The sequence below is a fragment of the Ideonella azotifigens genome (assembly GCF_021043325.1).
GTDB lineage: Bacteria > Pseudomonadota > Gammaproteobacteria > Burkholderiales > Burkholderiaceae_C > Ideonella > Ideonella azotifigens.
Map to the genome: position 1 here is coordinate 113401 of NZ_JAJNKD010000006.1, position 56855 is coordinate 170255.

At 68.3% G+C, this 56855-nt stretch carries 50 protein-coding genes (2 of these 50 only partly in view); 23 read left to right on the forward strand and 27 right to left on the reverse strand.

What is annotated here, in order from left to right; translation table 11 throughout:
- The 4 genes from panD to LRH25_RS14900 all read left to right on the forward strand — a co-directional run.
- Nucleotides 1–381 carry the 3' portion of an aspartate 1-decarboxylase gene (gene panD, locus LRH25_RS14885; protein WP_141289374.1) on the forward strand. It extends 39 nt beyond the left edge of the window, so 381 of the gene's 420 nt are visible here — the last part of the coding sequence; its start codon lies beyond the left edge, outside the window; its stop codon occupies nt 379–381.
- Nucleotides 382–448: 67 nt separating this feature from the next.
- A complete protein-coding gene (gene bioA / locus LRH25_RS14890) occupies nt 449–1759 on the forward strand; it encodes an adenosylmethionine--8-amino-7-oxononanoate transaminase (protein WP_231011594.1) in 1311 nt (436 codons plus the stop codon).
- Nucleotides 1749–2486 carry a dethiobiotin synthase gene (bioD, locus tag LRH25_RS14895; protein WP_231011479.1) on the forward strand — a complete coding sequence of 246 codons (738 nt, stop codon included), beginning with the start codon at nt 1749–1751 and terminating at the stop codon, nt 2484–2486. The genes bioA and bioD overlap by 11 nt, the downstream gene beginning before the upstream one ends.
- Nucleotides 2483–3703, forward strand: coding sequence for an aminotransferase class I/II-fold pyridoxal phosphate-dependent enzyme (locus LRH25_RS14900; RefSeq protein ID WP_231011481.1), 1221 nt, complete (start codon nt 2483–2485; stop codon nt 3701–3703). The genes bioD and LRH25_RS14900 overlap by 4 nt, the downstream gene beginning before the upstream one ends.
- A gap of 56 nt (nt 3704–3759) precedes the next feature.
- Here the strand turns inward: LRH25_RS14900 and LRH25_RS14905 are convergent, their stop codons facing one another.
- Together LRH25_RS14905 and LRH25_RS14910 are read right to left on the reverse strand one after the other, a co-directional pair.
- Entirely contained in the window at nt 3760–4872 is a 1113-nt protein-coding gene (locus tag LRH25_RS14905) for a fatty acid desaturase family protein (protein WP_141291869.1), read from the reverse strand.
- Nucleotides 4873–4885: 13 nt separating this feature from the next.
- Complete coding sequence (locus LRH25_RS14910) at nt 4886–6001, reverse strand: ferredoxin reductase (RefSeq protein ID WP_231011483.1); 1116 nt, start codon at nt 5999–6001, stop codon at nt 4886–4888.
- Between the two features lie 149 nt (nt 6002–6150).
- Between LRH25_RS14910 and fabR the strand changes: the two genes are divergently transcribed.
- Complete coding sequence (gene fabR, locus LRH25_RS14915) at nt 6151–6870, forward strand: HTH-type transcriptional repressor FabR (RefSeq protein WP_211361656.1); 720 nt, start codon at nt 6151–6153, stop codon at nt 6868–6870.
- Between the two features lie 28 nt (nt 6871–6898).
- Here the strand turns inward: fabR and LRH25_RS14920 are convergent, their stop codons facing one another.
- From LRH25_RS14920 to hemP, 5 genes are read right to left on the reverse strand one after another with little or no spacing between them, the layout of a single operon-like run.
- On the reverse strand, nt 6899–7780 hold the full coding sequence (locus LRH25_RS14920) for a ChaN family lipoprotein (RefSeq protein ID WP_231011484.1): 882 nt from the start codon (nt 7778–7780) through the stop codon (nt 6899–6901).
- Nucleotides 7781–7784: 4 nt separating this feature from the next.
- The gene (locus LRH25_RS14925; protein WP_231011485.1) at nt 7785–8429 is read right to left on the reverse strand and encodes a DUF3501 family protein; all 645 of its coding nucleotides are present in this window, start codon (nt 8427–8429) and stop codon (nt 7785–7787) included.
- On the reverse strand, nt 8426–9733 hold the full coding sequence (locus LRH25_RS14930) for a DUF2325 domain-containing protein (RefSeq protein ID WP_231011486.1): 1308 nt from the start codon (nt 9731–9733) through the stop codon (nt 8426–8428). The genes LRH25_RS14925 and LRH25_RS14930 overlap by 4 nt, the downstream gene beginning before the upstream one ends.
- Nucleotides 9734–9746: 13 nt before the next feature.
- Nucleotides 9747–10817, reverse strand: a complete 1071-nt coding sequence (locus LRH25_RS14935; protein WP_231011487.1) for a ChuX/HutX family heme-like substrate-binding protein — start codon at nt 10815–10817, stop codon at nt 9747–9749.
- 40 nt (nt 10818–10857) lie between these two features.
- Nucleotides 10858–11079 carry a hemin uptake protein HemP gene (gene hemP / locus LRH25_RS14940; RefSeq protein ID WP_141289842.1) on the reverse strand — a complete coding sequence of 74 codons (222 nt, stop codon included), beginning with the start codon at nt 11077–11079 and terminating at the stop codon, nt 10858–10860.
- A 275-nt stretch (nt 11080–11354) separates the two neighbouring features.
- On the opposite strand from hemP, the gene LRH25_RS14945 reads away from it, so the two are divergent.
- Nucleotides 11355–12575, forward strand: a complete 1221-nt coding sequence (locus tag LRH25_RS14945) for a PepSY-associated TM helix domain-containing protein (RefSeq protein WP_141289847.1) — start codon at nt 11355–11357, stop codon at nt 12573–12575.
- Nucleotides 12576–12585: 10 nt separating this feature from the next.
- Here LRH25_RS14945 and fur read toward each other — a convergent pair whose 3' ends face one another.
- A complete protein-coding gene (fur, locus tag LRH25_RS14950; protein ID WP_141289843.1) occupies nt 12586–13026 on the reverse strand; it encodes a ferric iron uptake transcriptional regulator in 441 nt (146 codons plus the stop codon).
- A 273-nt stretch (nt 13027–13299) separates the two neighbouring features.
- Between fur and bfr the strand changes: the two genes are divergently transcribed.
- Nucleotides 13300–13779, forward strand: a complete 480-nt coding sequence (gene bfr, locus LRH25_RS14955; protein ID WP_141289844.1) for a bacterioferritin — start codon at nt 13300–13302, stop codon at nt 13777–13779.
- Nucleotides 13780–14002: 223 nt separating this feature from the next.
- On the forward strand, nt 14003–14200 hold the full coding sequence (locus tag LRH25_RS14960) for a (2Fe-2S)-binding protein (RefSeq protein WP_141289845.1): 198 nt from the start codon (nt 14003–14005) through the stop codon (nt 14198–14200).
- 16 nt (nt 14201–14216) lie between these two features.
- On the opposite strand, the gene LRH25_RS14965 is transcribed toward LRH25_RS14960, so the two are convergent.
- The 6 genes from LRH25_RS14965 to LRH25_RS14990 all read right to left on the reverse strand — a co-directional run bounded on the left by LRH25_RS14965 (nt 14217) and on the right by LRH25_RS14990 (nt 20373).
- Nucleotides 14217–16196 (reverse strand): sensor domain-containing diguanylate cyclase, encoded by a 1980-nt coding sequence (locus tag LRH25_RS14965; protein WP_231011488.1) that lies wholly within the window; start codon nt 16194–16196, stop codon nt 14217–14219.
- A gap of 55 nt (nt 16197–16251) precedes the next feature.
- Nucleotides 16252–16890 (reverse strand): urease accessory protein UreG, encoded by a 639-nt coding sequence (ureG, locus tag LRH25_RS14970; RefSeq protein WP_141286605.1) that lies wholly within the window; start codon nt 16888–16890, stop codon nt 16252–16254.
- A gap of 171 nt (nt 16891–17061) precedes the next feature.
- Entirely contained in the window at nt 17062–18003 is a 942-nt protein-coding gene (locus LRH25_RS14975) for a peptidase associated/transthyretin-like domain-containing protein (protein WP_141286603.1), read from the reverse strand.
- 164 nt (nt 18004–18167) lie between these two features.
- Nucleotides 18168–18893 (reverse strand): urease accessory protein UreF, encoded by a 726-nt coding sequence (locus LRH25_RS14980; RefSeq protein ID WP_141286601.1) that lies wholly within the window; start codon nt 18891–18893, stop codon nt 18168–18170.
- Nucleotides 18871–19539: an urease accessory protein UreE gene (gene ureE / locus LRH25_RS14985; protein WP_141286599.1), complete on the reverse strand. Its 669-nt coding sequence runs from the start codon at nt 19537–19539 to the stop codon at nt 18871–18873. The genes LRH25_RS14980 and ureE overlap by 23 nt, the downstream gene beginning before the upstream one ends.
- A 66-nt stretch (nt 19540–19605) precedes the next feature.
- Nucleotides 19606–20373 carry a Crp/Fnr family transcriptional regulator gene (locus tag LRH25_RS14990; protein WP_231011489.1) on the reverse strand — a complete coding sequence of 256 codons (768 nt, stop codon included), beginning with the start codon at nt 20371–20373 and terminating at the stop codon, nt 19606–19608.
- Between the two features lie 161 nt (nt 20374–20534).
- Here LRH25_RS14990 and LRH25_RS14995 point away from each other — a divergent pair, with 161 nt between their 5' ends.
- The 3 genes from LRH25_RS14995 to LRH25_RS15005 are packed head-to-tail and all read left to right on the forward strand — an operon-like array spanning nt 20535 to nt 24082.
- Nucleotides 20535–21644, forward strand: coding sequence for a porin (locus LRH25_RS14995; RefSeq protein ID WP_231011490.1), 1110 nt, complete (start codon nt 20535–20537; stop codon nt 21642–21644).
- Nucleotides 21645–21668: 24 nt separating this feature from the next.
- Nucleotides 21669–23036: a DUF1254 domain-containing protein gene (locus tag LRH25_RS15000; protein WP_141286597.1), complete on the forward strand. Its 1368-nt coding sequence runs from the start codon at nt 21669–21671 to the stop codon at nt 23034–23036.
- A 26-nt stretch (nt 23037–23062) separates the two neighbouring features.
- Nucleotides 23063–24082, forward strand: coding sequence for a Bug family tripartite tricarboxylate transporter substrate binding protein (locus tag LRH25_RS15005; protein WP_231011491.1), 1020 nt, complete (start codon nt 23063–23065; stop codon nt 24080–24082).
- A 90-nt stretch (nt 24083–24172) separates the two neighbouring features.
- On the opposite strand, the gene LRH25_RS15010 is transcribed toward LRH25_RS15005, so the two are convergent.
- The 4 genes from LRH25_RS15010 to LRH25_RS33105 form a co-directional block, all read right to left on the reverse strand.
- Nucleotides 24173–24880, reverse strand: a complete 708-nt coding sequence (locus LRH25_RS15010; protein WP_141286595.1) for a haloacid dehalogenase type II — start codon at nt 24878–24880, stop codon at nt 24173–24175.
- Nucleotides 24877–25230, reverse strand: coding sequence for a hypothetical protein (locus tag LRH25_RS15015; RefSeq protein ID WP_141286593.1), 354 nt, complete (start codon nt 25228–25230; stop codon nt 24877–24879). Before LRH25_RS15015 ends, LRH25_RS15010 begins: the two co-directional genes overlap by 4 nt.
- 207 nt (nt 25231–25437) lie before the next feature.
- Nucleotides 25438–26088 (reverse strand): glutathione S-transferase family protein, encoded by a 651-nt coding sequence (locus LRH25_RS15020; RefSeq protein ID WP_141286591.1) that lies wholly within the window; start codon nt 26086–26088, stop codon nt 25438–25440.
- 60 nt (nt 26089–26148) lie between these two features.
- Entirely contained in the window at nt 26149–26781 is a 633-nt protein-coding gene (locus tag LRH25_RS33105) for a DUF1653 domain-containing protein (RefSeq protein WP_170200790.1), read from the reverse strand.
- A gap of 191 nt (nt 26782–26972) precedes the next feature.
- Between LRH25_RS33105 and LRH25_RS15035 the strand changes: the two genes are divergently transcribed.
- The gene (locus LRH25_RS15035; RefSeq protein WP_141286589.1) at nt 26973–28100 is read left to right on the forward strand and encodes an ABC transporter substrate-binding protein; all 1128 of its coding nucleotides are present in this window, start codon (nt 26973–26975) and stop codon (nt 28098–28100) included.
- Between the two features lie 68 nt (nt 28101–28168).
- Entirely contained in the window at nt 28169–31303 is a 3135-nt protein-coding gene (locus tag LRH25_RS15040) for a sensor histidine kinase (protein ID WP_231011493.1), read from the forward strand.
- A 15-nt stretch (nt 31304–31318) separates the two neighbouring features.
- On the opposite strand, the gene LRH25_RS15045 is transcribed toward LRH25_RS15040, so the two are convergent.
- From LRH25_RS15045 to ureA, 9 genes are all read right to left on the reverse strand, one after another.
- Nucleotides 31319–33796: a glycoside hydrolase family 2 protein gene (locus LRH25_RS15045; RefSeq protein WP_141287442.1), complete on the reverse strand. Its 2478-nt coding sequence runs from the start codon at nt 33794–33796 to the stop codon at nt 31319–31321.
- Nucleotides 33797–33912: 116 nt separating this feature from the next.
- On the reverse strand, nt 33913–34434 hold the full coding sequence (locus LRH25_RS15050) for a GNAT family N-acetyltransferase (protein ID WP_141287443.1): 522 nt from the start codon (nt 34432–34434) through the stop codon (nt 33913–33915).
- 27 nt (nt 34435–34461) lie between these two features.
- Nucleotides 34462–34758 (reverse strand): cyclic-phosphate processing receiver domain-containing protein, encoded by a 297-nt coding sequence (locus LRH25_RS15055; protein WP_141287444.1) that lies wholly within the window; start codon nt 34756–34758, stop codon nt 34462–34464.
- A gap of 21 nt (nt 34759–34779) precedes the next feature.
- A complete protein-coding gene (locus LRH25_RS15060) occupies nt 34780–35061 on the reverse strand; it encodes a hypothetical protein (RefSeq protein WP_141287445.1) in 282 nt (93 codons plus the stop codon).
- Nucleotides 35062–35230: 169 nt separating this feature from the next.
- Nucleotides 35231–37471 carry a M4 family metallopeptidase gene (locus tag LRH25_RS15065; protein ID WP_170200840.1) on the reverse strand — a complete coding sequence of 747 codons (2241 nt, stop codon included), beginning with the start codon at nt 37469–37471 and terminating at the stop codon, nt 35231–35233.
- A 406-nt stretch (nt 37472–37877) separates the two neighbouring features.
- Nucleotides 37878–39605: an urease subunit alpha gene (ureC, locus tag LRH25_RS15070; RefSeq protein WP_141287447.1), complete on the reverse strand. Its 1728-nt coding sequence runs from the start codon at nt 39603–39605 to the stop codon at nt 37878–37880.
- Entirely contained in the window at nt 39605–39910 is a 306-nt protein-coding gene (locus tag LRH25_RS15075) for an urease subunit beta (RefSeq protein ID WP_141287448.1), read from the reverse strand. The genes ureC and LRH25_RS15075 overlap by 1 nt, the downstream gene beginning before the upstream one ends.
- Nucleotides 39907–40128: a hypothetical protein gene (locus LRH25_RS15080; protein ID WP_141287449.1), complete on the reverse strand. Its 222-nt coding sequence runs from the start codon at nt 40126–40128 to the stop codon at nt 39907–39909. The genes LRH25_RS15075 and LRH25_RS15080 overlap by 4 nt, the downstream gene beginning before the upstream one ends.
- A gap of 11 nt (nt 40129–40139) precedes the next feature.
- Complete coding sequence (gene ureA, locus LRH25_RS15085) at nt 40140–40442, reverse strand: urease subunit gamma (RefSeq protein ID WP_141287450.1); 303 nt, start codon at nt 40440–40442, stop codon at nt 40140–40142.
- A 183-nt stretch (nt 40443–40625) separates the two neighbouring features.
- On the opposite strand from ureA, the gene LRH25_RS15090 reads away from it, so the two are divergent.
- From LRH25_RS15090 to argJ, 10 genes are all read left to right on the forward strand, one after another.
- A complete protein-coding gene (locus tag LRH25_RS15090) occupies nt 40626–42347 on the forward strand; it encodes an alpha-amylase family glycosyl hydrolase (protein ID WP_231011494.1) in 1722 nt (573 codons plus the stop codon).
- Between the two features lie 82 nt (nt 42348–42429).
- On the forward strand, nt 42430–44757 hold the full coding sequence (gene glgB, locus LRH25_RS15095; protein WP_231011496.1) for a 1,4-alpha-glucan branching protein GlgB: 2328 nt from the start codon (nt 42430–42432) through the stop codon (nt 44755–44757).
- On the forward strand, nt 44744–46969 hold the full coding sequence (gene glgX / locus LRH25_RS15100; RefSeq protein WP_231011498.1) for a glycogen debranching protein GlgX: 2226 nt from the start codon (nt 44744–44746) through the stop codon (nt 46967–46969). The genes glgB and glgX overlap by 14 nt, the downstream gene beginning before the upstream one ends.
- A 4-nt stretch (nt 46970–46973) precedes the next feature.
- Nucleotides 46974–48245 (forward strand): glucose-1-phosphate adenylyltransferase, encoded by a 1272-nt coding sequence (gene glgC / locus LRH25_RS15105; protein WP_141291891.1) that lies wholly within the window; start codon nt 46974–46976, stop codon nt 48243–48245.
- Nucleotides 48246–48257: 12 nt separating this feature from the next.
- The gene (glgA, locus tag LRH25_RS15110) at nt 48258–49703 is read left to right on the forward strand and encodes a glycogen synthase GlgA (RefSeq protein WP_231011500.1); all 1446 of its coding nucleotides are present in this window, start codon (nt 48258–48260) and stop codon (nt 49701–49703) included.
- A 53-nt stretch (nt 49704–49756) separates the two neighbouring features.
- A complete protein-coding gene (locus LRH25_RS15115) occupies nt 49757–52291 on the forward strand; it encodes a glycogen/starch/alpha-glucan phosphorylase (protein WP_141288222.1) in 2535 nt (844 codons plus the stop codon).
- Between the two features lie 148 nt (nt 52292–52439).
- Complete coding sequence (locus LRH25_RS15120; RefSeq protein ID WP_141288221.1) at nt 52440–53612, forward strand: hypothetical protein; 1173 nt, start codon at nt 52440–52442, stop codon at nt 53610–53612.
- A gap of 264 nt (nt 53613–53876) precedes the next feature.
- Nucleotides 53877–55091, forward strand: coding sequence for a hypothetical protein (locus LRH25_RS15125; protein WP_141288220.1), 1215 nt, complete (start codon nt 53877–53879; stop codon nt 55089–55091).
- An 82-nt stretch (nt 55092–55173) separates the two neighbouring features.
- Nucleotides 55174–55536, forward strand: a complete 363-nt coding sequence (locus LRH25_RS15130) for a hypothetical protein (protein ID WP_141288219.1) — start codon at nt 55174–55176, stop codon at nt 55534–55536.
- Nucleotides 55537–55695: 159 nt separating this feature from the next.
- Nucleotides 55696–56855: the 5' portion of a bifunctional glutamate N-acetyltransferase/amino-acid acetyltransferase ArgJ gene (gene argJ / locus LRH25_RS15135; protein ID WP_141288218.1), read on the forward strand. The gene runs 79 nt beyond the window's last position; the window shows 1160 of its 1239 coding nt (coding positions 1–1160); the start codon lies at nt 55696–55698; its stop codon lies beyond the right edge, outside the window.

The window sequence follows — 56855 nt, forward strand, 5'->3', positions numbered from 1 at the left end:
ACCGTCACCCACTGTGAGCTGCACTACGAAGGCTCCTGCGGCATTGACGAGGACCTGCTGGAAGCGAGCAACCTGCGCCCCAACGAGCAGATCCACATCTGGAATGTCAACAACGGCGAGCGCTTCGTCACCTATGCGATCAAGGCGCCGCGTGGCTCCGGCATCATTTCGCTGAACGGCTCGGCCGCGCGCCGCGCCAGCGTGGGTGACCTGGTCATCATCGCCGCCTTCGGCATGGTGCACGAGGACCGGCTGGACGAGGTCTCGCCCAAGCTGGTGTTCCCCGATGCGATGAACCGCATCGTCGAAGTGCGCAGCGAAGTCGCCGGCCCGCAGGCGGGCGACGAGATGGGCGCCGACATGAGTGGCGATCCGATCTGAGCCTGGCGTGACCAACCAGGATTGGCGTGTCCGCAGCCTGAAGGCGGTCTGGCACCCGTGCACGCAGATGAAGCTGCATGCACGGGACATCGAACCCCAGCCGCTGATCCCGGTGGCCCGCGCCGAAGGCGTGTGGCTGCATGACTTCGACGGCAGGCGCTACCTGGACGGCATCAGCTCCTGGTGGGTCAACCTGTTTGGCCACAACCACCCGGCGATCCGCGAGGCGCTGGTGCAGCAACTGCAGTCGCTGGACCATGTGATGCTGGCCGGGTTCACGCATGCACCGGTGGTCGAGCTGTCCGAACGGCTGTCCGCACTGACCGGCCTGGGCCATGCGTTCTACGGCAGCGACGGCGCTTCGGCGACCGAGATCGCGCTGAAGATGAGCGCGCACCATTGGCGCAATGCCGGCCGGCCCGGCAAGAACTGCTTCGTCGGCATCGCCGGTGGCTACCACGGCGAAACCGTCGGCGCGCTGGCCGTGACCGACATCGCGCTGTTCCGCGAAGCCTACGCGCCACTTGTGCGCCTGGGGGCCACCGCGCCCAGCCCGGACGCGCGCGGCGCGCTGCCTGGTGAAGATGCTGCTGCCGTGGCCGAACGCGCCGCTGCCGCACTGAGCGAATGGCTGGCCGCGCATCACGCGCAAACCGCCGCCGTCATCGCCGAGCCGCTGGTGCAATGCGCCACCGGCATGGCCATGCACCATCCCGTCTATCTGCAGCGCCTGCGTGAACTCTGCGACCGCTACCAGGTGCACCTGGTGCTCGACGAGATCGCGGTCGGCTTCGGCCGCACTGGTTCGCTGTTCGCGCACCAGCAGGCCGGCATCCTGCCCGACTTCCTGTGCCTGTCCAAGGGCCTGACCGGCGGCACGCTGCCGCTGTCTGCCGTGCTGACGACCGATGCCGTCTACGCCGCCTTCTACGACGACGAGGTCGCGCGTGGCTTCCTGCATTCGCACAGCTACACCGGCAACCCGCTGGCCTGCCGCGCCGCGCTGGCCACGCTGGACCTGATCGCGTCGACCGACATCGTCAACGCCAACCAGACCACCGGCGCACGCCTGTGGGCGCAGTTCGAAGGCGTGACGCAGCACCCACGTGTCAGCCATGCGCGCCGCCAGGGCATGATCTTCGCGTGGGACGTTGCCAGCAGCCTGCCTGATTTTTCGCGCCGCTACGCTCGACATGCGCTCGCGCAAGGCCTGGTGCTGCGGCCCATCGGCCACACGCTGTACGCGATGCCGCCGTATGTGATTTCCGAAGACGAAGGCCGGTGGCTGGCAGACGGCGCGCTGAAGGCGCTGAACGCCACCTTGGCCGAAGAAACTGCCGGCCTGCCGGCCCAGGCCGGGGTGCTCGATGGCGTCTGAACAAAAAGCGGTGGTGGGCTGTTTCGTCACCGGCACCGATACCGGCGTCGGCAAGACCCTGGCCAGCAGCGCGCTGCTGCATGCGCTGCGCCGCCATCATGTGCGCGTGGTCGGCATGAAGCCCATCGCTTCCGGACTGATCCCGCACCCGGAACATGCCGGCCAGATGGTCAGCGAAGACGTGCTGGCGCTGCGTGCCGCCTCCAACATTGTCGTGCCGCCCGAGCTGGACAACCCCGTCGCGCTGCCCGAGCCCCTGTCGCCGCACCTGTCGGCCGAGCGGGCCGGCCAGTGCATCGAGATCGCGCCGCTGGTTCAACATCTGCGTGCCCTGCAGGCCCAGGCCGACGCGGTGGTGGTCGAAGGCGCCGGCGGCTGGCTGGTGCCGCTGAACGAAAGCGACACCATGGCCGACCTGGCCAAGGCCATGGGCCTGCCTGTGGTGCTGGTGGTTGGCCTTCGGCTAGGCTGCTTGAACCATGCGTTGCTCAGCGCGCAGGCCATCCGCGCCAGCGGTCTGCGGCTGGCCGGCTGGATCGCCAACCACATCGATCTCGAAATGGCCTGCCCGGCCGAGAACCTGAGCTACCTCAAAGCGCACATGGACGCGCCGCTGCTGGGCTTGCTGCCCTGGCAGGCTCGGCCGGACGCCGAGGCCTGTGCGGCCGAGCTGGTGCTGCCCCGGGCCTGGCGTGCCGTGGTGACCGCGCAAGGATCGGCGCCGTGACCGCCAGCTGGATCGACGAACTCGGTGGCAGGCTGGCCGAGCTGGGCGAAGCCAGCCTGCTGCGCCGCCGGCGTGTCGTCGTGCCCGAAACCGGCGCGCGGTTGACGGTGGACGGCCAGTCCATGCTGGCCTTCTGCAGCAACGACTACCTCGGCCTGGCCGGCGACCCTGCACTGCGCGCCGCCGCACATGCGGCCATCGACGCCTACGGCATCGGCTCCGGCGCCTCGCCCATGGTCAGCGGTCACAGCGCTGCCAATGCGGCCCTGGAAGACGAGCTGGCGGCCTTTGTGCAGCTGCCCAAGGCGCTGTATTTCTACGCTGGCTTCGCGACCAACGCCAGCATCGTGCCGGCCCTGGTGGGCCCTGGCGACGCGATGTTCTCCGACGAGCTGAACCACGCCAGCCTGATCGACGGCATGCGCCTGTCGAAGGCCCGCATCCAGCGCTACGAGCATGCGGACCTGGGCCGGCTGGAAGCGCAGCTCGCGACCAGCACCGCACCGCGCAAGCTGGTGCTGACGGATGCCGTCTTCAGCATGGACGGCGACGTGGCCGATGTGCCCGGCCTGCAGGCACTGTGCGAAAAGTACGACGCGCTGCTGCTGATCGACGACGCCCACGGCTTCGGCGTGCTCGGCCCGCAAGGCCGCGGTGTGCTTGCTGCTGCCGGGCTGACCGGTGCCAACGCTTCGCGCCGCGTGATCTACATGGCCACGCTGAGCAAGGCGCTGGGCGTGGCAGGCGCCTTTGTGGCGGGAGATGCAGTCGTCATTGAATGGCTGCTGCAAAAGACCCGCAGCTACACCTTTGCCACCGCCGCGCCCGCGCTGCTGGCCGAAGCGGCGCGTGCCGGCCTGCGCGAAGTGGCGCAGCCGCAGGGCGACGCACGCCGCGCCGCGCTGCAGGCCCGCATTGCCCAGCTGCGCGACGGGCTGGACCCGACGCGGCATCCGGAGATTGCCGCGGTCGGCTGGCAGCTGCTGAAGTCCGACACGGCCATCCAGCCGCTGATCATTGGCGACAACGCTGCGTCGCTGCAGCTGATGGACGCCTTGCGCGAAGCCGGCCTGTGGGTGCCGGCCATCCGCCCACCCACCGTGCCGGCCGGCACTGCGCGGCTGCGCATCGCGCTGTCTGCGGCGCACACCGAGGCCGATGTGGCCTTGCTGGTCGACACGCTGCGGCGCCTCGCCGCCGCCAGCCTGCCAGGCTGAGCGGCCTCAGCGATTGCTTATTGCGCAGAGGCTTCGCAGCCCTGTGGCAGTGGGCCTCAACCGCCAGCGGCGTTGCCGGCCAGCTGCGTGCGCAGTGGCTGGCTGGGGAAGCTGTGGCGCACGATGCGCCAGATCACCTGGCCGAACTGGCGTGTCAGCGAGCCGGTGTTGTAGGGCACGCCGTAGCGGCGGCAGATGTCCTTCACCACCGGCGCCATTTCGACGTAGCGGTTGGCCGGCACGTCCGGGAACAGGTGGTGTTCGATCTGGTGGCTCAGGTTGCCGGACATGAAGTTCAGCAGGAAGCCACCCGAGAGGTTGGACGAGCCCAGGATCTGGCGGAAGTACCACTGCGGCCGGGTCTCCTTGCGCACCACGCTCTTCGGGAAGGTATGCACCTCGGTCGTGAAGTGGCCGCAGAAGATGATGGTGTAGGTCCACAGGTTGCGCAGGCCATTGGCCACCAGGTTGCCGGTGAACACGGTCAGGAAGCCGGGGCCGGCCAGCAGCGGGAAGAACACATAGTCCTTCAGCAATTGGTAGCGCACCTTGCGCAGCACCGGCAGCGCCAGGTGCAGGATCAGCTTGCGGTGCTTCGGGCCCTTGCCGATGTTGCCCAGGCGCAGATCCTGGATGGCCACGCCCCACTGGAACAGCAGCGCGAAGATCAGCGCGTACAGCGGCTGCAGCAGGCGGGCAGGGTGCCACTTCTGCTCGGGGAACAGGCGCAGCACGCCGTAGCCGATGTCGTCGTCCATGCCGTGCACGTTGGTGTACGTGTGGTGGCGGAAATTGTGCGTCTTGCGCCAGCTGTCGGCGGTGGCGACGATGTCCCACTCGAAGGTCTTGCCCTGCAGGTGAGGGTCGCCCATCCAGTCGTACTGGCCGTGCATCACGTTGTGGCCCAGTTCCATGTTGTCGATGATCTTCGACAGGCCGAGCGACAGCGCGCCCAGCACCCAGGCGGCCAGCCACCACGGCGCGGGCAGGAAGGCGCCGGCCATCAGCAGCACGCGGCCGGCCACGCCGGTGTAGCGCACAGCCTTCACCACGTTGCGGATGTAGCGTGAATCGCGCTCGCCAATGGTGGCCTCGGTGCGGGCACGCAGCGCGTCGATCTCGGCGCCGAAGCGTTCGAGCTGGTCGGGGGTCAGGGCAGCAACACTCATGAATTCAATGGAATCAAAGGTCGATCGTCAAATCGGTGCAGGGGCGGCTGACGCACAGCCGCAGCGCGGCTTGCGGCTCGGCGTCGCGCTGGCCGTTCACCAGGTCTTGCGTCATGCCTTCCACGCGGGTGCAGACGCAGGTGTGGCAAATGCCCATGCGGCAACCCGAAGGCGGCTTGAAGCCCTGGGCTTCCAGCGCAGTGAGCAGCGACTGACCGCCCGGCACCGTCAGCGTCTGGCCGCTGCGGCGCAGCGTCAGCTGCACGGGCAGCGCGTCAGCCGCGTCTGTCATCGCGCTGGCGGGCAGCGAGAAGGCTTCGCTTTGCAGGCCGGCCACGCGGCCGTCCAGCAGCGCGCGGGCGTTGGCCACGAAGTCGCCTGGGCCGCAGGCCATCACGCGGGTTTCGGCCAGCGCTTCGGCGCTGCCGGCATCACCCAGCAGCGCAGGCAGGGTTTCGGCCGACAGCCGGCCGGCGGATTCACCCTCGGCCAGCGCGGCCTCGCGGGTCAGCACAAAATGCAGCTTGAAGCGAGGGTGCTGGCGGGCCAGCGCGCGCAGTGCATCGGCTTCGATCAGGCGGTCGCGCTGGCGCGCCCAGACCACCAGCTGGACCTCGGCCTGCGGGTGCTGCAGCAGCGCGGGCACCAGGCTCAGGAAGGGCGTCACGCCGCTACCGGCGGCCAGCAGCAGCCAGCGGCCATTCGGCTGGGCCGGCACCGTCATGTCGCCAAAGGCGGCGCCAACGCTCAGCAGGTCGCCCACGCGGGCATGCTGGCACAAGTGGGTGGAGAGGCGGCCCTGGTCGACGGCCTGGACGGTGATGGACAGCAGGCCATCGGCGCCCGGCAGGCGGCTCAGGCTGTAGCTGCGGTTGACTCGGTGGCCGTCGATTTCGGCGCCGACCTGCAAATGCTGGCCAGGCTGCACCGGGCCGACATGGCGGTTGGGCTTCAACACCAGGGTCACGGCGCCTTCCGACGCGGCGCGGCGCTCGACGATGCGTGCCAGTGGGCGGGCCCAGGTCCAAAGCGGGTTGAACTGGCCGGCCCAGAAGTCGAACAGGGCAGGATCGATCAGCGAATGCGCGTAGCCCGTGCGTTGGGCCGGGCGCGTCAAGGTCGTGGACACAGGCACTCCGGTCAAGGTGATGCCTGCAGTATACGGCCGTCAATACGCGCGTCTATACAGCCGTATATTAATTGAGGGTTAATTGACGCAGCGCAGCCTTGCGCACTGCACGCGGCAGGCCGGTATCATCGCTGGTCACCCTGATGCCCATGAACAGCGCCCTGGCTTCCACCTTGCCTCCGACCCCGCCGGCGCCCGCAGCCGATCCGGCGCTGGCGGCTGCCGAGCCGGCACCTGTGCTGCCCCAGGGGCCGGGTCGCAAGGCGCACATTTCGCGTGAAGACATCATGCGGGCCGCGTTGAAGCTGCTGGGCCCGCACCGCAGCGTCTCCACGCTGAGCCTGCGCGAGATCGCCCGCGAGGCTGGCATTGCGCCCAACAGCTTCTATCGCCAGTTCCGGGACGTGGACGAACTGGCCGTGGCCCTGATCGAGCAGGCTGGCGCGTCGCTGCGGCAGATCATCGGCAAGGCACGGGGCCGCGCCGGCACCGAACGCAGCGTGGTGCGCAGCTCGGTCAAGGCCTTCATGGAACAGCTGCATGCGGACGACAAGCTGCTGCACATCCTGCTGCGCGAAGGCGCGGTGGGTTCCGACGCCTTCATGCAGGCGGTCGACCGGCAGTTGAGCTTCTTCGAGGAAGAGCTGCGGCTGGACCTGATGCGCATGGCCAAGGATGGCCGCACCGGGCTTTATGAGCCCGCATTGACCGCCAAGGCCATCACCCGGCTGGTGTTTGCAATGGGCGCCACCGCAATGGACCTGCCGCCAGAACGCCTGCCGGCGCTCACCGAGCAAGTGATCGTGATGGTGCGCATCATCATGACCGGCACCCAGGCCCTGGCACGCGACCCGACGCTGCCGAAATAGGCCAGCGGCACCCATGGCTGCGCCCGGTTCAGCCGGGTTTTTTCATGTCCTCGCAAGGGTCTGGCCGCGGGGCTGTCGCGGTGCGCTGCACCTGCTGGTAGCGCCCGGCGTCTCCGCTGCCGTCAGGCTCCAGCCAGGCGACCGAGACGATCTGCGCCGCCTGTACACCCGCGGCGCGCAGGTAGAACGGCACGCCCAGGTCGCTGCGCACATGGCCGTTGCCGGCGATCAGCACCACCTGCGGCGCCTGGCCGGCCGGCTCGCTGGCGGCGGCGGCCGTGAGCATCGCCTGCGCCATCGCTGCGTCGCGCACCCGCTGGGCCAGGGCCATCGGGCCAAACAAGCTGGGCGGCAGCGCGCCGCAGTGGCTGGCTTCGATGTCCGCCTCCACCGCCTGTTGATCGGCCGGCAGCCAGCCGGGCGCGTCCAGCAGCGGCAGCAGGTCCGCCGGCACGGCGGCACGGCCTTCGCGCACGACGCGGCGCACTGCGTCGCGGCTCAGGTTGCCGCCTGCGAGGTGGACGTCGCCTGCCAGCGCCGCGTCGAACAGCGGCTGGTGCAGGGGCCAGGCCCAGGCCTTCAGTTCCAGGCCGCCGGCTTCGGCGACCATGGTCGCATTCGCGTGTTGCTGCCGGACGCTCTGCTGCAGCGCTGCGTCATTGGCCCGGTCCATCTGCTCGAAGACAACCCAGGTTTCGCGCCCGGCGGCGTGGTTGGCGGCCGCCAGTTGCCGCAGCCAGGCGGCGCGCTGCGCGTGATGCAGCGGGTTGTCATGCTGTTCGCCCAGCAGCAGGAAGGAAGCGCGGGCGGCTTCGGGCGTCGGCCCACCAGCTGGCGGCGTGGTCTGGCATCCGGCCAGCAAGGCGAGGCTGGCGCTGCAGAGCGCCAGCCGTTGGCGAAGGCGTTTCAAGACTTCAGCCCGCGCTGGCAAAGCCGCGGCCCGGCCACGAGGGCGAAGCGACGCTGCGGCCTGGCAATGCCAGCTCGCGGCGCAGGCGCTGCATCGCGTAGGCGGGAATCGGTCGGCGCCAGTCGGCATGCGGATGGGCGCAGCCCAGCATCGCTGGGCGGCCGGCCAGCACCGCGGCGCGGAAGCTTTCGGTCAGGGCAAAGCGCAAGGCATGGCGCGGCGCGCTGGCGTCTCCGCCGCCCAGGTAGACGGCCTGCACCCAGACCCGCGGCTGGCGGTCAACTTCCACGTACAGCCGGGTGGCAGCCTGGTCCAGCAGCACATGCAGCAAGCCCGGCGGCTGGCCACCGGCCTGCTCGGGCAGCACGGTCTGGGTCAGCGTGGCGGTCCATTCGGTGCCGTCGGGCACGTGAGCGGTCCAGTCGCTGCCAGCCGGTGCTGGGGTTTCGCCGTGCAAGGTTTCGAGCAGCCGGCTGCGCACGGTGAGTTCGTCCTCGAACTGAAGTTGCCAGTGCGGGCCCAATGCCACGTTGCGAGCGCGCCTGTGGGCCTGCAGCTGGCGCTGGTGCTCACGCCGGTGCGACCACCAGGCCTGCAGCGTGGCCAGCGCGTCGCCGGCGGGCGGCAGCGGTTTGGGATGCGGAATCATGTTGGCAGTATGCGGGCGCCGGCCGCAGGCGCCATTGGGGAGATCGCGTCCTGTCCGCTTTCGGCGGCCTTCAGGCTGAACAAGGCACGCCGCAGGCCGGCGCTGCTGGGGTTGTCGACGAACACACAGCGCTTGCCGGTGCGCTTGCAATGGTCCTTCACGCGCCAGTAGGCGTCGTGGCTGATGCAGCCGGTCTGGCAGATCACCAGGTCGGCCGCGGCCAGCGTGCTGTCCAGGCGCGTGGTGCTGTCTTCCTCGCCGCCGTCGTGGTGCAGGAAGCGGCCACCGCCTTGCTCGATCATCTGGCGGTAGACCGGCACGCTGCCGGTGCGCCCGCCGACACACAGCACTGCGCGGTCCAGCAGCGCCGCGGCCAGCGTTTCGGGGCTGTCGGACAGCTCGGCGCTGACGTTGGCGCGGTCGCTGTCGCGCTGGGCCTGCAGCCGGTGCAGCTCCTGCAGCGCTTCATGGGCGCGCAGGCGCTCGCGCTCGGCTTCGTGGCGGCTGCGCAGCAGCGCGCGCTCCAGGTCCTGGATGCGCTCGACCTGCTCGGCCACCTGCCGGGCCAGCTCGCTGCGTTCGCGCAGGGCCGGCACCTCGGCCTCGAAGCGGCGCTGTTCCTGCCACAGGTCGGCAATCACTGTGTCGCGGCCAATCAGCTCGGCGCGGGTCTGCATCAAATGCGCCTGCAGTTCGTCGAGCTTGCGGGCATGTTGCTCGGCCTGGCGGGTGCAGCGCTGCTGGGCTTGGTCCAGCTCGCGCGACAGCACCTGGTTTTCGTCCAGCAGGGCCTGCAGCCGCGCGAGGTCGGCCCGGTCGGCGGCGCCGTTCTGGTGCTGCAGCATGTGGATGTCCTGCAGCACCTGCTCTTCCAGCATCGCATCGCAGCGCGGGTGCGTGAGCGTGGCCCACAGCGCGCCAGCCACGCTGTCGCCAGCGGCCGAGCGCCGGGCCCAGAACTCGGCCAGCGCCTCGGTGGTCTTCAGCGGCTGGCTGTGGCGCAGTGAGATCGCGTAGCGCCGGTCCAGCTCCTTCTGCACCGCTTCGGACATCGCATTGCGCAGCTTGCATTCGGCATTCACGCCGCAGTGCAGCTCGTAGTCGCTGGCCACGGTCTTGCCGCCCAGCTGCTTGTCCACCAGCTTGCGCACCATCGCAATCGGCAGGCACACGCCGATGACCGGGCACTGCGCATGGCCGGACAGTTCCCAGATGCGGCGGCGGCGCGAGCCGCTGGGTGGCATCGCCTGGGCCGGGTGGGGGTTGGTGCCGGTCAGGGTGGCGGCAGCTTGGAAGGGTGGCATCGCGGCTCCCGGGTCAGCAGGGCGAGTCTTCGAGGGCAACGCTGGCCAGCAACTCGCGCCACTCGCAGCGCTCGGCCTGGCCCGGCGCCCGCTGGCCGCCGATGATGGCCAGCGTGCGGCCATCGGCATCGAACAGTTCCAGTGAACTCACCAGCCCTTCACTGGCCGGCAGCCGCACCCGCCAGGCGCTGGCAATGCAGTCCTCGCGCAGCTGCAACTGCAGGCCTGCGTCGTTCACCTGCAGCCACGGGCCTTGCACTTCCACGTGGTGCAGCGGGCCGCTGCAGGTCTGCACCGCACCCGGGTTGCCGCAGCACAGGCTCAGCGGCAGGCCGGTCTGTGCGGCGCGGGCCAGCACTTCATGTGCGGCACCACCGTCGACCGGCTGGGCAAATTCGGGTGATGCGAGCTGCAGCGCTGCCAGCCGGGTCAGGCCATGGCGGCGCAGCAGCGCGTAGAAGTCCTGCGGCACGCGCATCGAGGCCCAGCCGGCGCGAAAAGCGCGTGGGTCAACACGAGTGGCGGGGCACGCAGCCGGTGCATGGCTGTTCGCTGCGTGCTGCGGAAACTGGGCAGCGGCTGGCGCGGCAAAACGCGCCACCAGCGCGTCGAATGCGGGCACCCGGCTGCGCGGGCCCAGCGTCACCTCGTGCAGCGGCAGGCCTTGGGCGTCGAAAAACTGCAGGCTGCGCTGCAAGCCATTGGCCGTGTGCTCCTGCACCGCGAAGCCGCGCGCCCATGCCGCGTAGAACAGCCGCAGCTCCAGTCGTCCACCCGAAACATGGCCCTGGTCGCCGCACAGCAGCGCCCGGCCATAAGGGCTGCTGGCGGCCAGCGTGCAGGCCGCCTGGCCGGTGCGCGCCTGCACCTCGCCCAGCGCGCCGATGCCGGCCATCAGCGCCGGCCAGCAAGGCTGCAGCGGCACTGCTTGTCGCCGGGCGTCGGCAGCGGCGGTTCGCGAGCGCCGCGCCGGAGGGTCGGTCGCAAAGCCGGGCCATGCGGCGGCGCGGATCGAAGGCGTTGGTGGGACGGACGGACGGCCGCGGCCGGTGGGCTCGCTGCGCGGCAGCACGGAAAGGGTCATGGCGGTACAAGAACCAGTGGGCGGCATCCCCGCGGCCGCTTCACTTGGTGAGGATGAGCTTGCCCAGCGCCGTCAGGCGCAAGCGATAGACCTGGTCGCCGTGCGCGATTTCGGCCTGCTGCGCCTGGGCCAGCAAGTCCTGGCTGCGCCAGCGCGGGCAGGCGGCCCCATCGGGTGCGCGCGCCGGTGTGGCGCTGATGGCCGGCGTGTTCGGTGCGGACACCGAGACCGGGGCGGTGAAGGAGGTTTGAAGGGCTTGCATGAATGCATCGTAATACGAGCGATTCTTATTTGCATCCATAAAGTCGTGCTGGGCACATGGTTTCTGCATCACGATGCCCGTCAGAACGGCGGGAATTTGGGATCGGATCACCTGCCATTTTGTAAATGCGAATGAGGTGCATTAAAATCTACGCCATTCAAGTAGACGCATGACAGCGGCGCTGGACTTGGGCCGAGCGCCGTCCGTCAAAGCCTGTCCTGGCAGCGTGGTGCTGTGCGGGATCTGCTGATGCTTCCCAGAGAGACGTTTCGATGATCAGAGCTTGGATGGTGCGGCTGCACCGCTGGTTTGGCCTGGCAGCCGCGCTGTTCCTGTTCATCGCCGGGGCCACCGGCGCCGTCATTTCATGGGACCACGAGCTGGACGCCTGGCTGAACCCGGCGCTGTACGAGGCACGCAGTGGCGGGCTGGGCCAGGCTCGGCCGGTGGCCGAGCTGGTTGCTGCGGTGGAAGCGGCGGATCCGAAGGTGCGCGTGAGCTACTACCAGCTGGCGGTCGAGCCGGGAGAGACCTTCAGTGTGTCGGTGGTGCCGCGGGTCGATCCGGCCACCGGCCAGCTCTTCGAGCCTGGCTACAACCAGGTGGCGCTGGACCCGGTGACGGCCGAGGTCCAGGGCAGGCGCGAATGGGGCGCGGTGTCGTTGAGCCGCGAGAACCTGCTGCCCTTTCTCTACAAGCTGCACTACTCGATGCACTTGCCCGATGCCGGCAGCATCGAGCTGGGCATCTGGCTGATGGGCCTGATCGCCATCGCCTGGGTGCTGGATTCGCTGATCGCGCTGTGGATCTCGTTCCCGAATGCCGCGCAGTGGAAGCGCTCGTTTGCGTTCCGCTGGGGCGCCAGCGGGCACAAGCTGGTGTTCGACCTGCACCGCTCCGGCGGCGTGTGGCTGTTCCTGCTGGTGCTGTTGCTGGCCATCACTTCGGTGGCCATGAATCTCAACACGCAGGTGATGCGGCCGGTGGTGTCGGCCTTCTCGACGCTGTCGCCATCACCCTTTGCCAGCCGCACGCCAACGACGCCCACCGCGGCAGCGGAGCCGAAGGTCAGCGCCGCCCAGGTCGTTGCGCTGGCGCAGGCCGAAGGGCTGCGGCGTGGCTTCAGCGAGCCGGCTGGCGCGGTGTTCCTGTCGCCCGAGTTCGGCCTCTGGGGCGTGGGCTTTTTCCGCCCCGGCCATGACCACGGTGACGGCGGCCTGGGCAACGCCTGGCTTTATTTCGACGCCGGGACCGGCGAGCTGGCCGGCGACAGCGTGCCCGGCACCGGCAGCGCTGGCGACATCTTCATGCAGAGCATGTTCCCGCTGCACTCGGGCCGCATCATCGGCCTGACCGGGCGGGTGCTGATCTCGCTGATGGGTGTGGTGATCGCCTCTTTCAGCGTCACTGGCGTGCTGATCTGGGCGCGCAAGCGGCGCGCGCGCAGCGTGGTGCAGAAGCTGGCGGTGGCGAAGTCAATGCGCGCGGCCGCCTGAGCGGCTTGCTTCAGGCACCGTCCTGGCAGGCCGGGTCGCTGCACAGCCCATAGAGCGACAGCGCGTGTTCGCGCAGCTCGAAACCGCGCTCGGCGGCAATGCGCTGCTGCAGCTGTTCGATCGCCGGGTCGCAAAATTCCTCCACCTTGCCGCAGCGCAGGCAGACCAGGTGGTCATGGTGCTCGCCGTGGTTCAGCTCGAACACGGCGCGGTCATTGTCGAACTGGCTGCGCAGCAGCAGGCCGGCCTGCTCGAACTGCGTGAGCACCCGGTAGACGGTGGCCAGGCCAATGTCCGAGCCGTCGTTCAGCAACTGTCGATACACGTCTTCCGCGCTCAGGTGGCGGCGCTCCGAGCGGTCGAACACGGCCAGGATGCGCAGCCGCGGCAGGGTTGCCTTCAGGCCGCTGGTCTTCAGTTCTTCGGCCTGGATCTGGGGGGTTTTGTGCATGGTGGCGGCAAACGCGGATCGTGATGACGAACGGGCAATGGCCGATTATTGCAAATGAGATCGATTTGCATCAATGCAGGATCTGGGATCGAGGTCTTTGTGCCGGGGTTCGCTGCAGCCGGCTGTAGCAAATCCCGAATACGAGCGATTCGCGATCCATCCGGCCGGGCATGGATAACCATTTGGCCCATGGGGTGATGCGGCGCAGAATGCCACGATTCGCAGCGGTTCGAGCGCTGCCCCTCACACACAACAACCTCAAAGGAGCGGGCCATGAAGGGCGACGCCAAAGTCATTGAATTCCTGAATGCGCAGCTGAAGAACGAGCTGACCGCCATCAACCAGTACTTCCTGCATGCCCGCATGCTCAAGCATTGGGGCTTGTTGAAGATCGCGGCGCACGAGTACAAGGAATCGATCGAGGAAATGAAGCATGCGGACAAGCTGATCGACCGCATCCTGATGATCGACGGCCTGCCTAACCTGCAGGACCTGGGCAAGCTGTTCATCGGTGAAAACGCCGTCGAGACGCTGCACTGCGACCTGAAGATCGAAATGGGCTCCCATCCGCTGCTGAAGGACGCGATCGCCCACTGCGAAAGCGTGCGCGACTATGTTTCCCGCGACGTGCTGCTGGAGATCCTGGACGACACCGAAGAGCACATCGAGCACCTGGAAACCCAGATCGCGCTGGTGGCCCAGGTCGGCGAGCAGAACTGGCTGCAAAGCCAGATGAACGAAGACGAATCCTGAGCGCCTCGCACACGCGAAGGAAAAGCCGGCCTTGCGCCGGCTTTTTTCATGGGTGCAAGGGCGGCAACGGGTGCGACATTGGCATCACCGGAACGAGCCGCCAGCGTGCAGCGCGTCACGGGACTTGGCCCCACCGGACCACAGGTATTTGAGAAGCATTTGCATTCAGGTTATGCTTCGCCTGCGTTTTCGATTCCCGAGTTCACGTCCCTCGCAGGTTCCCATGATCGTCTGCCTTTGCAACCGCGTCAGCGACCGAGACATCCGCCAAGTCGTCCAGGTGCACGGTGTGCGCGACTTTGAAGTCCTGAAAGACATGACCCGCGCCGCATCCTGCTGCGGCTGCTGCCACGACTGCGCACGCGAAGTCTTCGACGCTGCCTGCGCCACCCAGCCGCACGAAAGCGCGCAGACGACCTGAAGACCTGGCCTGGCGTTCAGTCGCCTGCCAACACCACCTTGTTCCGGCCTTCTCGCTTGGCGCGGTAACAGGCTGAATCGGCGTCCCGCAGGACTTCGGCAGCACTCACATGCCGGCCGTTGACCAGCACCAGTCCCATGCTGCAGCCAACCGAGTGGCTTGCACCTTCCCAGCTCAGCGCGTAGCGGCCAACGTCGGCGCGCAGCGTTTCGGCAATCGCCTGCGCCCGTTCCAGCGGGCAATGCGGCAGCAGCACCGCAAATTCGTCGCCTCCCAGGCGGGCGGCCAGGTCGGAGCGGCGCAGCGGCGCGGCCAGCACCTGGGCAATGCCGCGCAGCAAGGCATCGCCGGCTGCATGGCCGCCGCTGTCGTTGACCTGCTTGAAGCGGTCCAGGTCTATGAACAGCGCGCAGAACGGCGCGTGTCCGGCTTCCTGCGTCAGCGTCTCCAAGGCCGCTTCGAAGGCGCCGCGGTTGGCGAGGCCCGTCAAGGCGTCGTGGCTGGCAGCCCAGGTCAGCTGTTCGCGGTGGTGCCTGGCCTGGGTCACGTCGTCGACGACCCAGATCGTGCCGGCACCGCGGTTGCCTGGCTGCACCACGCGGCCGCGCATGCGGGCCCAGAAGCCTTCGCCGTCCATGCGCTGCAGCCGGACTTCGCCTTCGAAGCTGCCGTGTGACGCAAACGCTGGGCCGATGCGTGCACGCTGCTCGGCATGCGCTGCGTCGTCGGCATACAGCACCCGCGTGCGCTGGCCCACCAGCTGCTCGCGCTCGGCCCGGAAGATCTGGCAAAAGCGCCGGCTGACGACTTCCAGCCGGCCGTGGCGGGTCAGCGCAATGCCCACCTCCGCATGGTCGACCACGGCTTCGAGCTGCTGCAGCAACTCGTTGACCTCCTGCTGGCGCTGGGCGCGTTGTTGCAACAGTTGCTGGAAGGCCCTGGCCATCGCGCCCACCTCGCCATGGCCCACAGGCCAGCGCTCGGCGCTGTCGTCGCCATTGACCAGCATGGCCTCGGCACGGCGCTGCAGCCGCGAGATGGGCCGCACCATGCGCCAGGAGCCGGCGCCCGCCAGGCCGCCGGCCAGCAAGGCTGCCAGCGCCGCAGCAATCCAGGCGCTGCGCCGTGCATCGTGCACCGGCAGCAGGGCGGAGGCCTCCGGGGTCAGGCGCACATGCACCCAGTCCGACAGCGGAATGCCGGCCATGGCCACCAGGTAGCCCTCGGACCACTCGGCCCGGCCCTCGGGCTCGGCCGGGCTGCCTTCCGCCTGCCAGCGGGCGACGACTTCGCGCAGGCCGGGCTCGTCTACCGCCAGGCCGAGCAGGCGACCACTGTCCGGGTGGGCCAGGATGCGGCCTTGCTTGTCCATCACCAGGTCGATCAAGCCATCGGTGCTGGCCTTGATGTTGAGCTGCGCAAACAGGCTGCTCGATTCGAGCAGCAGGCCGCCGGCCAGCAGGCCCAGGTGCCGGCCCTGGGCGTCCAGCACCGGGGCGGCAATGACCAGCAGGGGCGCATTCAGCGTGCGGCTGCGCAGCGGCGCGGAAACCACCGGCTGGTCGCTGTGCATGGCGGCATGGAAGTAGTCGCGGTCGCCCACGTTGGGCAGGTCCTGGGTGCTGCCTGCCTTCTGGTCGACGCGGGCCAGCATCCTGCCGCTTGGCGCCACCGCAAAGGCCCCGTCGAACAGGCTGGCCAGTGCGGTTTCGCCCATCAGCAGTTGCGCCAGCGCGCCGCTGTCTCGCCAGTCGACGCTGCTGCTGTGCTGGGCCACGCGGGTCAGCACCTGGCGCAAGGTGTTCAGCTTGCTGCCCAGCAGCGCGGCGGTGCGCTCGCGGTTGTCGCGCTCCGCATTGAGCAGCATCTGGCGCAGGTCGGCCTGTGTGACCTGAAGCACCAGTTGCGCCGTGCCCAGCGCAGCGAGCACGCCAATCGTCACCACCATCGCGGTGATGCGGAACTTCAGCGTGCGGAGGATGGCGAACTTGCCCAAGGCGCGCGAAGGCTGGCGTGAGCGAAGAGGTGATGCGGCGGCGGCAAAGCGGTTGTCAGTCGCTCAGCAAGCCCTTGGTTTCGATGAAGCGCACCACTTCTGCCAGCCCCTCGCGGGTCTTCAGGTTGGTCATCACGAAGGGTCGGTTCGGCCGCATGCGCCGGGTGTCGGCCTCCATCACCGACAGGTCCGCGCCCACATGCGGCGCGAGGTCGGTCTTGTTGATGACAAACAGGTCGCTCTTGGTGATGCCGGGGCCGCCCTTGCGCGGGATCTTCTCGCCCGCGGCGACGTCGATCACGTAGATCGTCAGGTCGCTCAGTTCGGGGCTGAAGGTGGCGGCCAGGTTGTCGCCGCCGGACTCGATGAAGACGATGTCGGCGTCCGGGAACTGCGCCAGCATGCGGTCCACCGCTTCGAGGTTGATCGAGGCGTCTTCACGGATGGCCGTGTGCGGGCAGCCGCCGGTCTCCACGCCCATGATGCGCTCGGGTGCCAGCGCGCCGGCCACGGTGAGCAGGCGCTGGTCTTCCTTGGTGTAGATGTCGTTGGTGACGACGACCAGGTCCCACTTGTCGCGCATCGTCTTGCACAGCATTTCGACCAGCGTCGTCTTGCCCGAGCCCACCGGGCCGCCAACGCCGACGCGCAGTGGTGGCAAGGTCTTGGTGCGTTGGGCGGGCAGCTGGGTCATGGTGCGGGTCCGGCGATGCAGGTGAAGACAACAAGGGCTTCATCATGACATGCGCGGCGCCTGCCGAAGCGGCCCGAGAACGAGGAGGTGCGCAGGCGGCGGCCGGCCGAAAGGCGAGGGGGAGGACCTGCCGGCCCGCACCGCCGCCTGCGCGAAACTGCCGGGCCGGCCTCAGGCCGCGATGCCCACCGTCAACGATGCGACGTAGCCGGCGCTGTTGCTGCCGCTGATCTCGGCGATCTGCAGTGTGGTGCCGTCGCTGAAGACGTTGTCGGTCGCAAAGCTGATGCTGGCCAGGTTGCTGACGCTTTCCTGATAGCCACTGGCGCTGTAGACCGTGTTCAGCGTGGCCAGCGGGAAGCTGAGCTGCGAGGTCTTGACCTTGTGCGTGGCCGAGGTGGCCACGTCCAGGCTGGGATAGACCTCGAAATGGATGTGCGGCATGCGGCCCGAATAGCAGCCGGGGAAGATGGTGGTGAAGGTTACCTCGCCACTGGCATTCGCTTCCTGCACCCCGCGCAGGTAGCTCACATTGGTCAGCGAGCTGGCGTAGAGCGAGTAGTCACCGCCCTGGTCGCAGTGCCAGAGGTAGACGGCGTAGCCGGCCAGCGAGGCGCAACTGCTGTTGGTGTTGACCAACGTCAACGTCAGTGTCAACGGCACGCCGCTGGCTACCGCGCTGCTGCTGCCCAGGCTGGGCGTGATGTCGCTGCGCACGATGCCGCTGAGCAGCAGTGCGTTGGCGACGCTGCCGTTGACGCTGTTCGAGCCATCGCCAGGGTAGGGACCGGCGGTCTCTTCGGGGATCACCGAGCAGCTGCCGGTCGTGGTGGTCGTCGTGCCGCTGCCACTGCCGCTGCTGCCGGAGTCCGTGCTGGTGTCGGTGGTCGTGCTGCTGCTGTCGCCACCGCCGCCGCAGGCCACCATGGCCAGCGAGCCCAGCGGTGCCAGGCTGCCTGCGGCCAGCCAGCGCAATGCGCGGCGGCGTTGCAGCTCGCGTGGCAGGGTCGCCGGCAGGGACTGCGCAGCGGCCAGCAGGCGCAGGTCGTGTTGCAGGCCTTCGTCGGCATGCGCTGCGTGCGCGCCGGCAATGTTCGGGGCAGTGGATGGCATGTGGGCTCTCCGCCGGTGGACCGGCTTGTGGGCACAGCGGGCAGTGGGTGCCTCGGCGATGTGCTGAGCTGGATGCTCGCGGCCGCAGGTTGCCGCTCTGTTGCTGTTGCGTAAGCCGGAACTCGCGCGTGCGCTGCGTCACGCAGCGCGGCCTGGCGAGCGCCTCAGGAGCGGAACAACCGCGAGTACTGCGCCTCGTGCTGGGCGCTGAGGATGGCCAGCATCGGCGTGCAGGCCTGGCGCTGGTCCTCGGGCAACTGCAGCGTGGCATCTATCACTGCCGGCAAGGCCTCCACCAGCCGCGCCAGCATGCGCTGGCCGGCGCTCTGGCCCAGCGGCACGGACTTGATCGCGGCCTGCACCATGTTCTCGGCCCAGCCAAAGGCATGCGCCAGCAGCGCCTCGCGGCGGGGTGCGCCCGTGTGCAGCGCGGCCAGTGCAAAGGCCACCGGCCAGGTCGGCGCAGGGGCCAGGCTGCCGAGCGCCACCACGCGTGGGTCCTGCGGCTGGCGCTGCAGCAGCCAGAGCTGCAGCGAACGGCCCATTTGCTCGGTCTGCAGCCGCATCTCACTGCTTTCGCGGGTCTGGCGCACCCAGTCGTTCAGCGCGGTGACGCGCACCAGGTCGTGCTGCTGCCAGGCCTCGTGCGCGGCGGCGGCAACGGCCAGGTCGGCACGCGACAGCGCCAGCTTCAGCTGGTCCAGCAACCAGTTGCCGGCCGAGACCTCGTCCCGCACCAGCCCGCTTTCGATCGCCGCTTCCAGTCCTTCCGAATAGCTGAAGCCACCGACCGGCAGCGCTGGCGAGGCCAGCCACATCAGCTGCAGCAGCGCGCTCGGGCTCAGGGCTTCGGCAGAGGCCACGGACTCAGTGATCGTGGCCGTGGTCATGCCCGTGGTCGTGGCCGCAACCGGGGCCATGCACGTGCGGTGCCGCGGCGACGGCAATGCCAATCGGCTTGCCGCGCACCGGCGCAGGGGCCGCGGCAGGCGCGTGATCGTGCCCGTGCCCGTGCCCGTGCCCGTGCCCGTGATCATGGCCTGCGCCGTGGTCGTCATGCGCATGACCGTGGGCATGTCCACCCGCCGCGTAGGCACCGGCCTCCGGCTCGAAGGCGGTCTGTGTTTCCCGCACGATCAAGTGCATTTGCCGCAGCATGTCGGCCAGCACGTGGTCAGGCTCCAGCAGCAGGTGATCGGTCTGCAGCGCCAGTTGCACGTGGCGGTTGCCCAGGTGGTAGGCGGCCCGCATCAGATCGAACGGGCTGCCGTGCTCGGCGCAGGCGCGCACTTCCAGCACCGGCTGTGGCGCGGCCTTGACGGCAATCAGCGAGCCGTCCTCGGCCACCAGCACGTCGCCACCGCGCACCACGCTGCCCCGCGCCAGGAACACGCCCAGCCGCCGGCCGGTGGAATCCTGCGCCTCGAAGCGGCTCTTCTGCCGCACATCCCAGTCCAGCTCCACCGTGGCGGCGCGCTTGAGCAACACAGGGGCCAGGCCCTGGCCGCGGGAAATGAGTTTGCGAATGGTCAGCATGGCAGCGGTTCCCTGGGCGGGGCACAACAGGATCAAGCCGACATGGTACCGGGTGGCAATGCTGGATCAGCCGTTGCTGGCGATGTCGCGGAGTTTGTCTGCATCGAGGATCATGATGCGCTTGTAGACGGCGGCGACCACGGCTTCGTCGGCGAGTTGGCGCAGTTCCTTGTTCATGGTCTGGCGCGAGACGCCCAGCATCGTCGCCAGATCGCCTTGCGACAGGCCGATGCTGAGACTCTGGCCGCTGCGCAGCGGTGTGCCGGTCTGGCCGGCCAGGCTGGCCAGCGTGGCGGCCAGGCGCACCCGCAGCGAACCCAGCACCTGCTGGTGCAGGCTCTGCAGGCTTTCACGCTGGCGCCGCAGCGCCAGGCGCGAGACGTCCTTCCAGAGCCTGGGCTCTGCGTCCAGCTCGGCGATCACAGCGTCTGCCGGCAGGTGGATGACCTGCGACTCCTCATGCGCCGTGTAGTTGTAGAAACCCAGGGGGGTTTCGTCCAGCAGCCGCACCAGCGGGGCCACATGGCCGGGTGACATGAAGCTGTGCAGGTACTTGCGGCCGTCGGCATTGGTGCGGCTGATCTCCACCATGCCCGAGACCAGCACCAGCAACTCGCGCCGCGCAATGTCGTGCCCCAGCACCAGCGCACCGCGCGCATGGCGCACCAGCCGTGCCGACTGCATCAGGTTGGCAATGCGAGGATAGGGCCATTCGGAAAACAGCTCGGTCCAGCGCAGCACGCGCTGGATCAGCAGGCTGTTGTCGCGCAGCGTCTCGCCATCGGCTTGATCGGCTTCGGTGGACGGGCTCGGGGTGTCATCAGGGGTAGGCAAGGGCGCGGCGCGATGGCAGTGTGAAGAAGTTCTATTGCCGCGGATCTTCCCCATTCTGTCAATCGGTTGACAGATTTGGCCGAGGGCCGCGGCCTATCGTTGTCAAGGACAGGCACGGTGCAGCTGGCACCCGGGCCTGTCCACCGCAGGGAGTCCAAAACATGAAATATCAGGCCAGCATCCTCGCTCACGATGCTTTCTTATTCAAGACCCGCATGTCGCTCGGCAGCGCGGTCTTGCTGGGCGCTGCTTGGGCCTCACCGGTGTGGGCTGGCAGCGTCACCGTGTCTGGCGCGCTGGACCAGTACGTGGCCTGGGCCAAGGCCGGCTCGCGCACCCAGTACCGGGTGGACGATGGCGGCAACATCGCCTCGCGCATCAACTTCAAGGGCACCGAAGATCTTGGGGATGGGCTGCGTGCCAATTTTCTGATGGAGAGTGGCTTCAACGCCGACACCGGCACGGGTACCGTGCCCGGGCCTGATTTCGGCTGGACGCGGCAGATCTATGTGGGCCTCGCCGGCCGCTGGGGCTCGGTCGACCTGGGCCGCATGTACACCCCCGTCTTCTATGGCATCTACCGGGCCGATCCGTTTGGCCTGAACGTGGTGTTCTCGCCGCTGAACCTGGTTTCGGCCATTGACGGCCAGACGCGGCTGAACCCGTTTGCGGGTCGCGGCAGCAACATGCTGCGCTACCGCACCCCGGCCGAGTCGCCGCTGATCCTGGACCTTGCGTGGGCACCGGGCGAGTCGCTGGTCGAGAGCCGCCACAGCGGGGACTTGGTCGGGGGCCGCATCGGCTGGGCCACCGACACCTTCTACCTCGGCTATGGTCTTCAGCGCGCGCGCGAAGGCTCCGCCGCCAGGCCCGTGCCCACGCCTGCCACGTCCAAGTACCAGGCCTTCAGCGCCTCGTACAAGTTCAACGAGCAGTTCCAGCTGACGGCCAACTTCGTTCGCAACACCTCGAACCTGGACGGCGTGCCGGCTGCCCGCATCACCTCGCTCGGCACCAGCTGGACGATTGCGACCACCACCACCTTGTTGGCCGAGGTCGCCCGGCGGGAACTGCACGACAGCCCGCGCGGCCAGATCGTGATGACCTTGGGTGCGGACTACTACCTCAGCAAGCGCACCGTGCTGTACGGCCGCGCACTGGGGCTGAACAACCGCGGTGGCTCGTCGGTCAGCATGGCGCAGGTGGCCATCACACCCGGCAGCGACGAAGACACCAAGGTGGTGGCCTTGGGCATGCGGCACAGCTTCTAGGCACCGTCCGAACCAGAGCAGTCCATGAAAGAAAGTCAAACCACGCCAGACGACGCCTTGCTGCACCAGGCCGAAGAGGCCGTGCTCTATGCCTATCCGGTGTACGAGATGTGCCGCATGCGCGCGCTGACCTCGCCGCAGCGACTGCCCGGCGGCGAAGCCCTGGCACCACCGCGGCGCTGGTGCAATCGCTTCATGCACGCCCGCCGGCTGATGCGGCCAGGCCAGAGCCGCGTGCCCACCCCCAATCACGACACGCTCTATTCCACCGCCTGGCTGGACCTGGCGGACGGCGCCTGGGTGCTGGACATGCCCGGCATGGCGGGCCGCTACCACGTGATGGGCTTGCTGGACATGTTCACCAACCCGTTTGCGCACCTCGGCCAGCGCCTCACCGGCAACCAGGCGCGCAGCTTCCTGATCACCGGGCCTGGCTGGCGTGGCGAGGTGCCGGCTGCCTTTCGTGGTCGCCACGAGCATGTGATCTCTCCGACACGCTGGGTCTGGCTGCTGGGCCGGATGCTGGTCGAGGAAGACGAGCGCGACCTGCCGGCGGCCCATGCGCTGCAGAACGCGATCCGTCTCTCCAGCCTGCCGGACTGGGAGGCCGGCCGGCCCAGCGAGGCCACGGCCTTCGACCCCGAATGCGACCCGAACGCTGCGCTGGATGCCACGCTGTTTGCGACCCAGGTCAACCGCGCGCTGCGTGACGACCCGCCGCCCGAGGACGATGCGTGGCTCAAGGCCGCACTGGCCAGTGCGGGCCTGGGCCCAGGCTGGCCGGTGCCGGAAGGCGAACAGCTCGCGTTGCTGCAGAAGGGGCTGGACCAGGCGCTGACGCGGCTGCGCACGCTGGAGAACGGCCGTCGCACCATGACCGGCTGGCTGCAGATGCCGCTGATCGGCAACACCTTTGCGCAGGACTATGAGTTCCGCGCGCTGGTCGCCTTGAAATACATCGGCATGCTCGAGAGCCGCGAGGCCACCTACTCGCTGGCACTGAACGATTCGCAGGGCCGGCCCCTCACCGGCAGCCACCGCTACCGCATGCGCTTCAAGCCAGGCACCTTGCCACGCGTCTATGCCTTCTGGTCGCTCACGCTTTACAGCAACGCCGATGGCATGCTGGTGCCCAACGTGCTGCACCGCCATGCGATTGGCGACCGCACGCCCGGCCTGCAGTACGACGCCGACGGTGGTCTGACACTGACACTCTCGCACGAGCCGCCGCAAGACCAGTTCGACATGCCCTCCGCGCGCGCCAACTGGCTGCCCGCGCCCGCCGATGGCTTCTACCTCTGCCTGAGGTTTTACCTGCCCAGCGACGCGGTGCTGGAGTCGCGCACGCCGCTGCCGCCACTGCAGCGCGAGGAGGGCATCGTCGCGGGGTGATAGGGTGCGGGCACGCGATGCGTCCCATGCCCTCCCACCCGATGCACCTGAAGTTCCGCTTTTCCCCCTGGCGCCTGGCTTTGCAGGTCTGGCCTTGCCTGCTCGCACCCGCCAGCCACGCTGCACCGGCCGATGACGCCGCCACGAGCTACCCCACGCGGCAGATCACATTGATCGTGCCCACCGCGGCGGCAGGCGGCACCGACACCGTGGCCCGGCTCTTCGCACCCGCGCTGGCGCAGCTGCTCAAGCAGCCGGTGTTGGTCGAGAACAAACCCGGCGCCAATGGCATCCTCGGCGCTGACGCGGTGGCCCATGCGCCCCCGGATGGTCACAAGCTGCTGTTCGCCTACGCCGCGGCCATGGTGGTCAACCCCAGCCTCTACCGCAAGCTGCCGTACGACACCTTGCGCGACTTCGTGCCCGTCGTGCAGATCGGCAGGGGAGGCAACCTGCTGCTGGTGCGCAGCGACATGCCGGTCAAGACGCTGCAGGACTTTGTTGCCTATGCCAAGGCCCGGCCTGGCCAGCTCAGCTACTGCTCCTGGGGCGCAGGCTCCGGCGGCCATCTCGCGATGGAAAGCCTCAGCAGGCAGGCCGGACTGCAGATGACGCATGTGCCCTACAAAGGCACCGCACCTTGCGTGCAGGACCTGCTGGGTGGCCAGGTCAACGCGGCATTTGCCGACACCACCTCCACGGTGGAACTCGTCAAGGCGGGCAAGCTGCGCCCGCTGGTCAACAGCGGCCCGGCCCGGCTGCCGCTGATGCCGGATGTGCCCACGATGAACGAAGCAGGCCACCCGTTCACCACCTATGCCTGGTACGGCCTTTTCGCTCCCGCCGGCACGCCGGACGCCATCGTGCACAAGCTCAACCGGGTCGTGAACCAGCTGATCCAGGATCCCGCCATCCGCCGGCGCATGAACGAGCTGAACACCAACGAGATGCAATCCAACACCCCGGAAGACTTCGCCGCCACCATCCGCCAAGACCTGAAGGACTGGGGCCAGTTGGTGCGGCAGACGGGGGTGGTGCTGGACTGAGGACGTGCGCTGATAGGGCCCCGCTGGGGTCGGCGCTGCCTTGTTGCTGCCGCACGATGAGAGCCTGGCGGAGCACGGCGTCGCCGCGCATCAGGCGCCCAGCAGCTCGGTCAGATGCAAAAAGCTGCGCGCATGAAGGTCGTTGCCGTCCTGCGGTGACACGTCCTTGATCTGCGACGCACCGAATTCGAGGGGGCGTTCGATGTAGGCCGTGCCCAGGCCGCAGGCGCGGGCGGCGGCGAGGTCGTCATGATGGGCTGCCACCAGCATGACCTGCGCGGGCTGAACGTCCAGCAGCCTGGCCACGCCCAGGTAGGTCGCGGGATCTGGCTTGTAGCGCTGGAAGGTTTCGGCGGAGAGCACGCAGTCCCAGGGCAGGCCGCCGCCGTGGCGGGCCAGGTCCACCAGCAGGCTGAGGTTGCCGTTCGACAGCGTGGTGAGGATGAAGCGCTGCTTCAGGCGCTGCAGGCCGGCCACCACGTCGGGCCACGGATCCAGCCTGTGCCACGCAAAGTTCAGTGCATGGCGCTGTTCTTCAGGCATGGCCTGGAGACCGAAGCGGGGCAGGATTTCGTCGAGGATCTGCCGGTGCAGGTCGTCGATGCGCGTCCAGCCTTGCTCACCGCGCATCACGCGTTGCATCGCCGGCCGGTAGCCCCCGCGCCAGGCCAGCGCAAAGGCATTGGCATCCACCGCCAGGCCCAGCGCTTCGACTTCGCGCACGATGCCGCCGTGCCAGTCGACCACCGTGCCGAAGACGTCGAAGGCGAGGACTTTGGGTTGGGAGAAGGGTGTCATGTCTCGGGTCCCGGAATGCGCTCGGCGCTGCACATTGCACAGTACCTGGCTTGCGGTGTGCGCAGAGGCTTTCCGCAGGCATGGCAAGGTGGTCCGTAGATGCTGAGCCGATGATGGAAGAGCGCGTTGGGGTTGGTTTCCTCAAAGCCGGTGATCTGCGAATAGGCGGCGAGGGCTTGCTGGCCGAAACCCTTCTCCTGGGCTTCCGCCAGCGAGCATTGATGTGTCTCTCGGTATCGCTTGATCTGCTCGAACGCATTCGTCAGATGAGGTGACACCGAGTTCCACTCCGCCTCCGTGAGCATCGGGATTTCCATTCTGCAGCGCCAACAGTAGATGGTCGAGGGCATGGCGTGGTAGTCGATGCGCGGAGCATCGCTGGGTGCTTCAAGTCTGGAGGCCGACATCTTGCCCGACGCCTTCAACTCAGCGGGATGCGTCTGCGGAAATCGCTGTCGGCGGCTTGCCGGTCTGCCGGTTCTCAGTGTTGAGGACGGGTATAGAGCGGGAGCGAGGATGCTCCCGCGGAAGCTGCGGGTTTGCCGGGCTGCGCTGCTTCAACCCTTGTTCGTCGCCAGCTTCTCGCCCAACTCGGCGTCTATGGCCTTGGCGGCTTGGTAGGCAGGACGTTCGCTCAAGCCCGCCGTGTAGGCCTCGAACTCGGGCCGCTTGGGAATGCCATTGAAGGCCATGCCCCACATCACATGGGAGCCGACGTACACGTCTGCCGCGCTGAAACGGTCACCGGCAATGTAGCGCTTGCCCTTGAGCGCCCGCGCCAAGGTGTCCAGCGTGTGTTCGTAGGTGCCATAGCCCACCATGCGTTGCTGTTCGGGGCTGATGTCTACCTTCAGCGACTGGTTGGTCACGGCGGCTTCCAGCGGGCCGGCGGCGAAGAACAGCCAGCGGTAGTAGTCGGCACGGTCCGGGTTGGCTGGCGCCAGGCCGGATTCGGGAAATGCATCCGCCAGGTAGGCGCAAATGGCGGCGCATTCGGTCACGACCTGGCCGCGGTGCACGACGGTGGGCACCTTGCCCATCGGGTTCAGCGCGAGGTAGCTGGCGTCCTTCATCGCCGGGCCGAAGCCCAGCACCTGTTGCCGGTAGGGCGTGCCGACTTCCTCCAGCATCCAGCGAACGATGCCGCCACGGGACCAGGGGTGGGTGTAGAAGACCAGTTCCGTGTCGGTTGATTCGGTCAATGCCATGGCGTTCCTCCTTGGGTGGGTGGTGCGAGCCTGCATTGTTGGCCTCGGCCAGCGGCGCGTTCAAGGCCCTTCTGCTGCAGGCGTTCCCTGGTGATACAGCAGTTGCCAGCCCTGCTGCGTGCGCCGCCAGACGGACGAGCGATGTGTGGCGTTGACCAGCGTGTCGCCAGTCGCGCGGTGGGCCGACTGGTAGGTGAGCAAGGCCGTGTCCGGGCCCAGGGGCGTGACCGCGTGGCCCCAGGCCAGCACGTCCGGCCAGTGGGCCTGGCCGGCGAGGAACTGCAGCACCGTCTCGCGGGTGTATGGGCGGCCGGAGCGGCCCACTTCGTGGAAGTCGGCATGCAGCAGTTCTTCCAGACGCGATGGTGAGCAGCGTGCGCCTGGGTGATGCAGCTCGGCTTCCAGGGCCTGCAGTGTGGCGCGCAGCGCGGCGTGAGGGGATGCCGATGCGCCAGCGTCCACCGGCGCAAAGCGCGCCTGGCTGCGGCCCTCACTGGTGATCTCCCCGGTGAACATCTCGAACGGGCGCACCCACCAGCCGGTCTGGTTGTAGAGCGGCCGGTAGACCACGAACGCTTCCAGGCTCTCGCTGTGGCGGGCCACGCCGACCACCTCGTATTCGCCGCCCTTGTAGTGGCGGTAGCGGCCCAGTTGAAGCTGGGGCAGGGCGGGCAGGGCTTCGGATTCGCTCATGCAGGTCTTCTGGTTTTCGGCTGGGATCGGCAGGGTAGCCCAGCCAGGGGTGTCGCTTCGCAGTCACCAAGCGCGTGAAATACTCGCGGCCATTTTTAACGATGCATGACGCCTGACGAAGCCGCGTGAACGCCGCGCGCTGTTCCTCGTCAAGATGTCCGTCCTTCCCCGGTCCTGCCTTGCCTTACGCCATGAATCGCCGTCACGTTCTCTGCCATCTCGCCGCCCTGTCCGGTGCCGCCAGCCTGCCCGCGCTGGCCGATGGCGCGCCCATCCTGCTGGGACAGTCCGCCCCATTCAGCGGGCCTGCCAGCGAGCTCGGCCTGGCGTTCCGGCAGGGGGCGATGCTGGTGTTCGACCAGGTGAACGCGCGCGGCGGCATTGGTGGGCGCAAGATCGAGTTGCGCAGCATGGACGACGGTTACGAGCCCGAGCGCTGTGCGGCCAACACCCGGTCGCTGATCGGCGCAGGCGTCACTGCGCTGTTCGGCTATGTCGGCACGCCCACCTCGCTCGCCGCGCTGCCCTTGTTCACGGCGGCCAAAGTGCCGTTTGTGGCGCCCTACACCGGCGCCGAGGCGCTGCGCACGCCGTTCAACCGCTACGTGTTCAACGTGCGGGCGTCCTACTTCGACGAGGCCGCCGAGATCGTCAAGCAGATCACCGCAGTGGGCATCAAGCGGGTGGCCGTGTTCTACCAGGACGACAGCTACGGTCAGTCCGGCCTGCAGGGCGTGCAGGCGGCGCTCAAGCCGCTGGGCCTGGCGCCGGTGTCGCTGGGCACGGTGGAGCGCAACTCCACCGACGTGGCCGCCGCGGTGAAGAGCGTGGTGGCCGGCTCGCCCGAGTGCGTGATCCAGATCAGCGCCTACAAGTCCTGCGCGGCCTTCATCCGTGCGGCCAGGCTGGCCGGCTTTGGCGGCAATTTCTACAACCTCTCGTTTGTCGGCACGCAGGCACTGGCCGACGAGTTGGGCTCGGCCGCGAAGGGCGTGATCGTCTCGCAGGTCATGCCTTTCCCGTTCTCGACCCGCACGCCGGTGGCGGGTGAATACCTCGACCGGCTCAAGGCCTCCCACCTGCCGGGCAAGGACCCGAGCTACAGCGGCATGGAAGGGTATGTCGCTGCGCGAACAATGGTCGAGGGCCTGCGCCGCGCGGGCAATACCATCCATGCCGAGAGCCTGGTGGCCGGCCTCGAATCGCTGCACGACTTCGACCTGGGCGGCTTCTTCGTCAACTTCTCGGCCCAGCGCCACAATGGCTCGAAGTTCGTCGACATGACGATCCTGACCGAGGACGGCCGCGTGCGGCACTGACCCAAGCGGGTGCCTGAATTGAGGGCCGTGTCAGGCAGCGCACGGGATGGGCCGCCACAATGGCCGCCGTGTCCCATTTGCCAACCTGCCGTACCGGTGCCGACACCTGCTTCGCGAGCCGCATCGCCGCTCACCTGCTGGCATGCTGCCTCGCCATTGGCCTGATCGCGCCCTGTGCAGCGCTGGAGCCTGACCGCCGGCTCGGCCAGCTGCAGCACAGCGCCTGGTTTGCGCGCGATGGCGCGCCGACCGAGATCGTCGGCATCACGCAGACGCCTGACGGTTTCCTCTGGCTGGGCACGACCAGTGGCCTGTTCCGTTTCGACGGGCTGAAGTTCGAGCGGGTCGACCTGTTCCCCGCCGGGAGCAGCCTGGGCCATGCCCAGAACATCAGCACCCTGACGCTGGCACCTGACGGCAGCCTGTGGATCGGCTTCAGGCTGGGCGGCGTGCTGCGCTGGGACGCTGCACCTGCGGCTTCGTCCGCCAGCGCACACTGGTACGGCACCGAAGCCGGCTTGCCAAACGGCACGGTCTTCCACCTGCTGCAGGACCGCGACGGCCAGGTCTGGGCGGCCACGGCGCTGGGCCTTTTTGCACTGCAGGCCGATGGCCGCTGGTCCGAGGTAGGCCCAGCACAAGGGCTGGACGGCCACTTCTACCAATACCTGATGCAGGACGCTGGCGGCACCCTGTGGCTGAACGGGCCCAACGGCCGCTGGGACCTGCGCCGGCCGGGCGCGTCGCGTTTCGAACGCGCCGTCGGCATGGACCAGGTGAATGACATGTCGATCGACCGCGAGGGCCGCCGCTGGCTGTGGGATCGCGACGACCGGCTGCGGCTGGCCGATGGCGCCGCGGCGCCACGGCTGCCGGTACGGTCCATCGGCCATCACGGTGGCGGCCTGCGCGCCGACCGTGATGGCGGCATCTGGCTGTTCCTGTCCGATGGCGGCATGCTGCGCCTGGCCAGGCCCGAGGATCCTGCCTCCGGCTTCGAGCATTTCGATGCGCAGGACGGCCTGTCCGGCGACCGCGTCACGGCCTCTTTCGTGGACCGTGACGGCAACCTGTGGGTGGGCACCGCCAAGGGACTGGACCGCTTCCGCCCGGCGCGCGCGGTGCCGGCACCTCTGGCTCACGGCTTGGAGGTGGGTGTGATGGCGCCACTGGACGACGGTTCGGTGGTGACCGGCTCGATCGGCCAGCCGCCGGCACGGCTGTGGCCAACGGGTGCTTTCGAGGCCTTGCCGGGCGACTACCGGCCCGGCGAGACCATGTTCGGCGCAGCGGTGCGGGCACCTGACGGTACAGCCTGGGTCGGCGGCATTCCGGACCTGTGGCACCTGGTGGACGGCCGCATGCAGCGTGTGGCCGCGCCGGCCGACATCGCGCCGAAGAACCCGGTGCAGATCCTGGCGGCAGACGCGCAAGGCGCGATCTGGGCCGCCTGGTGGGCCACGCCGCTGCGCCGCTGGAACGGGACCGGCTGGGATGCGGTGCGACCGGCCGAGCGCGGCGAAGAAGTGATGACCGCAATGCTGGACGACCGTGGCGGCTTCTGGCGTGGCCTGGCCAGCGGCGAGGTGATTCGCCGCGACGCGGCTGGCGAGCAGCGCTTCGGCCGCACGCAGGGCCTGGCGCTGGGCCGCGTGCTGAGCCTGCACGCGCGGGACGGCGAGCTGTGGGTGGGCGGCGAGCTGGGTGCATCGCAACTGCTGGACGGGCGCTTCCGTGGCCTGCAGGTCGACGGCGAGCAGGGGCTGCGTTCGGTCTCGGGCATCGTGCAGTCGGCAGGCGGGGACCTCTGGCTGAACGACGAATCCGGCATCCTGCGCATCCGGCGGTCCGACCTGAAGCGCTGGCAGCGCGAGCCGCAGTGGCGCCTGCCGGTCGAGCGGCTGGACTGGCGCGATGGCGTGATCGGTCCGTCGCCCTCGGTGCGCGGCCTGCCGTCTGCCACCGAAGGCCGGGACGGCCGGCTCTGGTTCAGCCGCAACACCGGCATCTATTGGGTGGACCCTGCACGGCCCGCAGCCGCCACTGCGGCACCGGTCGCGCGGGTCACCCGCGTCTCCGTGGATGACCAGCCATGGCCGACCTCGACCGACCTGCAGCTGCCAGCTGGCAGCCAGGTGGTTCGCATCGGCTACACCGCGCCTTTGCCCGGCGCGCCGGAGCGGGTGCGCTTCCGCCACCGGCTGGTCGGGCTGGATCCGGGCTGGCAGGCGCCCACCGAGCGCCGCGAGGCGGTGTTCACCCACCTGCCCCCGGGCGAATACCGGTTCGAGGTGCAAGCCATGGACGAAGGCGGGCGCTGGCAGTCTGCGGTGGCCGGCATGGGTTTCGCGGTCCAGCCCACGCTGACGCAGACGGGCTGGTTCCGCGCCCTGCTGGCGGCCACGGCTGTGGTGCTGGGCTGGCTGCTGTACCGCTGGCGCATGGCCTGGAACAGCCGGCGCGCGCAGGAGCGCATCGAGGCGCGCCTGGCCGAGCGCGAGCGCATTGCCCGCGAACTGCACGACACCTTGCTGCAGAGCACGATGGCGCTGACGGTGCAGATCGAGGCCGCCAGCATCCAGCTGCCCGAGAGCGACCCGCTGCGCCGCGGGCTGGTCTCGGCGCTGGACATGGCGGACGCGGCGGTCGCCGAAACGCGCGCCCGCGTGCAGGACCTGCGCCGCCACCAGCAGCCCGAGGAGCTGTCGCAGGCACTGCAGGCGGCCGTCATCGCGATGCGCGGTGCCGGCCATCGCCCCGGCGTGCGCGGGGAGTGCATCGGCAATGCGCGCGCGCTGGCGCCGGCTGTCTGGCAGGAGGCTTTCCGGCTCGGCCTGGAGGCCGCGCAGAACGCCTTGCGCCACGCTCAGGCCGGCGAAATACGATTGACCGTGCGCTACGGTCCGCAGGCGCTGGCCTTGTTCGTGGTCGACGACGGCATTGGCATGGACGTGTCTCCTTCTGACCTCACCCCGAGCCCGGATGGCCTGCCCGCCTGGGCCAAGCAAGCCCGGGACCGTGGCCACTTCGGACTGGTGGGCTTGTACGAACGCGCCCGCCACCTGGGCGGCCAACTCGACATCGAAAGCGCTGTCGGCCTGGGCACCCGGGTGCAGCTGAGCCTGCGCGCTTCGAAGGCCTACCTGCCCGGATCACGGTCGTGGTGGCCATGGTCGAGAAACCGGAAAACCACCGCGGGCTGAGCGCCTCAGAGACCCTCAGGCCTCGAAAGGTGTCTGGTCCAGTGCCGTGACCTGGATGGGCAGGTCGGGGCCGGTGACGGCGATGCTGCGCACGTCGCCCGGCATCAGGTCGATGAAGTTGTCGGAGAAGTTGACGCCGGGCGCGGCCAGCCAGATGCCCTTGGCCGGGCGTTCGGTGCGCAGCGTCAGGCCGCCCGCGTGGCGTGCTACCTGCAAGCCGCAGTCGCCCAGCGGGTGGAAGCGGAACGGTTCGGGCCAGGCGCAGTCGCGGGCGATGCATTCGCCGTCCACCCACAGGCTGGCTTCGACGACGGCCGGCGCGGCCAGGTCCAGAGGGAAATTCAGGTCGGTGCTGCCGTTGGATGGCGCCATTAGTTCAGCCGTCTGCACTTCACTGCTGACCCCGGCCAGCGCATGGCATTGCAGGCGGACTTCGCAGCGGGTCGCCGCAAGCGCTGACGAGATCCAGCAACGAGCTTCGCCGTCGACCTGCCGGACCGCGATGGCCAGCGGCGCCAGTGCGCGGCGGATCGCATGCCATGCAGGTTTCAGCGTGCCAAGCGAATCGATGATGGCCCAGCTGGTCACCGGCCAGCAGTCGTTGAGCTGCCAGACCAGCGCGCCGCCCACCGCCCGCCGGCCAGCGCCCAGCCAGCGGTGGCGGAAGTCCTGGAAGGCGTAGCGCATGGCCTCGGCCTGCACGAACTGGGTGGCATAGACCGCATCGGCCAGCGTGGGTCCGGCATTCAGCGTGTCGGCCACATACACCGCCAGCCGCCGGTGGCCATCCTGCAGCGGCAGGCCGGCTTTGTTGTGCGCGGCCATGGTGCGGCTGAGCGGGAATTGCTCGGCTTCGGGGATGGCTTGCTGCAGCAGGTCCAGCGACGGATGCGACTGCATGCCGAACTCGCTGACGAAGCGCGCCTGCACCGTGTGATAGCGCTGGTACGGCAGCATCGCGCCGTGCCAGATTTCCCAGCTGTGGCGGTCGCCCACCGTGGGGTTGTCGGAGGTCAGCGTGTCGTTGGCGCTGGGGCTGTAGGGGCTGCCGGGCCAGTAGGGGCGCTGCGGGTCCAGCCGGGCGCAGAGCTCGGGCAGCAACTGCTCGTAGATGGCGCGGGCCTCGAAGCGGACCATGTCCTTGCCCTTGCCGTACAGCCCCATGGACTCGGCAATCGCGTAGTCCTCGTTGTTGCCGCACCAGAGCGCCAGGCAGGCGTGGTGGCGCAGGCGCTTGACTGCGGCAGCGGCCTCGGCCTCCACGCTGCGCAGGAACTCGGGGTTGGCCGGGTAGATGCCGCAGGCGAACAGGAAGTCCTGCCAGACCAGCAGGCCGAGTTCGTCGCAAGCGGCGTAGAACGCGTCGTCCTCGTAGATGCCGCCGCCCCAGACACGCAACATGTTCATGTTTGCCTCGGCCGCTTGCCGCACGCGCAGCCGGTAGCGTTCGGGCGTGATGCGGTTGAGCAGGTTGTCGTCGGGAATCCAGTTGGCGCCGCCCATGAAGACCTGCCGGCCGTTGACCTCGAAGCAGAAAGAGCTGCCTTTTTCGCCCGCCACCGGCTCCTGCACCAGCCGCAGTGTGCGCAGGCCGATCCGGCGGTTGTGCCTGTCCAGCACCTGCTCGCCGGCCTGCAGCGTTGTGACCAGCGTGTACAGCGGCTGCGCGCCCTGGCCGTTGGGCCACCAGAGTTCCGGCGCGTCCACATGCAGGCTGGCCTCGGTGCCGGCGGGCACCGAAGCTTCGGCCACGAGCTTGCCTTGCGGGTCGAGGAGACGGTGGTGCAACGCCAGCGCCGCGTCCTGCGTTCCCGCCAGTTCGCAGCGCAGGTCTACCCGCGCATGGCCGAGGTCCGTCGCCAGGTGCACGGTGCTGTCCACCTCTTGCAGCCGGGTCTCGTAGGCTTCGAGCTTGACCGGCTGCCACGGCCCGGCCGTCAACAGCACAGGGCCCCAGTCCCAGCCGTAGTGGTACTGGGCCTTGCGCACATGCAGCCGGCTGGATTCACCATTCCACAGGTTGCGCCGCCCCAGCGCCGCCTCGCGCTCGCGCCCGCGTCGCTGGGCCGATTCGAAATACAGCCCCAGTCGGTTCGTGCCCGGCTTCAGCAGGCCACGCACCTCGATGCGCGCCGGAACGAACATGTTGTCGCTCACCAGCACGCGCTGCCCGTTCAGATAGACGGTGGCAAACGTGTCCAGCCCGTCCAGCACCAGGTCCACCTGCACGGCCAGCGCCGCGGCATCCACCTCGAAGTCGCAGCGGTAGCACCAGTCCTTCTCCGCCACCCACTGCACTTCGACCTCCTGCGTGCCGAAGTACGGATCCGGAATCGCCCCCTGCGCAATCAGGTCCTGGTACACCGTGCCCGGCACCGTCGCCGGCCGCCAGTCCGCCTCGGCCGCCAGGTTCTCCAGCATCGAGAGCTCAGGCGCCGCCATCCGGAACAGCCAGGATTCGTGCAGCGGGCGGGCGGTGGTGGCAGCGGGCATGGCGAGGCTCCGGGTGCGGTGGGCGGCATGAGGTCAGGACCGATGCTGGCACAGCCGCGGTCCTCGCGGGGCGTCTTGAGGCAGCGCCAGCTGGTGTCGAGTGCTTGCCACCAGGCTCAGGCTTCGCCGAACAAGGGCCGCAGCATCTGCACTTCTTCCACCATCCGGCCGCCCAGTTCCAGCAGTTTGGCGCTCCCCGGCACTTCGGCGAAGCCGGCGGCGCGGTAGAAGCGGATGCCGCGTTGGTTGCCGCTGAGCACCCAGAGCGATACCGAGTCGCGGCCTTGGGCCAGCAGCTCCGAGAGCGCACGCTGGAGCAGCGCACGGCCCACGCCCTGGCCCCAGGCGCTGGGCAACGCATACAGCGCCCAGATCTCGCCGCGCGTGGGCGGCGAACCTTCGTCGCGGCAAGGCCCATGGCTGACGAAGCCGAGCACCTGGCCCGCCTCGTCGCGCATCACCCGCGTGTTCGAGTCCTGGCGCGCGAGGATGCCGCGCCAGCGTTCGCTGCGCTGCTCGATGGAGAGTTCGGCCAGGAAGGCAGGAGGCAGGATGGCCGCATAGGCGGGCTGCCATGAACGCACGTGGGCCGTAGCGATGCCCTGGGCGTCGACTTCGGTGGGGTGGTCGATCTGCATCGGTCTGCCAAGGTTTGATGGTGGTTGTCAGGCCACCTTGGCCAGTCGTTCAATCGCCGCAATGCCGAGCAGCATCTTCTCGCGGGCGGACGAGTTGGCGGAATGCACGTGGATCCTGGGTGGCACGAAGCCTTGCAATGCAACCGCCTGTTCGATCCACAGGATCACGTCGTAACCGGTGCCTCGTTCATCGTCGCCGAGGTCGTGGTCGAGGCTGATCTCCCGAACATTGCCGGTCTGCAACAGCGCGATGGCTTCGTCAGGCCAGTACACCCTGGTCCAACCATCGGGTGTCTTGCGCTCGTCGTCCAAAAACACCCGCATGGGTCTGAGCTTTCGTTGCTGTCATTGGCTTGGCAGCGTGTGGCGGGAGCGAATCTCTGCATAGCAGGCGATGCACACCAAGCGCATGTTGTTGAATTCATGGAATGCTTGGGTCATCTCGCCCTCTTCCTCAAATTTCTCTTCGCAGGCATAGCACCAAGCTTGGCGGTCGTTGGGCTCAGACTTGTTTTCGATGAAGCCTACTGGTCTGGCATTCGGTCCAATCATGTGACAGCACACCACGGCGGAGATTTTTCGGCCGTGTCGGTCGCAATCGACGCTCAGCGGTTTGGGTTGTGTCATTTTCTAGTGCCGTGGCTGCGGCAAATCATACGGCCGCTCCTCGTTGACAGGCGCGGTCGCGCCACGCCATCAGATGCAGTTCGCCAATGAAAACGGCCGCCCCGTTGGGGGCGGCCGTGTGTGTGGGAGTTGACAAGCAGCAGCCGCCTGGCCGCTGCCCGTCCTCGCGTCAGTAACTTGCCTTCAGGCTGACGCCCGAGAAGGCTGAGTAGCCGCGCACCATGATGTAGTAGTCACCTGCCGAGGTGCTGGTGGTGGTGCAGGTCTCGTTGTTGCCGCTCAGGTAAGGCCGGCACGAGTACGTGGTGGTGGTCGGCCGTGACCCGAAGCGGGTGTAGAGGTCTGCGTCGCCCGTGCCACCCGAGGTGGTGATCGTCAGCGTCTTGCCGGCCGGGACTGTGATGCGCCAGTATTGCGCGCTGCTGGTGGCCCCGGAGATCGTGATGGCCTGGCCATTGGTCAGCAACGGATCACCACCGCCGCCGCCACCCGTCGTGGAGTAAGTGGCCGTCAGCGAGACGCCGCTGTAGGCCGAATACCCGTTGAGCAGCACGTAGTAGGTGCCGGCCGCAGGGTTGGTCACGGTGCAGGTTTCGGCGTTGCCGGTCTTGTACGGACGGCAGTCGTAGGTCGACAGCGTCGGGCGGGCGCCCAGCTTGGTGTAGAGGTCCACGTCACCGGTGCCACCCGAGATGGCGATGGTCAGCGAGGTTTGCCCACTCGGCACGACGATCTTGTAGAACGCCTGCGAGCTGGCCGCTCCGCTGATGCCGGTGACCGCGGTGCCGTTGGTCAGCACGATGTCCGTGCCACCGCCGCCACCACCGCCACCGCCGGTGCCACCGGTCACCGCCACGCCTACGGCATTCCAGGCATCGGCCACCGAGACCTGCTCAGCCGCGGTCAAGCCGAGGTTGATCGCGGCTTGTTTGGTCGCGTTGCCGGCTGCCAGGAAGTTGGCGTTGGAGGTCAGGATGTTGACGTTGGCTTCGTAGAAGACCCGGATGGCCTTGGCCATGCCGATGCCGGTCACGTTGATCGTGGACTTGCCGCGGGGATGGGTGCCACCCTGCGAGAGCAGGTAGAACGCCAGGTTGGCAATGCCCGAGCTGTAATGCACGTCCACATTGCCCACGCCGCTGACCCAGAAGTCCTTGGACGAGCCATCGGCCGCCGGGTCGCTCATGTAGCGCAACGCAGGCGGCAGGATGTCTTCGCCGACCTTCCAGGTGTCGGCCGAGACGGTCAGCGTGCCGGTCTTGCCGCCGTCGACATAGGCCTCGGTGAAGGCACCGAAGATGTCGGACATGGCCTCGTTCAGGCCGCCCGATTCACCCGAATAAACCAGCCCGGACTCGTTTTCGGTCACGGCGTGGGTCAGTTCGTGGCCGGTCACGTCCACGGCGCGCGCCAGCGGCAGGCAACCTTGGCTGGAGTTGCCGTCGCCGTAAACCATCTGCGTGCCGTCCCAGTAGGCATTGCAGTAGTTGGTGCTGTAGTGCACCGAACTGATCAGCGCGGCGCCGGCGTTGTTGTAGGAGTCGCGGTTCCAGAAGGCCTTGTAGGCTTCGTAGGTGGCGCCGGTGCCGTCGTAGGCGGCGTTCACGTCGGTGTCGCTGGTGGCCGCCTGGCCTTCGGAACGCTTCAGCGTGCCGGGGGTGCTGGTGCCGTTGTTGGCGCTGTAGATCTTGCGGTTCTCGGCGAAGTGGATCTGCGGATGCACCGCGACGATGGCACCGCTGTCGACATCGACGTAGACCTTGTCGCGCACCGGGTCCTGCCCGCGCGTGCCGGTCACCACCGTCTCGTAGGCCATGTGGAAGCGGCCTTCGGGCGTCAGCAGGAACACCTTGCGCGGTGGCGTGGTGGCCATGCCGGCGAAGCGCGCATCGGCCGCGATTGCGGGATGCACTGCGCTTTCGCCGACGTTCTTGGCGCCCAGCGTGGCCGCGATGTCGCCGCGGGCCGTGCCGTTGATCGCGAAGATCTTGCCCTTGCCGTCAATGTGCACGACCAGGTCACCGCCGATCACGTCCAGGCCGCGGTGGGTCTGGTTGTAGCGCAAGTGCTGGTTGCCGTTGGGGTCCACGTTGACCTTGCGCAGCTGCAGCTCGGCCGGGCGCAGGCGCAGGGCGGCCAGCGCCGGGACCAGCGCGGGGCGCATGGCCTGCTGGGTGGCGGCAAGGTCCGTCGCGTCCAGCCGCGGGGCGTGACCGAGGTCGCCTCGCAGGAACAGCGGCAGTCCGTCAGAGCTGGCCTGGATCACATCGACCGATGGCAGCGTGCCGAGCGCACGTGCGACGTCCGTCGGCGTGTTGCCGGGGATCGCGGCCATTGCGCTGGTGGCCAGCAAAAGGCCTGAGGCGGCCAGGGCGGTCATCAACTGACCATGGGCCCATCTGAAACTCATCGAACTCATCATTGCTCCCAACAGGTATGGGTTCACGCGCGGTAACGCGTGCTGCCATGTCGTCCATGCCCGCCCGGATTGGCGAGCGGACGGATGCTCGGAGTGCGACAAGGATGTGTCAAACCCCTAAGTCGTCAGTGACCTGAGGTGCCTCAAGCCATGTCCTACGAGGAGATGGCGCTGTCCCAGGCGTTGACCACGCATGGCGCTAAGGGATCGCCCTGATGGGACACGGCCTGGAAACAACGGTCACCTGTCCCCTTCACAGGTGACGAGGCCTTGCGTGCTGAGAAAAGGCGCGACGGGTGCGCCTCGCGACGTCGGTGAGCCGGCTGCCGTGGATCCGTGCAACGGCGCTCCCGCGCCGTTGCCGGAACTTGCTGAAGTTACGCCTGGATGCGCAGGTTCAGAACAAGAAGTACCTTTGGGCCATCGGCAGCACTGTCGCCGGTTCGCAGGTTAGCAGCTGGCCGTCGGCGCGCACGTGGTAGGTCTGCGCGTCGATCTCCATGGTCGGCAGGTAGCTGTTGTGCACCATGTCGGTCTTTCTCACGGTGCGGCAGCCGCGCACCGCGGCGAGCTGCTTCTTCAGGCCGAAGGCGTCGCCGATGCTGTTGGCCAGGCCCGCCTGGCTAACGAAGGTGAGCGAGCCGCGGGCCAGCGCGCCGCCGAAGGCGCCGAACATCGGGCGGTAGTGCACCGGCTGTGGCGTGGGGATGCTGGCGCTGGGGTCGCCCATCGCGGCCATCGCGATGAAGCCGCCCTTGAGGATCAGGCTGGGCTTGACGCCGAAGAAGGCCGGGCGCCAGAACACCAGGTCGGCCCACTTGCCGACCTCGATCGAGCCGACCTCGTGGGCAATGCCGTTGGCCAGCGCCGGGTTGATCGTGTACTTGGCCACGTATCGCTTGAGGCGGCCGTTGTCGTGGCGCTCCGGGTCGCCGGCCAGCTTGCCGAGCTGGGCCTTCATCTTGTGCGCCGTCTGCCAGGTGCGGATGATGACCTCGCCAACGCGGCCCATGGCCTGGCTGTCCGAGCTCATCATGCTGATCGCGCCCAGGTCGTGCAGCATGTCCTCGGCGGCAATCGTCTCGCGGCGGATGCGGCTTTCGGCGAAGGCCAGGTCCTCGGCGATGGACGCGTCCAGGTGGTGGCAGACCATCAGCATGTCGACGTGTTCGTCCACCGTGTTGACGGTGTAGGGCATGGTCGGGTTGGTGGAACTGGGCAGGAAGTTGGCCTCGCCGACCACGCGCAGGATGTCCGGCGCATGGCCGCCGCCGGCGCCTTCGGTGTGGAAGGCGCAGAGGCTGCGGCCCTTGGTCGCGGCAATCGTGTCCTCGACGAAGCCGGATTCGTTCAGCGTGTCGCTGTGGATCGAGACCTGGGTGTCGGTTTCGTCGGCGACCGACAGGCAGCAGTCGATGGCCGCGGGCGTGGTGCCCCAGTCCTCGTGCAGCTTCAGGCCGATGGCACCGGCCTCGATCTGCTGGCGCAGCGCCGCCGGCTGCGAGGCATTGCCCTTGCCGAGGAAGCCGAGGTTCATCGGGAAGGCGTCGGCCGCCTGCAGCATGCGTCGCAGGTTCTCCGGTCCGGGCGTGCAGGTGGTGGCGAAGGTGCCGGTGGCCGGGCCGGTGCCGCCGCCCAGCATGGTGGTCACGCCGCTGGACAGCGCTTCTTCAATTTGCTGCGGGCAGATGAAGTGGATGTGGCTGTCGATGCCGCCGGCCGTGACGATCATGCCCTCACCGGCAATCACCTCGGTGCCCGGGCCGATGACGATGTCCACGCCCGGCTGCACGTCCGGGTTGCCGGCCTTGCCGATGGCGGCGATGCGCTGGCCGCGGATGCCGATGTCGGCCTTGACGATGCCCCAGTGGTCCAGGATCACCGCGTTGGTGATGACCAGGTCCACCGCCTCGTGTGCGCCGGGGCCGTTGGGCACCTGGCTCTGGCCCATGCCGTCGCGGATGGTCTTGCCGCCGCCGAACTTCACCTCTTCGCCGTAGCCGCCGGCCTTCAGCGTGAAGTCTTGTTCAACTTCGAGGATCAGCCCGGTGTCGGCCAGCCGCAGCCGGTCGCCCGTCGTGGGGCCGAACATTTCGGCGTAGGCGCGTTTTCCAATCGTGGCCATCAAAGTTTTCCTTGCACCAGGCCGCGGAAGCCGTAGACGGTGCGGCTGCCGCTCAGGTCCACCAGTTCGACCGTGCGCTGCTGGCCCGGCTCGAAGCGCACGGCAGTGCCGCTGGCAATGTTCAGCCGCATGCCGCGCGCGGCCTCGCGGTCGAAACTCAGGCCGGCGTTGGTCTCGGCAAAGTGGTAGTGCGAGCCGACCTGCACCGGCCGGTCGCTGGCGTTTTCGACGACCAGCGTCAGCGTGCGGCGGCCGGGGTTCAGCGGCAGGTCACCTTCGTCGGTGAAGAGTTCGCCGGGAATCATCGGGCGGACCTTGGCGCCGAGGCCTGGCGCGCGCGCAGCTTGCGGCGCAGCAGCACGTTGGCGCCGTACAGCACCAGCGTGGCCGCCACGAAGGCGGCTTCGATGCCGTGGTGGCCACCGGTGTGGCCCGGGTGCGCGGAGGCGGCCAGCGGCAGGGCGGCCAGGGCCAGCGAAGCGCCCAGGTTCAGGGCGCGGCAAAACGGGGAGGGCAACAGCATGGTGGCTCCTGTCAGGCAATCGGTTGGTGCACGGTCACCAGCTTGGTGCCGTCGGGGAAAGTGGCTTCGACCTGGATCTCCGGGATCATCTCCGCCACGCCTTCCATGACCTGGGCGCGGGTGAGCACGGTCTTGCCCTCGCTCATCAGCTGGGCGACGGTCTTGCCGTCACGGGCGCCTTCCATGATGGCGGCGCTGATCAGGGCCACTGCTTCCGGATAGTTGAGCTTCAGGCCGCGCGCCAGCCGGCGTTCGGCCAGCAGCGAGGCGGTGAAGATCAGCAGCTTGTCTTTTTCGCGGGGCGTCAGTTCCATGCGGTGTTCCTGCGGCGGCGAAGGCCGGCCGGGTGAGGGTTGTCTGCAAGGCCGGTGCCAGTGTGCATGCCGCATGGGGCATGCGCAAAGCCTCTTGCGAAGCGGCTTGCAAGCCAGGTTGGGTACGGGCCGATTTCAGGGCAAGATAGGGAAAACGAGAAATCGATGCGAGGAAACGACTGCATGACCGTGATCAGCCCAGACCTTTCCCCTCGGACTGCAGACGGCCGCCGGCCGGACCCGGACTGGTGGCGCGGTGCCGTCATCTACCAGATCTACCCGCGCAGTTTCGCTGATGCCAACAACGACGGCATTGGCGATTTGCCCGGCATCACTGCCCGGCTGGAACATGTGGCCGAGCTGGGGGCGGACGCGATCTGGATCTCGCCCTTCTTCAAGTCGCCCATGGCCGACTTCGGCTACGACGTGGCCGACTACCGCGAGGTGGACCCGATCTTCGGCACGCTGGCCGACTTCGATGCGCTGCTGGCCAAGGCCCATGCGCTGGGCCTGCGCATCATCATCGACCAGGTGCTCTCGCACACCTCCGAGCAGCACGCCTGGTTCAAGGAAAGCCGCAGCAGCCGCGACAACCCCAAGGCCGACTGGTACGTGTGGGCCGAAGCCAAGCCCGATGGCAGCCCGCCGAACAACTGGCTCAGCGTCTTTGGCGGCCCGGCCTGGCAGTGGGACAGCCGGCGCCGCCAGTATTACCTGCACAGCTTCCTGACTGCACAGCCCGACCTGAACCACCACAACCCCGAGGTGCAGGACGCCTTGCTGGGCGACGTGCGCTTCTGGTGCGAGCGCGGCGTGGACGGTTTCCGCTTCGACGCCTGCAACCACCAGTTCTACGACCGCTCGCTGCGCGACAACCCGCCAGCCGATGCCAAGGAACAGCAGAGCGTGACGACGGTGCGGCCGGACAACCCGTATGCCATGCAGCGCCATCTGCACGACAAGACCCAGCCCGAGAACCTGGCCTTCCTGCAGCGCGTGCGCCAGGTGCTGGACGGCACCGGTGCGGTCAGCATCGGCGAGGTGGGCGACGACCACCCGCAGCCCATCATGGCCGACTACACCGAGGCCGGCAAACGCCTGCACATGGCCTACAGCTTCGCGCTGCTGACGCCGTATGTCTCGGCCAAGCAGATCCGAGAGCAGGTCGAAAGCCTGGAACTGGCGCTGGCGCGCACCGGTGGCTGGGGCTGCTGGGCGCTGTCCAACCACGACGTGCCGCGCGTGGCCTCGCGCTGGGCGCCCGCCAATCAACCCGACCCGGTGCTCACCCGCACGCTGCAGGCCCTGCTGTTCACGCTGCGCGGCAGCGTCTGCACCTACCAGGGCGAGGAGTTGGGCCTGCCCGAGGCGGACATTCCGTTCGAGCTGCTGCAGGACCCTTACGGCAAGACCTTCTGGCCCGAGTTCAAGGGCCGTGACGGTTGCCGCACGCCCATGCCCTGGCAGCACGACGCGCTGCAGGCGGGTTTCAATGCCGGCGCCGCGCCCTGGTTGCCGCTGGGCCAGGGCCACGGCGAGCGCTCGGTGGACCTGCAGCAGGCCGACCCGGCCAGCCCGCTGCACCATGCCCGCGCACTGCTGGCCTGGCGTCGCGGCGAAGCCAGGCTGCGCAACGGCAGCATCCGCTTCCATGACGCGGCCGAGCCGGTGCTGCTGTTCGAGCGCGCGCGGGGTGCCGGCCCGGCGCTGGTGCTGGCCTTCAATCTGGGCGACACGCCAGTCAGCCTGCCGTTGCCGGCCAAGCTTGGCATGCTGCTACCCGTCAACGGCACACCCATTGCCCCTGCGGAACTGTTGGAAGCTTCAGGCGATGCGCACTGCGCCGGCGGCCGCTGCTGGCTGTTGCCGGCGCATGGCGCGGCGATTGCTGTCACTGCCGCTTGAGGCCATCCAAACATCCCTGCCCGGTTGCCGCGTATTGCGGTAGATTGGCCCTCACTTCTGCACAGGACTGTTGCCGCCGCGCATGACCGCTTTACCCGTGCCAGATGCCCAGCCCGGCGCCCAGCCCGGCCCCTCACTCGGCGCTTTCCCCGGCGCCCCTTCGGCTGACCTCGTTGCCGCGCTGCAGCGCGCCGAATCGGCCGACCCGTTTGCCGTGCTCGGCCCGCATCGCCTGGCCGATGCATCGCCAGGCTGGGCGCTGCGGGTGCTGTTGCCCGGCGCCGTCCAGGTCAGCGCCGTGACACCCAAGGGCGCATTGCTTGCGCCCTTGCGCTGCGTGACCGGCAGCGACCTGTGGTGCGGCGTGCTGCCCGCGTCCGAAACCGCGCCCGACTACCGCCTGCAGATCGACTGGGGCACGCACCAGTCGCGGCTCGACGACGCCTACCGCTTTGGCTCGCAGCTGCGCGAGACGGACCTCTGGCTGCTGTCAGAAGGCACGCACCTGCGGCCTTACGAGGCGCTGGGCGCGCATCCGCTGGACGTCGGCGGCGTAGGGGGGGTGCGCTTCGCCGTCTGGGCGCCGTCGGCGCGGCGGGTCTCGGTGGTCGGCAGCTTCAACAGCTGGGATGGTCGGCGCCACGCGATGCGGCTGCACCCTGCCAGCGGCGTGTGGGAGATCTTCATCCCGCACGTGGCCGAGGGCGACCTGTACCGCTTCGAACTGGTGGGGGCCGACGGTCGGCTGCGCCTGAAGTCCGACCCATACGCCAACCGTGCCGAGCTGCGGCCCAGCACCGCCTCCATCGTGCAGCGGCTGCCTGCCGGCGTGGCCAGCAGCCCGCTGCGCCGCCGTGCCAACGCGCTGGACGCGCCCATCAGCATCTATGAAGCGCACCTGGGCTCGTGGCGCCGCGGGCCGGACAACCGCTGGCTGAGCTACCGCGAACTGGCCGCGCAGCTGGTGCCCTACGTGCGCGACATGGGCTTCACCCACATCGAGCTGCTGCCGGTGCAGGAGCACCCGTTCGATGGCTCGTGGGGCTACCAGCCCACCGGCCTGTTTGCGCCCACCTCGCGCTTTGGGTCGCCGGAAGACTTCAAGCACTTTGTCGACACCGCCCACGCTGCCGGCCTGGGCGTGATCCTCGACTGGGTGCCGGCCCATTTCCCGACCGACGAACACGGCTTGGCCCAGTTCGACGGCACCCATCTCTACGAACACGCCGACCCGCGCGAGGGTTTCCACCCCGACTGGCAGACGCTGATCTACAACTACGGCCGCCGCGAGGTGCGCAACTTCCTGATCGGCAACGCGCTGTACTGGATCGAGCGCTTCGGCATCGACGGGTTGCGGGTGGACGCGGTGGCCTCGATGCTTTACCGCGACTACAGCCGCAAGGAAGGCGAGTGGATTCCGAACCAGCACGGCGGCCGCGAGAACCTGGAAGCCATCTCCTTCCTGCGGCGCATGAACCGGGCCATCGGCATCGAGCGGCCCGAGGCCATCATGATCGCCGAGGAGTCCACCTCGTTTGCCGGCGTCAGCCGCCCGCCGTCTGACGACTGCGAATCCGGCGGCCTGGGCTTCCACTACAAGTGGAACATGGGCTGGATGAACGACACGCTGCGCTACCTGGCGCGCGACCCGGTGCACCGCAGCTTCCACCAGGACGAGCTGCGCTTCTCGCTGGTCTATGCCTTCAGCGAAAACTTCATGCTGCCGCTCTCGCACGACGAAGTGGTGCACGGCAAAGGCTCGCTGCTGCGCAAGATGCCGGGCAACGATTGGCGCCGCTTTGCCAACCTGCGTGCGGCCTACGGCTACATGTGGGGCCACCCTGGCAAGAAGCTGCTCTTCATGGGCAACGAGATCGGCCAGTGGGGCGAGTGGAACGCCGAAGCCCAGCTGGACTGGCCGCTGCTGGAGCGCGAGCCGCATGCCGGCCTGCAGCGCCTGGTGCGCGACCTGAACCTGGTGTTGCGCCACCACCCGGCGCTGTACCAGCGCGACGTGTCCGGCGACGGCTTCGAGTGGCTGCGCCATGACGATGCCGCCAGCTCGGTGCTGGCCTTTGTGCGCAAGGCCGGCGGTGATGCACCGCCGGTGGTTGTCGTCAGCCACTTCACACCCGAGGTGCGCCATGGCTACCGCATTGGCCTGCCGCAGGGCGGCCAGTGGGAATCGCTGCTGAACACCGATGACGCGGCCTACGGCGGCAGCGGCGTGTCGCCCGGGCCGCTGCAGGCCGAAGCCGTGCCCTGGGACGGCCAGCCACAGTCGCTGGTGCTGACGCTGCCGCCGCTGGCCACGTTGATGCTGCGCCCGGCCGGCGGCCCGCTGCCGGTCGACTTCTCTGCGCTCATCGCCTCGGAAGCTGCCACCGAAGGCACGGATGCCCGTCCCTGAGTTACCGCCTGGCGACCCGCTGTCGCTGGGCGGCTGCGTCGTGCCCGGCGGGCTGCGCTTTGGCGTCTGGGCGCCCGAGGCCGAGCAGGTCTGGCTTTGCCTGTTCGACGACAAGGGCCAGCAGGAAACCCAGCGGCTGCCGCTGCTGCCCAGCCCGCTGGGCGTCTGGCATGGCACGCTGCCGGGTGGCCGGGCCGGGCAGGTCTACGGCTACCGCGCGGCTGGCCGCTGGGCGCCTGAAGAGGGCCTGCGATTCAACCCGCAGCGCCTGTTGCTGGACCCGTATGCGCGTGAAATGGTTGGCAGCTACCGCGGCCGCACGCAAGCCGAGCTGGCCGCCTACCTGGACTTCGACCCGGCCGACCCTTCGCGGCCGCACCCGGACGACAACGCCGCTGTCGCGCTGAAGGCGCGCGTGCTGCCCGAGCTGGCCGCGCAGCCGGTGGCGCTGAAGCCGCCACCCGCAGGCCAGCGCGTCATTGCCGAAGTGCATGTGCGCGGCGCCAGCGCGCTGCACCCCGGGCTGCAGGCCGGCCAGCGCGGCAGCTATGCCGGCCTGGCCCATCCGGCACTGATCGCCCACTGGCGCGGCCTGGGTGTCACGACGGTGCAGCTGATGCCGGTGCAGGCCCGTGCCGACGAAGCCCGGCTGCAATTGCTGGGCCTGCGCAACCACTGGGGCTACACGCCGATTGGGCTGCTGGCACCCGAAGCGCGTTATGCCGGGCCGCCTGAGCTGGAAACAGCAGACAGCGGCCACACCGCCGGGCCGGCCTTGCGCGAAGCCATCGCCGAGCTGCGCAGCGAAGGCTTCGAGGTGCTGCTGGACGTCGTGTTCAACCACAGCGCCGAAACCGACCTGCAAGGCCCTTGCCTGAGCTTCAAGGGCCTGGCCAACCGCCACTGGTATCGCACCGAGCCGGATGCGCCGGGCCAGTACCAGAACTGGACCGGCTGCGGCAACACGCTGAACCTTGCCGAGCCCATGGTGCTGCGCTGGGTGGTGGACGCGCTGCGCCACTGGGTGCAGGCTTACGGGGTGGACGGCTTTCGCTACGACCTGGCGCCCATCCTGGCGCGCGACGACACCGGCCGGTTCGCCGGCGGCGCGGCCCTGTTCGCCGCGCTGCAGGCCGACCCGCTGCTGCGCCGCTGCCTGCACATTGCCGAGCCCTGGGACCTGGCGCCGCACAGCTACCAGCTCGGCGGCTTCCCGCCCGGCTGGCTGGAATGGAACGACCAGGCCCGCGACAGCCTGCGTGCCTACTGGCTGCAGCCCGGCCACGAGCGCAGCACGCGCGCCGCGCTGGCCACACGCCTGGCTGGCTCCAGCGACCGTTTCGCCGCCGATCCGCGCCACCCACGCCCGCCGTCTGCCAGCGTCAACTTCGTGACCTCGCACGACGGCTTCACGCTGCGCGACCTGGTCAGCTACAACCAGCGCCACAACGAAGCCAACGGCGAACACAACCGCGACGGCCACGGCGACAACCTGAGCTGGAACGCCGGCATCGAAGGCGACAGCGACGACCCCGCCGTGCAGCACACCCGTGCCCGGCTGCAGCGCGCCCTGCTGGCCACGCTGCTGCTTTCGCGCGGCACGCCGATGCTGCTGATGGGCGACGAACTCGGCCACACCCAGCACGGCAACAACAACGCCTACTGCCAGGACAACCCCGTGTCCTGGCTGGACTGGGGCGACGCCGGCAAGCCGGCGGAGACTCAAGCCTTGCCAGCCTTCATCGCCCGGCTCACCGCGCTGCGCCGCGCCGACGCTGCGCTGCATGCCGACCAGTGGCTCAGTGGCCAGCCTGGCGCCGATGGCGTGGCTGACGTGACCTGGGCCACACCATCCGGCACAGCGCTGGACGAAGCCGGCTGGCACGACCGTGGCGATCGCGCTTTGAGCGTGCTGCTGGCGCCGCCGGGCGTGGGCCACTGCACGCTGCTGCTGTTCAACCCCATGGACCAGCCGCGCCGCTTTGCCTTGCCGGCGCCGCCGCGTGGCGGCGCCTGGCGGCCATTGCTGGACAGCGCAACGCCCAGTGGCGAGCCGGCCAAGCCCGAAGCGGCTGCCGGTGCGCCCGATGGGCTTTCAGCATGCGAGCTGCCGCCTCGAAGCGTGCAGGTCTGGTGCAGCGCCGCGTTGGCGCTGACGCCGCTCGTGAACCCGGCCGCGCAGGTGGCCTTCGATGGAACGAACGGAGACTGATGTGATGGACTTGAACCGCAGTGCGAACAGCCGTTGGCTGGCCCGGCGCACGCTCGCGCTGGTGCTGGCCGGCGGGCGTGGCTCGCGCCTGATGAACCTGACCGACAACCGCGCCAAGCCGGCAGTTCACTTCGGCGGCAAGTTCCGCATCATCGACTTCGCACTGTCGAACTGCCTGAACTCCGGGCTGCGCCGCATCGGCGTGATCACGCAGTACAAGTCCCACTCGCTGCTGCGCCACCTGCAGCGCGGCTGGAGCTTCATGCGCAACGAGATGGGCGAGTTCATCGACCTGCTGCCGGCACAGCAGCGGACCAACGAAGAGCACTGGTACCGCGGCACGGCCGATGCGATCTGGCAGAACCTGGACATCATCCGCAACTCCACGCCGCCCGAGTACGTGGTGGTGCTGGCCGGGGACCATGTCTACAAGATGGACTACTCCATCATGCTGGCCGACCACGTGGCCAACGGCCGCGGTGTGACCGTGGGCTGCATCGAGGTCTCCTGCGAAGAGGCCACCGGCTTTGGCGTGATGGCGGTCAACGAGCAGCGCCACGTCACCGCCTTTGTCGAGAAGCCGGCCGTGCCACCCACGCTGCCCGGCCAGCCCGGCCGATCGCTTGCCAGCATGGGCATCTACATCTTCAGCGCCGACTACCTGTTCCGCCTGCTGGAGGAAGACGCGCTGGACCCGAACTCCAGCCATGACTTCGGCAAGGAGCTCATTCCGCGCGCGGTCGCGGAGGGCCAGGCGCTGGCGCATCCATTCTCGATGTCGGCCATTGCCAACCCGCCGTATTCGCGCCCGTACTGGCGCGATGTGGGCACCGTGGACGCCTACTGGGCCGCCAACCTGGACCTGGCTTCGACCACGCCCGAGCTGAACATGTACGACCGTGACTGGCCGATCTGGACCTACCAGGAGCAGCTGCCGCCGGCCAAGTTCGTGCACAACCAGGAAGACGGCCGGCGCGGCCAGGCGGTGGACAGCCTGGTCTCGGGCGGTTGCATCGTCTCCGGCGCCACGGTGGTCGACTCGGTGCTGTTCTCCAACGTGCTGCTGCGCTCCTACAGCCAGGTCACGCGCAGCGTGGTGCTGCCGGACGTGCAGATCAACCGCCACTGCCGAGTGCGCAATGCGGTGATCGACCGGCGCTGCAAGCTGCCCGAGGGCCTGGTGGTCGGCGAAGACGCCGAGCTGGACGCCAAGCGCTTCTACCGCAGCCCCAACGGCGTGGTGCTGGTCACCCGCGACATGCTCAGAAAACTCTAAGGAAGCCAATCGATGCGGGTGCTGCAGGTCTGCGCTGAAATTTTTCCCTTGCTCAAGACGGGCGGGCTGGCCGATGTGGCGGGCGCGCTGCCGGCGGCACTGCAGGCCGCCGGTGCCGATGCCCGGGTGCTGCTGCCCGGCTTCGACGCGGTGCTGGCCGGCCTGACCGAGCCGGCCCTGGTGGCCGAGCTGCCGGCGCGCGGCCAGGTGCCGGCAGCCCGCCTGCTCTATGGCCAGCTGCCGGCGGCCAACACCTCCGGCTACGTGATCGAATCGCCCGCGCTGTACCAGCGCGCCGGCGGCCCGTATGCCGACGGCAACCAACAGCCCTATGCCGACAACCACCTGCGTTTCGCCCGCCTGGGCTGGGCCGCGGCCGAGCTGGCGCAGGGGGCTGACGCGTACTGGCGGCCCGCGCTGGTGCATGCCCACGACTGGCATGCCGGCCTGGCGCCGGCCTGTCTGCGCGCGCTGGGCTCGCCCGCGGCCTCGGTCTTCACCATCCACAACCTGGCCTACCAGGGCAGCTTCGACGCCCGGCACTTCGCCGAGCTGGGCCTGCCACCCGAGTTCTTCGGTGTGGATGGCGTGGAGTTCCACGGCGGCCTGAACTTCATGAAGGCCGGGCTGTTTTTCGCCGACCACCTCAGCACCGTCAGCCCGACCTACGCCCGCGAGATCCAGCAGCCCGAGCAGGGCATGGGGCTGGACGGCTTGCTGCGCACCCGCAGCGCGGTGCTGCACGGCATCCTGAACGGCGTGGACCCGGCCGTCTGGGACCCGGCGCATGACCCGGCCATCACTGCCACCTACGAGCCGCGCCGCCTGGGCCGCAAGGCGCTGAACAAGGCCGCGCTGCAGGCTGCGATGGGGCTGGCCCTGGTGCCGGACTCGCCACTGTTCATTGTCGTCAGCCGGCTCACCGAGCAGAAGGGCCTGCACCTGGTGCAGGCGGCCGTGCCCGGGCTGGTGGCATGCGGCGCGCAGTTTGCGCTGCTGGGCAGTGGCGACCCCGGCATGGAAGCTGCATTCCGCAAGCTCGCGGAGGAAACGCCGGCCTCGGTGGCGGTGCGCATCGGCTATGACGAGCTGTTTGCCCATCAACTGGTGGCCGGTGGCGACGTGATCATGGTGCCTTCCCGGTTCGAGCCTTGCGGGTTGACGCAGTTGTACGGCCTGCGTTATGGCACCTTGCCGCTGGTGCGCCGCGTCGGCGGGCTGGCCGACACGGTGACCGACTGCTCGCTGGAGGCGCTGGACGACGGCAGCGCCACCGGCATGGTGTTCGACAGCTTCGACGAAGCCGGCCTGGCGACGGCGCTGCGCAGGGCGCTGGCGCTGTACCGCCGGCCGCGCGACTGGCGCGCGGTGCAGCGCAACGCCATGGCCCAGCGCCATGACTGGGGCGTGGCGGCAGAGGCGTATCTGGCGATGTACCGCGCAGCACTCGGCCACTGAACCACCTTCCAAGAACCAACACGACCCGACCCATACAGAAAGCGACGGATGCCATGGACCTGACCCAGTTCGAGCACCAGTACGACCACCTGGCCACCGACGTGGCCGCCTTCAAGCGGCTGATTGCCAACAAGCTGATCTACCAGGTCGGCAAGGACCCGATCTCGGCCCGGCCCGAGGACTGGATGCATGCCGCGGCCTACGCGGTGCGCGACCACCTGGTCGGCCGCTGGATGCAGACCACGCGGGCCCAGTACGCGCAGGACGTCAAGCGCGTCTACTACTTCTCGATGGAGTTCCTGATCGGCCGCACCTTCGGCAACGCGGTGCTGGCGCTCGAACTGATGCCCACGCTGCGCCAGGCGCTCAAGGAGTTCGACTGCGACGTGGAGGCGCTGTTCGAGCTGGAGCCCGATGCAGCCCTGGGCAACGGCGGCCTGGGCCGGCTGGCCGCCTGTTTCCTCGACTCCATGGCCACGCTGGGCGTGCCTGGCTTTGGCTACGGCATCCGCTACGACTACGGCATGTTCCGCCAGACCATCCAGGGTGGCCGCCAGGTCGAGGCACCGGACTACTGGCTCACCCATGGCAACCCGTGGGAGTTCCCGCGGCCCGAGGTGGTCTACCGCGTGCGTTTTGGTGGCCGCATCGAAGAAAGCCCCGCGTCCGGCGGCGGCCCTGCGGCCGTGCGCTGGGTGGGCACCGACGACGTGCTGGCCATGGCCTACGACACCATCATCCCCGGCTACGGCACGCCCGCCACCAACACGCTGCGGCTGTGGAGCGCCAAGGCCACCGAAGAGATGGACCTGAAGGCCTTCAACCAGGGCAACTACTTCGGCGCGGTGGAGACCAAGAACCACAGCGAAAACGTCTCGCGCGTCTTGTACCCGGACGACTCCACCGCCGATGGCCGTGAGCTGCGGCTGCGCCAGGAGTATTTCTTCGTCTCGGCCAGCGTGCAGGACCTGGTGCACCGCTACCTGCGCACCCACAGCGGCTTCGAGAAGCTGCCCGACAAGGTCAGCATCCACCTGAACGACACCCACCCGGTGCTGGCCATTCCCGAGCTGATGCGGGTGCTGATCGACGAGCAGCTGCAGCCCTGGGACACGGCCTGGGCGCTGTGCCGGCGCATCTTCAGCTACACCAACCACACGCTGATGCACGAGGCGCTGGAGACCTGGCCGATCGAGCTGTTCGGCCGCGTGCTGCCGCGCCACCTGCGCATCATCTTCGACATCAACGCCCGCTTCCTGCAGGAACTCACCGAGCAGCACGGCGCCGACGCCGCGCTGATGCGCCGGCTGTCGCTGATCGACGAAGGCGGCGAGCGGCGCGTGCGCATGGCCTACTTGGCGGTGGTCACCAGCCACTCGGTCAACGGTGTCTCGGCGCTGCACTCGGAGCTGATGATCCAGTCGATCTTTGCCGACTTCGCCAAGCTCTGGCCGGAACGCTTCAACAACAAGACCAATGGCATCACGCCGCGCCGCTGGCTGGCGCATGCCAACCCCGGCCTGTCGGCCCTGCTGGACGCCCGCATCGGCCGCGGCTGGCGCCGCCACCTGGACCAGCTCGAAGGCCTGAAGGGCGCGCTGGAACTGCCCGGTTTCCTCGGCGCCTTCCGCCGCGTGAAGCGCCAGAACAAGCAACGCCTGGCCGCGCTGGTGCAGCAGCAGATGGGGCTGGCGCTGAACGTGGACGCGCTGTTCGACGTGCAGGTCAAGCGCATCCACGAATACAAGCGCCAGCTGCTCAACGTGCTGCACGTCATCTCCCGCTACCGCCGCATCCTGGCCCAGCCGGACGCGCAGTGGGTGCCCCGCGTGGTCGTCTTCGCCGGCAAGGCGGCCTCGGCGTACCACATGGCCAAGCTGGTGATCCGCCTGATCAACGACGTGGCCGAGGTGGTCAACAACGACCCACGCACCCAGGGCAAGCTGCAGGTGGTGTTCGTGCCGAACTACAGCGTCAGCCTGGCCGAGATCATCATCCCGGCGGCCGACCTGTCCGAGCAGATCTCCACCGCTGGCACCGAGGCTTCGGGCACCGGCAACATGAAGTTTGCGCTGAACGGTGCACTGACCATCGGCACGCTGGACGGCGCCAACGTCGAGATGCGCGAGCACGTCGGCCCCGAGCACATCTTCATCTTCGGCCACACCACGCCCGAGGTCGCGGCCCTGCGTGCCCGCGGCTACCAGCCGCGCGAGTGGGTGGAGAAGGACCCGGAGCTGGCCGCGGTGCTGGAGCTGCTGCGCAGCGGCGTCTTCAGCCCCGGCGAACCCGCGCGCTACCAGGCCATCATCGACACGCTCGTGAACTGGGGCGACCACTACCTGCTGCTGGCGGACTACCGCAGCTACGTCGACATGCAGGACAAGGTCGATGCGCTCTACCGCAACACCGACGAATGGACCCGCCACGCGGTGCTGAACGTCGCCGGCATGGGCCATTTCTCGTCCGACCGCACCATCGCCGAATACGCCCACGACATCTGGCACAGCACCCCCGTGCAGCTGCCTCAACCGCTGCAGGCCTCCGCCAGCCTGCCGGTCGGCCACTTGGTGCCGCAGCAGCGATAGGGGTGCGGGTCCTGCGCCGCGTCAGCGCGACGGAGGACTGAAACCGCCCGACACAGCTTTTTTGTCCCCGCCTCTCAAGTGAGCGGCGGCATTGGTCGATAGCTGGATAAGCCCTGTGAACACGGGGCAATTCCTGAGGACTCGACCGATGAATGCCGTGTTACGCGCCACGCCGCTGTGGACCCTGATGCTGATGCTTGCCGCCTGTGGCGGAGGCGGAGACAGTTCGACTGGCAGCGAAACCGCGGCGGCAACGTCCGGAAGCACCTCGGGCAGCAATGTCGACAGCAGTGCCGGCGGTGCGGTTGCCGCGGCCGAGGGTGTCAGCGAGATTGCTGCGGCGACCGCCGCTGCCCCCACGCTGGCACAGCGCAAGGCCGCGGCGACCAAGGTGGCCGGCAAGGATGCCAGCTGCACCTCGCTGACCCCGTTCTACTGGGAGATCGGCAACGCGACCGGCAAGCAGGCCAGCGGCACTGGCGGCGCCGTCACCAGCACCAACAAGGCGCCGACGGCGACCACCCTGATGCCGGTGGCTTCGGCTTCGAAATGGGTGTTCGCCAGCACGGTGATCGAGCAGACCGCCGGCAGCCTGTCGGCCAATGACGTGGCCCTGCTCAGCATGCGTGGCGGCTACAACAATTTCGACAGCTGCAGCAACACCGGCACCGTGGCCTCCTGCCTGAAGGAGCCGGGCCGCTTCGGCGGCACCAACGGCGACCACATCGCCGCGCAGGACGGCAAGTTCTCCTACGGCGGCGGCCACATGCAGGTGCTGGGCAATGCCCGCGGCCTGGGCCCGGACAACAACAGCCTGCTGGCCAGCGCCTTGCGCTCGCAGCGCGGCATGTCCAACAGCATGAGCTACATCAACCCGCAGCTGGCGGGCGGCCTGGCCACCACGGCCACCGGCTACGCCAGCTTCCTGCGCCAGATCCTGGACGGCAGCTACGCCAGCACCGCGAAGTCGCTGGGCACGCAGGCCACCTGCACCCACACCAACGGCAGCGATTGCACGACGGCCATCTTCAGCCCGATCAACCAGTCCCGCCCCGGTGGCCCGAACGACATCAGCGACGAGCGCTGGCACTACTCGCTGGGCCACTGGGTGGAAGACGACCCCACGGTCGGCGATGGTGCCTTCAGCAGCCCGGGCCGTTTCGGCTTTTATCCGTGGATTGACAAAAGCAAGGCCTGGTACGGTGTGCTTGCACGCACGGACAGCGTGAATGTCAACAGCACGGACCCGAAAAAGGCGCCGTACAACACCTCCATGCAGTGCGGTCGCAAGATCCGCGCAGCCTGGGTCAAGGGCAGCTGAGGAGCTGATCCGGGCCACGGTCTGGCCTGACAAATATGGGCGCCCGATGGCGGCGCCCGCAAGGGTTTGCGGCAGGCCGAACGCCGCAATTTGTCACATTTCTGGTGGCATGGTTGCTGCATGTTTGTCTTGGACAGCTGTAGAGCAGCCAAGCCATCAGGGGGTGTCGTTGGACAGGGCGCCAGGACAAGTTCGAGAGCGCCCAGGCGATGCCGGGTCGGTAGCGAAAAACTCGCACCGGGCCGCATAGAAAGAGATTGATCAATGACGAAGTTGGGACACCAGGCGGGGCATGCCCGTCTGATGGGCGCGCCTGCGCGTGAAATGCGTCAAACCGACGCGGTGCAGCAGGCGACGATGACCGCCAATCATGGCGGCTTGACGGCCAAGCTGATGGCCAGCCGTTTTGGCTGGAATCTGGTGGCATTTGCGACGCTGTCGCTGTTCGCAGTTGCAGCGGCTCACTCGGCCACCGTGGACGAGCGGGCTGCTGCAGCCGGGATCGTGGCCAGCACCGATCCGGCCTGCACCAGCCTCACGGCTTTCTATTGGGAAATTGGCGATGGCGTCGGCCTCAAGGCCAGCGGCCAGGGCGGCAGTGGTGGCAGCCTGAAGACCATCAATGCGACCACCACCATTCCGGTGGCCTCGGCCTCGAAATGGGTCTTCGCCAGCATGGCGGTGGAGCAGGTGCAGGGCCAGGTGAGCGACGTGATGGCCAAGGCCCTCACGATGAGCGCCGGCTACGTCAACTTCAACGCCTGCTCGACCGCCTCCACGGTGGACAGCTGCCTGTCCGAACCGGGTGCTGCCGGTGGCACCAACGGCGACTACACGTCCAACTATGACGGCTATTTCTACTACGGTGGTGGCCACATGCAGGTGCTGGGTGACGCAATGGGCTACGGCCCTGACACCACCGCCGACCTGACCGCTGCAACCAAGCTGCTGCCCAACACCAAGCGCGGCCTGACCTGGGTCAATCCGCAGCTGGCGGGCGGCCTGGGTGTGTCGGTCAACGGCTACACCCAGTTCCTGCGTAACCTGATCAACGGTTCGTACACCTACATGAACCCGGCGCTGGGCTCGCACGCGGTGTGCACCCACACCAACGGTGACGATTGCCCGACGGCCTACTACAGCCCGATCAACAACGGTCGCCCGGGTGGTGTCAACAACATCAGCGACGAGCATTGGCACTACTCGCTGGGCCACTGGGTCGAGGACGACCCGACGGTTGGCGACGGCGCCTTCAGCAGCCCCGGCAAGTTCGGCTTTTATCCCTGGGTGGACGCGGGCAAGCAGTGGTACGGCGTGATCGCCCGCTACGACATGGCCAACGTCTACAACACCGATCCGCAGAAGCAGCCTTACTACACCTCGGTGCAGTGCGGCCGCAAGATGCGCGCGGCCTGGATCGACCCGACCGGCCAGGGGCTGGTGAGCAAGGCGCTCAAGGCGCAAGCCAAGAAGAGCTGACGCCAAGAGGGCCGGGATCGTGGCCGGGGCCTGTCCCGCGCCATACAATCCCGGCCCTGTTTCATTCCTGTTCGAGCGCCACGTGGACCTCAAGCTTCCCATCAAGATCATCGACGAGTTGGCCGAGTCGGTGATTGAATCAACCGGCGTCCTCGACCTGGCCAGCGGCGAGATCCGCGACGTGAAACTCAGCGAGGACAACGATCCGCCGTATGAAGGCTTCCCGGGCGAGGACGAGGACTATGAGTTCACCTCCGGCATGCTGACCAACGGCAAGAAGGAAGTCGAATTCCGCGTCGAGGTCGACGTGGTCGGTCGCAAATACTCGGTCACGCCGTCTGAACTGCTGGAGCTGAAAGGCCGCGCCGCGCGCCTGTTCTCCGCCGCGCCCAGCGCGCCGCCGGCACCGCCTGCGCCCCCGCCCAAGGGCCGCAGGAAGAGCTGACCGAACCCGGCAGCTGCAAGCCCCGCCACCCTGGGCCGCTGCCACGAAACGTCACACCGACGTTCGTACAATTCGCGCATCCCGCCAGGGCGCCATTTGGAACATCCCAATGGCGCCCTTGTCGTCTTCGGACCTTCTTCTTCGACCGTGAGCGCTGCCATGCCAGTCAACCTGCAAGCCCCGAACCCTCTCGACCTGGCGCCGGTGGCCGGCGTCACGCTGGGCATTGCCGAAGCCGGCGTGCGCAAGGCCAATCGCAAGGACCTGGTCGTCGTGCGGCTGGAAGAGGGCGCGGCAGTGGCCGGCGTGTTCACGCAGAACCGCTTCTGCGCCGCGCCGGTGCAGGTCTGCCGCGAGCACCTGGCACAGCTGGCGGAAGGCAGTGCGATCCGCGCCATCGTGGTGAACACCGGCAATGCCAACGCCGGTACCGGCGCCGACGGCCTGGCCCGCGCCCGCCGCACCTGCGCCAGCCTGGCCACGCTGATGGGTGTCGCGCCCGAACAGGTGCTGCCGTTCTCCACCGGCGTGATCATGGAGACGCTGCCGGTCGAGCGCATCGAAGCCGGCCTGCCGGCTGCGCTGGCCGACCTGCAGCCCAGCCACTGGGGCCGCGCCGCCGAAGGCATCATGACCACCGACACGCTGCCCAAGGCCGCGTCGCGCCAGCTCACGATTGGCGGCAAGACCGTCAACGTGACCGGCATCTCCAAGGGCGCCGGCATGATCCGCCCGAACATGGCGACCATGCTGGGCTTTGTCGCCACCGACGCGGTGATCGCGCCCGAGCTGCTGCAGCCGCTGGTCAAGGCCGCGGCTGACCAGTCCTTCAACCGCGTGACCATCGACGGCGACACTTCGACCAACGACTCCTTCCTGCTGATCGCCACCCAGCGCGCCGGCCACGCCGCCATCACCTCGCTGAGCAGCGAGGAAGGGCAGGCGCTGCAGGCAGCGGTGTTCGAAGTCTCGCGCCTGCTGGCCCAGGCCATCGTGCGCGACGGCGAAGGCGCCACCAAGTTCATCGCGGTGCAGGTCGATGGTGGCCGCAATGAGGCCGAGTGCAAGCTCGCTGCCTACGCCATCGCCCATTCACCGCTGGTCAAGACCGCCTTCTTCGCCAGCGACCCCAACCTCGGCCGCATCCTGGCGGCCGTCGGCTACGCCGGCATCGGCGACCTGGACCAGAGCCTGATCGAGATGTTCCTCGACGACGTTCATGTCGTCACCCAGGGTGGCCGCCACACCGCCTACCGCGAGGAAGACGGCCAGCGCGTGATGAAGCAGAGCGAGATCACGGTGCGCGTGGACCTGAAGCG

Bases quoted from the DNA above. Each gene is read 5' to 3' on its own strand.
- glgX (WP_231011498.1), top strand. From the start codon at position 44,744: ATGCCCGTCCCTGAGTTACCGCCTGGCGACCCGCTGTCGCTGGGCGGC.
- bfr (WP_141289844.1), top strand. From the start codon at position 13,300: ATGAAGGGCGACGCCAAAGTCATTGAATTCCTGAATGCGCAGCTGAAG.
- LRH25_RS15000 (WP_141286597.1), top strand. From the start codon at position 21,669: ATGAAAGAAAGTCAAACCACGCCAGACGACGCCTTGCTGCACCAGGCC.
- LRH25_RS15115 (WP_141288222.1), top strand. From the start codon at position 49,757: ATGGACCTGACCCAGTTCGAGCACCAGTACGACCACCTGGCCACCGAC.
- ureA (WP_141287450.1), bottom strand. From the start codon at position 40,442: ATGGAACTGACGCCCCGCGAAAAAGACAAGCTGCTGATCTTCACCGCC.
- LRH25_RS15050 (WP_141287443.1), bottom strand. From the start codon at position 34,434: ATGCAGATCGACCACCCCACCGAAGTCGACGCCCAGGGCATCGCTACG.
- bioD (WP_231011479.1), top strand. From the start codon at position 1,749: ATGGCGTCTGAACAAAAAGCGGTGGTGGGCTGTTTCGTCACCGGCACC.
- LRH25_RS15125 (WP_141288220.1), top strand. From the start codon at position 53,877: ATGACGAAGTTGGGACACCAGGCGGGGCATGCCCGTCTGATGGGCGCG.
- LRH25_RS14995 (WP_231011490.1), top strand. From the start codon at position 20,535: ATGAAATATCAGGCCAGCATCCTCGCTCACGATGCTTTCTTATTCAAG.
- fur (WP_141289843.1), bottom strand. From the start codon at position 13,026: ATGCACAAAACCCCCCAGATCCAGGCCGAAGAACTGAAGACCAGCGGC.
- glgA (WP_231011500.1), top strand. From the start codon at position 48,258: ATGCGGGTGCTGCAGGTCTGCGCTGAAATTTTTCCCTTGCTCAAGACG.
- LRH25_RS33105 (WP_170200790.1), bottom strand. From the start codon at position 26,781: ATGAGCGAATCCGAAGCCCTGCCCGCCCTGCCCCAGCTTCAACTGGGC.
- LRH25_RS15080 (WP_141287449.1), bottom strand. From the start codon at position 40,128: ATGCTGTTGCCCTCCCCGTTTTGCCGCGCCCTGAACCTGGGCGCTTCG.
- ureG (WP_141286605.1), bottom strand. From the start codon at position 16,890: ATGACCCAGCTGCCCGCCCAACGCACCAAGACCTTGCCACCACTGCGC.
- LRH25_RS15055 (WP_141287444.1), bottom strand. From the start codon at position 34,758: ATGCGGGTGTTTTTGGACGACGAGCGCAAGACACCCGATGGTTGGACC.
- LRH25_RS15045 (WP_141287442.1), bottom strand. From the start codon at position 33,796: ATGCCCGCTGCCACCACCGCCCGCCCGCTGCACGAATCCTGGCTGTTC.
- LRH25_RS15065 (WP_170200840.1), bottom strand. From the start codon at position 37,471: ATGAGTTTCAGATGGGCCCATGGTCAGTTGATGACCGCCCTGGCCGCC.
- ureC (WP_141287447.1), bottom strand. From the start codon at position 39,605: ATGGCCACGATTGGAAAACGCGCCTACGCCGAAATGTTCGGCCCCACG.
- LRH25_RS15060 (WP_141287445.1), bottom strand. From the start codon at position 35,061: ATGACACAACCCAAACCGCTGAGCGTCGATTGCGACCGACACGGCCGA.
- LRH25_RS14960 (WP_141289845.1), top strand. From the start codon at position 14,003: ATGATCGTCTGCCTTTGCAACCGCGTCAGCGACCGAGACATCCGCCAA.
- LRH25_RS14905 (WP_141291869.1), bottom strand. From the start codon at position 4,872: ATGAGTGTTGCTGCCCTGACCCCCGACCAGCTCGAACGCTTCGGCGCC.
- LRH25_RS15090 (WP_231011494.1), top strand. From the start codon at position 40,626: ATGACCGTGATCAGCCCAGACCTTTCCCCTCGGACTGCAGACGGCCGC.
- LRH25_RS14975 (WP_141286603.1), bottom strand. From the start codon at position 18,003: ATGCCATCCACTGCCCCGAACATTGCCGGCGCGCACGCAGCGCATGCC.
- LRH25_RS15120 (WP_141288221.1), top strand. From the start codon at position 52,440: ATGAATGCCGTGTTACGCGCCACGCCGCTGTGGACCCTGATGCTGATG.
- fabR (WP_211361656.1), top strand. From the start codon at position 6,151: ATGAACAGCGCCCTGGCTTCCACCTTGCCTCCGACCCCGCCGGCGCCC.
- LRH25_RS15005 (WP_231011491.1), top strand. From the start codon at position 23,063: ATGCCCTCCCACCCGATGCACCTGAAGTTCCGCTTTTCCCCCTGGCGC.
- LRH25_RS14980 (WP_141286601.1), bottom strand. From the start codon at position 18,893: ATGACCACGGCCACGATCACTGAGTCCGTGGCCTCTGCCGAAGCCCTG.
- ureE (WP_141286599.1), bottom strand. From the start codon at position 19,539: ATGCTGACCATTCGCAAACTCATTTCCCGCGGCCAGGGCCTGGCCCCT.
- LRH25_RS15075 (WP_141287448.1), bottom strand. From the start codon at position 39,910: ATGATTCCCGGCGAACTCTTCACCGACGAAGGTGACCTGCCGCTGAAC.
- glgC (WP_141291891.1), top strand. From the start codon at position 46,974: ATGGACTTGAACCGCAGTGCGAACAGCCGTTGGCTGGCCCGGCGCACG.
- LRH25_RS14935 (WP_231011487.1), bottom strand. From the start codon at position 10,817: ATGACCCTTTCCGTGCTGCCGCGCAGCGAGCCCACCGGCCGCGGCCGT.
- glgB (WP_231011496.1), top strand. From the start codon at position 42,430: ATGACCGCTTTACCCGTGCCAGATGCCCAGCCCGGCGCCCAGCCCGGC.
- LRH25_RS15015 (WP_141286593.1), bottom strand. From the start codon at position 25,230: ATGCCCTCGACCATCTACTGTTGGCGCTGCAGAATGGAAATCCCGATG.
- LRH25_RS15010 (WP_141286595.1), bottom strand. From the start codon at position 24,880: ATGACACCCTTCTCCCAACCCAAAGTCCTCGCCTTCGACGTCTTCGGC.
- LRH25_RS14925 (WP_231011485.1), bottom strand. From the start codon at position 8,429: ATGATTCCGCATCCCAAACCGCTGCCGCCCGCCGGCGACGCGCTGGCC.
- LRH25_RS15020 (WP_141286591.1), bottom strand. From the start codon at position 26,088: ATGGCATTGACCGAATCAACCGACACGGAACTGGTCTTCTACACCCAC.
- LRH25_RS15035 (WP_141286589.1), top strand. From the start codon at position 26,973: ATGAATCGCCGTCACGTTCTCTGCCATCTCGCCGCCCTGTCCGGTGCC.
- LRH25_RS14930 (WP_231011486.1), bottom strand. From the start codon at position 9,733: ATGCCACCCTTCCAAGCTGCCGCCACCCTGACCGGCACCAACCCCCAC.
- hemP (WP_141289842.1), bottom strand. From the start codon at position 11,079: ATGCAAGCCCTTCAAACCTCCTTCACCGCCCCGGTCTCGGTGTCCGCA.
- bioA (WP_231011594.1), top strand. From the start codon at position 449: ATGAAGCTGCATGCACGGGACATCGAACCCCAGCCGCTGATCCCGGTG.